56 protein-coding genes and 1 tRNA gene (1 of these 57 only partly in view) are annotated in these 56,226 nt (G+C 69.3%); 16 read left to right on the top strand and 41 right to left on the bottom strand.

Going from position 1 to position 56,226, the window contains the following annotated elements:
* Positions 1-929, bottom strand: the 5' portion of a protein-coding gene (locus tag ACWIBS_RS04740; RefSeq protein WP_376126159.1) for a MinD/ParA family ATP-binding protein. Its footprint begins 544 nt before the window's first position; the window shows 929 of its 1,473 coding nt (coding positions 1-929); its start codon is at positions 927-929; its stop codon lies off the left edge, out of view.
* Positions 930-976: 47 nt separating this feature from the next.
* Positions 977-4,384 (bottom strand): pyruvate carboxylase, encoded by a 3,408-nt coding sequence (locus tag ACWIBS_RS04735; RefSeq protein ID WP_376126156.1) that lies wholly within the window; start codon positions 4,382-4,384, stop codon positions 977-979.
* Between the two features lie 73 nt (positions 4,385-4,457).
* Here ACWIBS_RS04735 and ACWIBS_RS04730 point away from each other — a divergent pair, with 73 nt between their 5' ends.
* Positions 4,458-5,258, top strand: coding sequence for a ParA family protein (locus tag ACWIBS_RS04730; protein WP_376126153.1), 801 nt, complete (start codon positions 4,458-4,460; stop codon positions 5,256-5,258).
* A gap of 579 nt (positions 5,259-5,837) precedes the next feature.
* Here the strand turns inward: ACWIBS_RS04730 and ACWIBS_RS04725 are convergent.
* The 4 genes from ACWIBS_RS04725 to ACWIBS_RS04710 all read right to left on the bottom strand — a co-directional run bounded on the left by ACWIBS_RS04725 (position 5,838) and on the right by ACWIBS_RS04710 (position 9,487).
* Positions 5,838-7,070, bottom strand: a complete 1,233-nt coding sequence (locus tag ACWIBS_RS04725; protein ID WP_376126150.1) for an HNH endonuclease signature motif containing protein — start codon at positions 7,068-7,070, stop codon at positions 5,838-5,840.
* Between the two features lie 608 nt (positions 7,071-7,678).
* A complete protein-coding gene (locus ACWIBS_RS04720; protein WP_376126147.1) occupies positions 7,679-8,224 on the bottom strand; it encodes a MerR family transcriptional regulator in 546 nt (181 codons plus the stop codon).
* 88 nt (positions 8,225-8,312) lie between these two features.
* Complete coding sequence (ftsR, locus tag ACWIBS_RS04715) at positions 8,313-8,999, bottom strand: transcriptional regulator FtsR (protein ID WP_376126144.1); 687 nt, start codon at positions 8,997-8,999, stop codon at positions 8,313-8,315.
* Positions 8,999-9,487, bottom strand: a complete 489-nt coding sequence (locus ACWIBS_RS04710; protein WP_376126141.1) for an FHA domain-containing protein — start codon at positions 9,485-9,487, stop codon at positions 8,999-9,001. Before ACWIBS_RS04710 ends, ftsR begins: the two co-directional genes overlap by 1 nt.
* Positions 9,488-9,716: 229 nt before the next feature.
* Between ACWIBS_RS04710 and ACWIBS_RS04705 the strand changes: the two genes are divergently transcribed.
* A complete protein-coding gene (locus ACWIBS_RS04705) occupies positions 9,717-10,007 on the top strand; it encodes a hypothetical protein (protein WP_376126139.1) in 291 nt (96 codons plus the stop codon).
* A gap of 1 nt (position 10,008) precedes the next feature.
* On the opposite strand, the gene ACWIBS_RS04700 is transcribed toward ACWIBS_RS04705, so the two are convergent.
* Positions 10,009-10,401: a hypothetical protein gene (locus tag ACWIBS_RS04700; protein ID WP_376126136.1), complete on the bottom strand. Its 393-nt coding sequence runs from the start codon at positions 10,399-10,401 to the stop codon at positions 10,009-10,011.
* Between the two features lie 103 nt (positions 10,402-10,504).
* On the opposite strand from ACWIBS_RS04700, the gene ACWIBS_RS04695 reads away from it, so the two are divergent.
* Both ACWIBS_RS04695 and lpdA read left to right on the top strand, forming a co-directional pair.
* Positions 10,505-11,161, top strand: coding sequence for a copper resistance CopC family protein (locus tag ACWIBS_RS04695; protein WP_376126518.1), 657 nt, complete (start codon positions 10,505-10,507; stop codon positions 11,159-11,161).
* A 10-nt stretch (positions 11,162-11,171) separates the two neighbouring features.
* On the top strand, positions 11,172-12,569 hold the full coding sequence (gene lpdA / locus ACWIBS_RS04690; RefSeq protein ID WP_376126133.1) for a dihydrolipoyl dehydrogenase: 1,398 nt from the start codon (positions 11,172-11,174) through the stop codon (positions 12,567-12,569).
* Between the two features lie 210 nt (positions 12,570-12,779).
* On the opposite strand, the gene ACWIBS_RS04685 is transcribed toward lpdA, so the two are convergent.
* Positions 12,780-13,418 (bottom strand): CYTH domain-containing protein, encoded by a 639-nt coding sequence (locus ACWIBS_RS04685; protein ID WP_376128096.1) that lies wholly within the window; start codon positions 13,416-13,418, stop codon positions 12,780-12,782.
* Complete coding sequence (locus ACWIBS_RS04680) at positions 13,402-13,629, bottom strand: response regulator (RefSeq protein ID WP_376128098.1); 228 nt, start codon at positions 13,627-13,629, stop codon at positions 13,402-13,404. The genes ACWIBS_RS04685 and ACWIBS_RS04680 overlap by 17 nt, the downstream gene beginning before the upstream one ends.
* Positions 13,630-13,696: 67 nt before the next feature.
* On the opposite strand from ACWIBS_RS04680, the gene glgP reads away from it, so the two are divergent.
* On the top strand, positions 13,697-16,255 hold the full coding sequence (glgP, locus tag ACWIBS_RS04675; protein WP_376128100.1) for an alpha-glucan family phosphorylase: 2,559 nt from the start codon (positions 13,697-13,699) through the stop codon (positions 16,253-16,255).
* Here the strand turns inward: glgP and ACWIBS_RS04670 are convergent.
* The 3 genes from ACWIBS_RS04670 to ACWIBS_RS04660 form a co-directional block, all read right to left on the bottom strand.
* Positions 16,242-17,306, bottom strand: a complete 1,065-nt coding sequence (locus ACWIBS_RS04670; RefSeq protein ID WP_376128101.1) for a YihY/virulence factor BrkB family protein — start codon at positions 17,304-17,306, stop codon at positions 16,242-16,244. The genes glgP and ACWIBS_RS04670 overlap by 14 nt on opposite strands.
* A gap of 29 nt (positions 17,307-17,335) precedes the next feature.
* A complete protein-coding gene (locus tag ACWIBS_RS04665; RefSeq protein ID WP_376128103.1) occupies positions 17,336-17,842 on the bottom strand; it encodes a prepilin peptidase in 507 nt (168 codons plus the stop codon).
* 103 nt (positions 17,843-17,945) lie between these two features.
* Entirely contained in the window at positions 17,946-18,245 is a 300-nt protein-coding gene (locus tag ACWIBS_RS04660; protein ID WP_376128105.1) for a DUF1905 domain-containing protein, read from the bottom strand.
* Between the two features lie 171 nt (positions 18,246-18,416).
* Here ACWIBS_RS04660 and ACWIBS_RS04655 point away from each other — a divergent pair, with 171 nt between their 5' ends.
* A complete protein-coding gene (locus tag ACWIBS_RS04655) occupies positions 18,417-19,076 on the top strand; it encodes a hypothetical protein (RefSeq protein WP_376128106.1) in 660 nt (219 codons plus the stop codon).
* On the opposite strand, the gene ACWIBS_RS04650 is transcribed toward ACWIBS_RS04655, so the two are convergent.
* The 4 genes from ACWIBS_RS04650 to ACWIBS_RS04635 form a co-directional block, all read right to left on the bottom strand.
* Positions 19,024-20,370 (bottom strand): acyltransferase family protein, encoded by a 1,347-nt coding sequence (locus ACWIBS_RS04650; RefSeq protein ID WP_376128108.1) that lies wholly within the window; start codon positions 20,368-20,370, stop codon positions 19,024-19,026. The genes ACWIBS_RS04655 and ACWIBS_RS04650 overlap by 53 nt on opposite strands.
* 110 nt (positions 20,371-20,480) lie before the next feature.
* Positions 20,481-21,149 (bottom strand): response regulator, encoded by a 669-nt coding sequence (locus ACWIBS_RS04645; protein ID WP_376128110.1) that lies wholly within the window; start codon positions 21,147-21,149, stop codon positions 20,481-20,483.
* Position 21,150: 1 nt separating this feature from the next.
* On the bottom strand, positions 21,151-22,335 hold the full coding sequence (locus ACWIBS_RS04640) for a sensor histidine kinase (protein ID WP_376128111.1): 1,185 nt from the start codon (positions 22,333-22,335) through the stop codon (positions 21,151-21,153).
* A 123-nt stretch (positions 22,336-22,458) separates the two neighbouring features.
* On the bottom strand, positions 22,459-23,538 hold the full coding sequence (locus tag ACWIBS_RS04635) for a linear amide C-N hydrolase (protein ID WP_454136546.1): 1,080 nt from the start codon (positions 23,536-23,538) through the stop codon (positions 22,459-22,461).
* Between the two features lie 356 nt (positions 23,539-23,894).
* On the opposite strand from ACWIBS_RS04635, the gene ACWIBS_RS04630 reads away from it, so the two are divergent.
* Positions 23,895-24,761, top strand: coding sequence for an oxygenase MpaB family protein (locus ACWIBS_RS04630; protein WP_376128115.1), 867 nt, complete (start codon positions 23,895-23,897; stop codon positions 24,759-24,761).
* A complete protein-coding gene (locus tag ACWIBS_RS04625) occupies positions 24,758-26,620 on the top strand; it encodes a glycerophosphoryl diester phosphodiesterase membrane domain-containing protein (protein WP_376128117.1) in 1,863 nt (620 codons plus the stop codon). Before ACWIBS_RS04630 ends, ACWIBS_RS04625 begins: the two co-directional genes overlap by 4 nt.
* On the opposite strand, the gene ACWIBS_RS04620 is transcribed toward ACWIBS_RS04625, so the two are convergent.
* The 3 genes from ACWIBS_RS04620 to ACWIBS_RS04610 are packed head-to-tail and all read right to left on the bottom strand — an operon-like array spanning position 26,617 to position 29,614.
* Positions 26,617-27,012 (bottom strand): DUF2809 domain-containing protein, encoded by a 396-nt coding sequence (locus ACWIBS_RS04620; RefSeq protein ID WP_376128118.1) that lies wholly within the window; start codon positions 27,010-27,012, stop codon positions 26,617-26,619. The two genes, ACWIBS_RS04625 and ACWIBS_RS04620, sit on opposite strands and share 4 nt — an antisense overlap.
* Before the next feature lie 11 nt (positions 27,013-27,023).
* Complete coding sequence (locus ACWIBS_RS04615; protein ID WP_376128120.1) at positions 27,024-28,010, bottom strand: aldo/keto reductase; 987 nt, start codon at positions 28,008-28,010, stop codon at positions 27,024-27,026.
* Between the two features lie 23 nt (positions 28,011-28,033).
* Positions 28,034-29,614 carry a BTAD domain-containing putative transcriptional regulator gene (locus ACWIBS_RS04610; RefSeq protein ID WP_376128121.1) on the bottom strand — a complete coding sequence of 527 codons (1,581 nt, stop codon included), beginning with the start codon at positions 29,612-29,614 and terminating at the stop codon, positions 28,034-28,036.
* Between ACWIBS_RS04610 and ACWIBS_RS04605 the strand changes: the two genes are divergently transcribed.
* Together ACWIBS_RS04605 and ACWIBS_RS04600 are read left to right on the top strand one after the other, a co-directional pair.
* Positions 29,546-30,673, top strand: a complete 1,128-nt coding sequence (locus tag ACWIBS_RS04605) for a hypothetical protein (protein WP_376128123.1) — start codon at positions 29,546-29,548, stop codon at positions 30,671-30,673. The genes ACWIBS_RS04610 and ACWIBS_RS04605 overlap by 69 nt on opposite strands.
* Positions 30,674-30,735: 62 nt before the next feature.
* Positions 30,736-31,326 carry a hypothetical protein gene (locus tag ACWIBS_RS04600; protein WP_376128124.1) on the top strand — a complete coding sequence of 197 codons (591 nt, stop codon included), beginning with the start codon at positions 30,736-30,738 and terminating at the stop codon, positions 31,324-31,326.
* Between the two features lie 12 nt (positions 31,327-31,338).
* On the opposite strand, the gene ACWIBS_RS04595 is transcribed toward ACWIBS_RS04600, so the two are convergent.
* Together ACWIBS_RS04595 and ACWIBS_RS04590 are read right to left on the bottom strand one after the other, a co-directional pair.
* Positions 31,339-31,746, bottom strand: coding sequence for a hypothetical protein (locus ACWIBS_RS04595; protein WP_454136541.1), 408 nt, complete (start codon positions 31,744-31,746; stop codon positions 31,339-31,341).
* Positions 31,747-31,884: 138 nt separating this feature from the next.
* Entirely contained in the window at positions 31,885-32,346 is a 462-nt protein-coding gene (locus tag ACWIBS_RS04590) for a hypothetical protein (RefSeq protein WP_376128127.1), read from the bottom strand.
* A 249-nt stretch (positions 32,347-32,595) separates the two neighbouring features.
* Here ACWIBS_RS04590 and ACWIBS_RS04585 point away from each other — a divergent pair, with 249 nt between their 5' ends.
* Complete coding sequence (locus tag ACWIBS_RS04585) at positions 32,596-34,194, top strand: stealth conserved region 3 domain-containing protein (RefSeq protein ID WP_376128129.1); 1,599 nt, start codon at positions 32,596-32,598, stop codon at positions 34,192-34,194.
* Here ACWIBS_RS04585 and ACWIBS_RS04580 read toward each other — a convergent pair.
* Positions 34,142-35,122 carry a phosphodiesterase gene (locus ACWIBS_RS04580; protein ID WP_376128131.1) on the bottom strand — a complete coding sequence of 327 codons (981 nt, stop codon included), beginning with the start codon at positions 35,120-35,122 and terminating at the stop codon, positions 34,142-34,144. The two genes, ACWIBS_RS04585 and ACWIBS_RS04580, sit on opposite strands and share 53 nt — an antisense overlap.
* A gap of 299 nt (positions 35,123-35,421) precedes the next feature.
* On the opposite strand from ACWIBS_RS04580, the gene ACWIBS_RS04575 reads away from it, so the two are divergent.
* Complete coding sequence (locus tag ACWIBS_RS04575; RefSeq protein ID WP_376128132.1) at positions 35,422-36,222, top strand: SDR family NAD(P)-dependent oxidoreductase; 801 nt, start codon at positions 35,422-35,424, stop codon at positions 36,220-36,222.
* A gap of 106 nt (positions 36,223-36,328) precedes the next feature.
* Here the strand turns inward: ACWIBS_RS04575 and ACWIBS_RS04570 are convergent, their stop codons facing one another.
* Positions 36,329-36,898 carry a mismatch-specific DNA-glycosylase gene (locus ACWIBS_RS04570; protein WP_376128134.1) on the bottom strand — a complete coding sequence of 190 codons (570 nt, stop codon included), beginning with the start codon at positions 36,896-36,898 and terminating at the stop codon, positions 36,329-36,331.
* 155 nt (positions 36,899-37,053) lie between these two features.
* Between ACWIBS_RS04570 and ACWIBS_RS04565 the strand changes: the two genes are divergently transcribed.
* Positions 37,054-37,455, top strand: a complete 402-nt coding sequence (locus tag ACWIBS_RS04565; RefSeq protein ID WP_376128136.1) for a GIY-YIG nuclease family protein — start codon at positions 37,054-37,056, stop codon at positions 37,453-37,455.
* Between the two features lie 135 nt (positions 37,456-37,590).
* Here ACWIBS_RS04565 and ACWIBS_RS04560 read toward each other — a convergent pair.
* A tRNA-Pro gene (locus tag ACWIBS_RS04560) sits at positions 37,591-37,664 on the bottom strand.
* A 140-nt stretch (positions 37,665-37,804) separates the two neighbouring features.
* On the opposite strand from ACWIBS_RS04560, the gene ACWIBS_RS04555 reads away from it, so the two are divergent.
* Genes ACWIBS_RS04555 through ACWIBS_RS04545 form a run of 3 tightly spaced genes read left to right on the top strand, consistent with a single transcriptional unit; the run spans position 37,805 to position 39,468 of the window.
* Entirely contained in the window at positions 37,805-38,386 is a 582-nt protein-coding gene (locus ACWIBS_RS04555) for a GNAT family N-acetyltransferase (protein WP_376128138.1), read from the top strand.
* A gap of 54 nt (positions 38,387-38,440) precedes the next feature.
* Positions 38,441-39,112, top strand: coding sequence for a lysoplasmalogenase family protein (locus ACWIBS_RS04550; protein WP_376128140.1), 672 nt, complete (start codon positions 38,441-38,443; stop codon positions 39,110-39,112).
* Entirely contained in the window at positions 39,109-39,468 is a 360-nt protein-coding gene (locus ACWIBS_RS04545; protein ID WP_376128142.1) for an RNA-binding S4 domain-containing protein, read from the top strand. Before ACWIBS_RS04550 ends, ACWIBS_RS04545 begins: the two co-directional genes overlap by 4 nt.
* On the opposite strand, the gene ACWIBS_RS04540 is transcribed toward ACWIBS_RS04545, so the two are convergent.
* Genes ACWIBS_RS04540 through ACWIBS_RS04460 form a run of 17 tightly spaced genes read right to left on the bottom strand, consistent with a single transcriptional unit; the run spans position 39,469 to position 56,084 of the window.
* On the bottom strand, positions 39,469-40,365 hold the full coding sequence (locus ACWIBS_RS04540) for an NUDIX domain-containing protein (RefSeq protein ID WP_376128144.1): 897 nt from the start codon (positions 40,363-40,365) through the stop codon (positions 39,469-39,471).
* Positions 40,362-41,825, bottom strand: a complete 1,464-nt coding sequence (der, locus tag ACWIBS_RS04535) for a ribosome biogenesis GTPase Der (protein WP_376128223.1) — start codon at positions 41,823-41,825, stop codon at positions 40,362-40,364. Before der ends, ACWIBS_RS04540 begins: the two co-directional genes overlap by 4 nt.
* 49 nt (positions 41,826-41,874) lie before the next feature.
* Entirely contained in the window at positions 41,875-42,606 is a 732-nt protein-coding gene (cmk, locus tag ACWIBS_RS04530; RefSeq protein WP_376128146.1) for a (d)CMP kinase, read from the bottom strand.
* Entirely contained in the window at positions 42,599-43,729 is a 1,131-nt protein-coding gene (locus ACWIBS_RS04525; protein WP_376128148.1) for a prephenate dehydrogenase, read from the bottom strand. The genes cmk and ACWIBS_RS04525 overlap by 8 nt, the downstream gene beginning before the upstream one ends.
* Positions 43,726-44,532, bottom strand: coding sequence for a pseudouridine synthase (locus tag ACWIBS_RS04520; RefSeq protein ID WP_376128150.1), 807 nt, complete (start codon positions 44,530-44,532; stop codon positions 43,726-43,728). The genes ACWIBS_RS04525 and ACWIBS_RS04520 overlap by 4 nt, the downstream gene beginning before the upstream one ends.
* Positions 44,529-45,095, bottom strand: a complete 567-nt coding sequence (scpB, locus tag ACWIBS_RS04515) for an SMC-Scp complex subunit ScpB (protein ID WP_376128152.1) — start codon at positions 45,093-45,095, stop codon at positions 44,529-44,531. The genes ACWIBS_RS04520 and scpB overlap by 4 nt, the downstream gene beginning before the upstream one ends.
* Entirely contained in the window at positions 45,085-45,927 is an 843-nt protein-coding gene (locus ACWIBS_RS04510; RefSeq protein ID WP_376128154.1) for a segregation and condensation protein A, read from the bottom strand. The genes scpB and ACWIBS_RS04510 overlap by 11 nt, the downstream gene beginning before the upstream one ends.
* Positions 45,911-46,795 carry a ParA family protein gene (locus ACWIBS_RS04505; RefSeq protein WP_376128156.1) on the bottom strand — a complete coding sequence of 295 codons (885 nt, stop codon included), beginning with the start codon at positions 46,793-46,795 and terminating at the stop codon, positions 45,911-45,913. The genes ACWIBS_RS04510 and ACWIBS_RS04505 overlap by 17 nt, the downstream gene beginning before the upstream one ends.
* A gap of 59 nt (positions 46,796-46,854) precedes the next feature.
* Complete coding sequence (gene xerD / locus ACWIBS_RS04500; protein WP_376128158.1) at positions 46,855-47,778, bottom strand: site-specific tyrosine recombinase XerD; 924 nt, start codon at positions 47,776-47,778, stop codon at positions 46,855-46,857.
* A 1-nt stretch (position 47,779) separates the two neighbouring features.
* Positions 47,780-48,370 carry an NUDIX domain-containing protein gene (locus ACWIBS_RS04495; protein WP_376128160.1) on the bottom strand — a complete coding sequence of 197 codons (591 nt, stop codon included), beginning with the start codon at positions 48,368-48,370 and terminating at the stop codon, positions 47,780-47,782.
* Positions 48,363-50,066 carry a CTP synthase gene (locus ACWIBS_RS04490; protein ID WP_376128225.1) on the bottom strand — a complete coding sequence of 568 codons (1,704 nt, stop codon included), beginning with the start codon at positions 50,064-50,066 and terminating at the stop codon, positions 48,363-48,365. Before ACWIBS_RS04490 ends, ACWIBS_RS04495 begins: the two co-directional genes overlap by 8 nt.
* 17 nt (positions 50,067-50,083) lie before the next feature.
* Positions 50,084-51,775, bottom strand: a complete 1,692-nt coding sequence (gene recN, locus ACWIBS_RS04485; RefSeq protein WP_376128162.1) for a DNA repair protein RecN — start codon at positions 51,773-51,775, stop codon at positions 50,084-50,086.
* A complete protein-coding gene (locus ACWIBS_RS04480; protein ID WP_376128164.1) occupies positions 51,772-52,722 on the bottom strand; it encodes an NAD kinase in 951 nt (316 codons plus the stop codon). The genes recN and ACWIBS_RS04480 overlap by 4 nt, the downstream gene beginning before the upstream one ends.
* Complete coding sequence (locus ACWIBS_RS04475; RefSeq protein WP_376128166.1) at positions 52,719-53,519, bottom strand: TlyA family RNA methyltransferase; 801 nt, start codon at positions 53,517-53,519, stop codon at positions 52,719-52,721. Before ACWIBS_RS04475 ends, ACWIBS_RS04480 begins: the two co-directional genes overlap by 4 nt.
* Positions 53,516-53,677 carry a hypothetical protein gene (locus tag ACWIBS_RS04470; protein ID WP_376128168.1) on the bottom strand — a complete coding sequence of 54 codons (162 nt, stop codon included), beginning with the start codon at positions 53,675-53,677 and terminating at the stop codon, positions 53,516-53,518. Before ACWIBS_RS04470 ends, ACWIBS_RS04475 begins: the two co-directional genes overlap by 4 nt.
* A 38-nt stretch (positions 53,678-53,715) precedes the next feature.
* Positions 53,716-54,750, bottom strand: coding sequence for an HAD-IIA family hydrolase (locus ACWIBS_RS04465; RefSeq protein ID WP_376128169.1), 1,035 nt, complete (start codon positions 54,748-54,750; stop codon positions 53,716-53,718).
* Positions 54,750-56,084: a primosomal protein gene (locus tag ACWIBS_RS04460; protein WP_376128171.1), complete on the bottom strand. Its 1,335-nt coding sequence runs from the start codon at positions 56,082-56,084 to the stop codon at positions 54,750-54,752. The genes ACWIBS_RS04465 and ACWIBS_RS04460 overlap by 1 nt, the downstream gene beginning before the upstream one ends.
* Between the last annotated feature and the right edge of the window lie 142 nt (positions 56,085-56,226).

Raw genomic sequence — 56,226 nt, 5'->3', positions numbered from 1 at the left:
TAGCCGACGACCTCGGCATGCGTGCGCACGAGATCGCGCACGGTCTTGCCGCTCGTGCGACCGATGCGCTCGGCGAGCGTTCCCCGGTCGGGGTTCGCGTCGACGGCGATGACGCGGTCATCGCGAGCGTCGGCGAGCGCCATGCCCAGCAGTGTCGTGATCGTCGTCTTGCCGACGCCGCCCTTGCGCGACATCACCGGCACGAAGCGGGCACCGCCGTTCAGCGGCGCCGAGATGCGACGGTCGAGCTCCTTGCGCGCCCGTGCGCGCTTGCCGTCACCGAGGTTGATGCGCCTGCCCGACAGCGAATAGACGAGGTGCTGCCACGCGCCTTCGGGCTCGGGGCGCACGACGTGGTGCGGGTCGAGCAGACGATCCGCCGTCAGCAGATCGGCGCTCTCACGATCGGCTTCGAACTCGCCGATCCGCTTCGAGGTCAACGCGACATCAGCGCGCGACGGCACACGCTCGAGGGCGTGACCGCGCGCAGGACGCGGTGAATCGGGATGCTGCGCCTCCCAGCGCGTCGTCGGGATCGACGACGTCACGGGTTGCGCGGCCTCGGCGGGCGTCTCATCGGAGTGAGCTGTCATGGCATCCTCCACCTCTTCGGCGTCGGTGATGTCTTCGGACGGCGACGCCGCGGCGGGCGAAGCCGAGTCGGCGACGATCTCGGCTTCGGCGGTCTCGAGCGGAACCTCGTCGTCGGTGCGCGCGTCGACCAGTGCCGCGTACCCGAGTTCGATGGGCACCTCGTCGCCGATGACGTCGTCTTCGTCGTCGTCTTCGGCCGCCACGGCGAACGACAGGTTCACCTGCGCCGTGGCGCCGTTGAGGATCCCGATCCCGGCGGTGTCGAGGCTGCCCGCGTCGGAGAGGACGCCGTTCAGGGCATCTTCGTCAGGTTGGTCGGGGCGATCAGACGTCACTGCGGGTCTCTCCAAAGGCGGGTGTCGAGCGTGTACGGCCCTCCAGGTTACTGCGCGGGGCGGATGACGACCAAAAGGTCGCCCGCCTCGACCTGCTGCGTCGCGCCGATCGCGAGTCGCTCGATGACGCCGTCGACGGGAGCCGTGATCGCCGCTTCCATCTTCATCGCCTCGATCGAGGCGAGCGACTGACCGGCCTTGACGGTGTCGCCGACGGTCGCCTTGACCGTCACGACACCGGCGAACGGCGCGGCCACCTGACCCGGCTTGCTCGTGTCCGCCTTCTCGGCCTGGCGCGTCTCGACCGCGATGCTGCGATCACGGACATATACGGGGCGGAGCTGACCGTTGAGGGTCGTCATGACGGTCCGGATGCCCTTGGCGTCGGCCTCGCCGATTGCCTCGAGACCCACATACAGCTGCACGCCGGGATCGATCTCGGCGACGTGCTCTTCGCCCGGCTTGAGTCCGTAGAGGTAGTCGGGAGTCCCGAGCGCCGACAGGTCGCCGTACGCCTGGCGGTTCTTCTCGAACTCCTTGGCCGGGGCGGGGAAGAGCAGTCGGTTGAGCGTGCGCTGACGCGTCGGGGCGTCGCCCGCGAGTCCCTCGCGCTCTTCGTCCGTGAGGGGAGGCACGCTGATCGACACCTCGCGACCTTCGAGGACCTTGGTGCGGAAGGGCTCGGGCCAGCCGCCGGGCAGATCGCCGAGTTCGCCCGCCATGAACCCGACGACCGAGTCGGGGATGTCGTAGCTCTGCGGGTTCTCGGCGAAATCGGCCGGATCGGCCTTGGCCGCCACGAGAGCGAGAGCGAGGTCGCCCACGACCTTCGACGACGGGGTTACCTTGGGGATGCGGCCGAGAATCCGGTCCGCCGCCGCGTACATGTCCTCGATGAGCTCGAAATCGTCGGCCAGACCCAGCGCGATCGCCTGCTGGCGCAGGTTCGACAGCTGGCCTCCCGGGATCTCGTGGTGGTACACCCGACCCGTCGGCGACGGCAGACCGGACTCGAACGGGCGGTACAGCTGGCGCACGCCCTCCCAGTAGGGCTCGAGATCGCTCACGGCCTGAAGATCGATTCCGGTGTCCCGGTCGGTGTGCGCCAGGGCGGCGACGAGCGACGACAGTGACGGCTGGCTCGTCGTGCCGGACAGCGGCGCGGCAGCGGCGTCGACGGCGTCGACCCCGGCCGCGCTGGCGGCGAGGAGCGTCGCAAGCTGGCCGCCCGCCGTGTCGTGCGTGTGCAGGTGCACCGGCAGGTCGAACCGATCGCGCAGCGCTGTGACGAGCTTGGCCGCCGCGGCGGGACGCAAAAGGCCCGCCATGTCCTTGATCGCCAGCACGTGCGCGCCGGATTCGACGATCTGCTCGGCCAGACGCAGGTAGTAGTCGAGCGTATACAGGCGCTCAGCGGGGTCGAGAAGGTCGGCCGTGTAGCAGACCGCGACTTCGGCGACCGCCGTGCCCGTCTCGAGAACGGCCGCGATCGCGGGGCGCATCTGGTCGACGTCGTTGAGTGCGTCGAAGATGCGGAAGACGTCGACACCGGTCGCGGCGGCCTCGCGCACGAACGCGTCGGTGACCTCGACCGGTCGCGGCGTGTATCCGACCGTGTTGCGTCCGCGCAGCAGCATCTGGATCGGGATGTTGGGGATCGCCTCGCGCACAGCCGCGAGCCGTTCCCACGGGTCCTCGGCGAGGAACCGGAGCGCGACATCGTAGGTCGCGCCGCCCCACGCCTCGACCGACAGCAGCTCGGGTGTCATGCGGGCGACGTGCGGGCCGATGCGCACCAGGTCGCGCGTTCGCACGCGCGTGGCGAGGAGGGACTGGTGGGCGTCGCGGTACGTGGTCTCGGTGACCGCGAGCGGTGTCTGTTCGCGCAGCGCACGGGCGAAGCCCGCGGGGCCCAGGTCGCGGAGGCGCTCGAGCGTTCCGGCCGGTGCCGGGGCGGTGAGGTCGATGTCGGGAAGCTTGCTGCCGGGCGACACGGAGACCGGCTTCTCACCGTACGGCCGGTTGACCGTGACATCGGCGAGCCAATTGATCAGTTTCGTCGCGCGGTCGCGCGACGGGTGGCTCGTGAGCAGCCCCGGACGCTCTTCGATGAACGCCGTGCTGAGGTCGCCCGCGACGAAGGCGTCGTCATCGAGCACGGCGCGCAGGAACGGGATGTTCGTCGCGACACCGCGGATGCGGAACTCCGCCAGCGCGCGTCGCGCGCGGGCGACGGCGGCGGGGAAGTCGCGTCCGCGGCACGTCAGCTTGGCGAGCATCGAATCGAAGTGCGGGCTGATTTGGGATCCCGCGGCCGTGGTACCGCCGTCGAGACGGATGCCGGCGCCACCGGGCGACCGATAGGTGGTGATGCGCCCCGTGTCGGGGCGGAATCCCTGCGACGGATCCTCCGTCGTGATGCGGCACTGCAGCGCCGCACCGCGCAGCACGATGTTGCTCTGCTGCAGACCGAGATCTTCGAGGGTCTCCCCCGCGGCGATCCGGATCTGCGACTGCACGAGGTCGACATCCGTGACCTCTTCCGTCACGGTGTGCTCGACCTGGATGCGGGGGTTCATCTCGATGAAGACATGCTGGCCGGCGCGTTCGCCGGCCGTATCGACGAGGAATTCCACCGTGCCGGCGTTGCTGTAGCCGATGGATTCGGCAAAGGCGACGGCATCCCGGTGGATCCGCGTGCGCAGCTCGTCATCGAGGTTCGGGGCGGGCGCGATTTCGATCACCTTCTGGTGACGACGCTGCACCGAGCAGTCCCGCTCGAACAGGTGCACCGTGTGACCCGTGGCATCCGCGAGGATCTGCACCTCGATGTGGCGCGGGCGTACGACGGCCTGCTCGAGGAAAACCCGGGCGTCACCGAACGCGGCGCCGGCTTCGCGCATCGCCTCGGCGATGGCCGGGGGCAGGTCGCCCGCTGTCTCGACGCGACGCATGCCGCGGCCGCCGCCGCCGGCGACCGCCTTGACGAAGATGGGGAAGCCGATGTCGTCTGCCTGGGCGACGAGTGCGTCGACATCGTCTGACGCGGGGGTGGACTTCAGCACCGGTACGCCCGCGGCGATCGCGTGCTCCTTGGCGGTGACCTTGTTGCCGGCCATCTCGAGCGCCTTCGACGGGGGCCCGATGAACGTGATGCCGTTCTCGGCCGCGCGGGCGGCGAGTTCGGGGTTCTCGGAGAGGAACCCGTAGCCCGGGTAGATCGCGTCCGCACCGGATTCGAGAGCGACGCGGATGATCTCGTCGACGTCGAGATATGCCCGGACGGGGTGACCCTGTTCGCCGATGACGTAGGACTCGTCCGCCTTCTGGCGGTGGAGTGATCCGCGGTCTTCGTAGGGGAAAACCGCGACCGTGCGCGCCCCCAGCTCGTATGCCGCGCGGAACGCCCTGATGGCGATTTCACCGCGGTTGGCGACCAGAATCTTTCGGAACATGTGCACCTCGCAGAGCGGCCACGACGATGGGCCAAGTGTGCTCTCAGCCTAGGGGACGGTAACGTAGTCGCTTGTGCACGTACTCTCGGTGAGCTCCCTCAAGGGCGGCGTCGGCAAGACGACCGTTACACTCGGGCTCGCCTCGGCGGCCTTCGCACGGGGAGTGCGCACTCTCGTGGTCGATCTCGACCCGCAATCCGACGTCTCGACGGGTATGGACATCCAGGTCGCCGGGCGACTCAATGTCGCCGATGTGCTGGCCAATCCCAAGGAGAAGGTCGTTCGTCAGGCGATCACGTCGAGCGGCTGGGCGAAGGTGCACCCCGGCACGATCGACGTGATGATCGGCAGCCCGTCCGCGATCAACTTCGACGGCCCGCATCCGAGCGTCCGCGACGTGTGGAAGCTCGAGGAGGCGCTGGCCACGATCGAGCCCGACTACGATCTCGTGCTCATCGACTGCGCCCCCTCGCTCAACGCGCTCACGCGCACGGCCTGGGCCGCCAGCGACCGCGTCATCGTCGTGACCGAGCCCGGCCTCTTCTCGGTCGCGGCCGCCGATCGCGCCCTGCGCGCGATCGAAGAGATCCGACGGGGACTCTCCCCCCGTCTGCAGCCGCTCGGCATCGTCGTGAACCGCGTGCGCCCGCAGTCGATCGAGCACCAGTTCCGCATCAAAGAGCTGCGCGACATGTTCGGTCCGCTCGTGCTCTCGCCGCAATTGCCCGAGCGCACGTCGCTGCAGCAGGCGCAGGGTGCGGCCAAGCCGTTGCACATCTGGCCCGGGGACTCCGCTCAGGAGCTCGCGGCCGACTTCGATGCGCTGCTCGACCGCATCATGCGGACGGGGCGTATCCCCACGCCGACCGCGTGACGCGCTGACGACCCTTCGACAAGCTCAGGGCCCGCGTTCCGGCACACTCCAGGGCCCGCCTTCGGCAGGCTCGGGAACCGACGCTTCGGCAGGCTCAGGGACCGCGTTCCGGCATGCTCCAGGGCCGGCCTTCGGCAGGCTCAGGGACCGCCCTTCGACAAGTTCAGGGACCGCCTTCCGTTACGCTCCAGGGCCGGCCGTTCGGCAGGCTCAGGGACCGCCCTTCGACAAGTTCAGGGACCGCCTTCCGTTACGCTCCAGGGCCTGCCGTTCGGCAAGCTCAGGGACCGACCCTTCGACAGGCTCAGGGACCGACCCTTCGACAGGCTCAGGGACCGACCCTTCGACAGGCTCAGGGACCGACCCTTCGACAGGCTCAGGGACCGGCCCTTCGACAGGCTCGGGGACCGCCTTCCGTTACGCTCAACGGCCGGCCGTTCGGCAAGCTCAGGGACCGACCCTTCGACACGCTCAGGGACCGCCTTCCGTTACGCTCAACGGCCGACCCTTCGACAGGCTCTGGGACCGGCTCTCGGCTCGTTCGGGCGCGGACCGTTCGGCAGGCTCGGGGGTCGTGCGTTAGAAGGGGGCGGGTTCGTTGTTCGGGTGGAAGGTGGGGGTGCGTCGTTCGGGTTCGACGAGGTATTTTCGGCCGGTGGGTGAGGTCCACTCGATGGTCCCGTTGCACCTCTGGGTGAGGGCCCATCGGCCGTGGTGCTTGATGGTGTGGTGGCCGGTGCATAGGGGGGCGAGGTTGGTCAGGGCGGTGGTTCCGCCGTGTTCCCAAGCGATGGAGTGGTCGATCTGGCATCGCCAGGCGGGGATCCCGCATCCGGGGGCCATGCAGCGGTCCGCTCGCCAGGCGGCCAGCTTCCGCAGTGATTTCGGGGGCCGGTATTGCCGGCGACCGACGGAGAGCACCATCCCGGTCTCGGGGTGGGTGAGGACCCGCATCCACCCGTCCGCGCTCCCGCACAGTTCGCGTGCCCGCTCGATCGGGATCGGCCCGATTCCCTCCACGGTCGCCGGGACGTCCTCCTCCCCGGTGCCCAGCAGCGCCAACGCCGGGACAGTCACGACAACGGTGGGCCGGATCCCGCGGGCACTGTCGGGGTGGGTGGTGGTGTCCCCGTCGATGAGGAGGTCGCACAGCGCATCGGCGCGGCGCTCATCCAGGGACCGGTCATCGTCGTCACCGCCCAGGGTCTTGGCGATCGCGGTGACCCGCCCGTGGATGGCGTGGGCCTCGACGGCGGGAAGGTACGCGGTCAACCACGCCATCCCGTCATCAACGGTCTCCACACGCACATGCCGTTGCCGCAACGCGACCGTGTGCCGTTCGGTCAACGTGGTGTGCCGTTCGGTTTCGATGAGGTCACGGAGTTTGCGGCGAAACACCCCCACCGGCTGTGTTTCGGCCAGGGCGACCGCGCGGGCGGTGAGAGCCTCACGCAGGACAGGGTCGAGGGGATCGAGCAGGTCCACCAGCACCGCGGCATGCTGCTCGCTGATCCGGGCAGCCCCCAGTGAGGTCAACGCGGCCGGGTACCGGTGCACCAGGGCATCGGCACGGACCATGAGGCGCTCGGCGGCATGCTCGGTGATCCGCAACGCCGCGGCCAGCTCCAGACGCACCGAACGCTCCGCGACCCCGGCAAGACCGGCACCATACTGCGCAGCATCCGACATCGCCGCCACCCGCAACCGATCGATCACCACATAGCGCTCCGCGGTGAACACCGCGACCATCCCATCGACCTCGACCACCCGATCCACCCGATCCAGATGTACGAGCTCGGCTTCATCTTCCATGCGCCAACACTAGAACACACCTCCGACATCGGAGCCGGCGGTTGCAATGGGTGGCTGCGCCCTGGCGAGCTCCTCCGCGTTCGAGAAGTTCAGGAGCCGAGTGTGGCGGAGTGTGGCGTCTCCTCCGCGAGACCCGCATCGGGTCTGGCAGGAGCGCGGGGCGCGGGCCGGTGAGAAGGGCAAACCGAGCGGAGGCGACGCCTCACGACCCTTCGACAGGCTCAGGGACCGCCCTTCGACAGGCGCAGGGACCACCCTTCGACAGGCTCAGCGCCGGGCCGCTGGCGACGACCCTTCGACAAGCTCAGGGACCGGGGCGGCCAGCGACGCCCTCCGACAAGCTCAGGGACCGGGGCGGCCAGCGACGACCCTCCGACAAGCTCAGGGACCGGGGCGGCCAGCGACGACCCTCCGACAAGCTCAGGGACCGGGGGCGACCCTTCGGCGAGCTCAGGGACCGCCCTTTGGCAGGGTCAGCGCCGGGCGGCTGGCGACAACCCTTCGGCAGGCTCAGCGCCGGGCGGCTGGCGACGACCCTTCGGCGAGCTCAGGGACCGGGGCGGCCGGGGCCACCCTTCGAGGGGCTCAGGGACGAGCCTTCGACGAGGTCAGGCCGTGCGGGCGGCGCGACGCGCGGCGAGCTCGTCTTGGATGTCGGGCACCTGCGGGTCGAACTCGACGAGCGTCGATTCGACTTCGCGCAGCACCTTGCCCACGGCGATGCCGAAGACGCCCTGTCCGCGGCTGACGAGGTCGATGACCTCGTCATTGGACGTGCACAGGTACACCGACGCACCGTCGCTCATGAGGGTCGTACCGGCGAGGTCGCGGATGCCGGCGGCACGCAGCTGATCCACGGCCGTGCGGATCTGCTGAAGCGAGATGCCGGTGTCGAGAAGTCGCTTGACGAGCTTCAGCACGAGGATGTCGCGGAACCCGTACAGACGCTGCGAGCCGGAGCCGGATGCCCCGCGCACGGTCGGCTCGACGAGCTCGGTGCGCGCCCAGTAATCGAGCTGGCGGTAGGTGATTCCCGCTGCGCGTGCCGCGACGGCTCCCTTGTAGCCGGCCTCGTCGTCCATCTGCGGAAGGCCATCGGTGAAGAGGAGGTCGGCGACGAATGTCGGCTCGCCTGCCGTTTCTCGAGCGGTCATACGCTGATCCTCCCCATCGGACTCCTCCACGCTAGATCAGCGCGACGCCCCGAGCAATGACATCCGCTCTGGCGTGTCGCGCCGCGGCTCAACCGAGCAGCCGGTCCAGCGCCGTGCGGACGAAGATGGCGCGCACGTCTTCGAGTCGCTTGGCCAGCTCCGGAGCGACCTCTGCGGCACGGCCGCGCGAACCGGCATCCGTCCGTCGCAGCAGCGGTGCGAGCGCCGACTCGACGAGGGCGACATCGCGCTCCGAGCTCTGGCGCAGGGCCCGAACGTGACGGGGCTCGATGCCGTGACGATCCAGCGCGACGAGTGCGCGCAGCAGCGCGACGGTCTGATCGGTGTAGCTCTCGGAACCTGCGATGATCCCCGTGCTGATCGCGTCGTTGAGCAGCTGGGGGGCGGCTCCGGCCGTCGCGAGGAGCTCTTCGCGGCGGAATCGTCGCGGAGCCGGGACGATCGACGGGACCGACGCCGGCTGCACGGGCTCACGGCCCGCGTCGAGGTCGGCGAGATACTCGCGGATGACGCTGTGCGGCATGAAGTGGTCGCGCTGCAGAGTCAGCGCCAGGCGCAGCCGCTCGACGTCGGCGGGAGAGAATTTGCGGTAGCCCGACTCGGTCCGCGTGGGCGTGATGATGCCCTGCACTTCGAGGAAGCGCAGCTTGCTCGCCGACAGTCCGGGGAATTCGGGGGCGAGTCGCGCAAGCACCTGACCGATGCTGAGCAGACCCGCGGACGTAGACCGTTCGCGGGGGGCGGGAGCCGCCATCAGTCGTCCGCCGCCTGAACCAGGTCGGCGGGTGAGACGAAGAAGTTCAGACGGAACTTGCCGATGCGCACTTCGGCGCCGTTGCGCAGCGTCGCGCGGTCGGCCCGCTCCCCGTTGACATAGGTGCCGTTGAGGGAGCGCTGATCGACGAGCTCGAACGATGTGTCGCTGCGCGTGATCTCGGCGTGCCGACGCGACACCGTGACGTCGTCGAAGAAGATGTCGGCCTCGGGGTGGCGTCCGACGGTGGTCACATCCGTGTCGAGCAGGTAGCGTGCACCCGCCGTGGGACCCGAGCGCACGAGGAAGAGCGCGGCTCCCGAAGGGAGCGCGTCGATCGCATCGAGTTCAGGACCGGACAGGTCACTGCCGAACGGCACGAACGAGAGGTCGGAATCGTGGCCGAACGTCTGCGTCGTATCGTGCGCTCGCTCGGCACCCGCGCCACGGCGGATGTCGTCCGGTTCGGGTCGACGGTTGTCCTCCACGGTGCTCCTCCTTCTGCGCAAAGCCTATCCGATCGGTCCCTCCGTGAAACAGCCGGATCCGCCGATCCGTCGACGGCGATCCGCCGAAGTGTTTCGCAGTGTTTCGCGCGGGATGTCTCGAGCGCTCGGGCGGCCTAACGTGGCTGATCGAACCTACTGACAGGAGCCCACCGTGTCGAGTCCGCACTTTCGCACATCACCCGCCCCGGCGCGTGAGGCTGCGACGTGCATGTGCGCGTTCGACGGTGTCTGCTCCTCGTTCGCCCGAGGCCACGCGCTGCACCTGATCCAGGCGCGCCTCGCATCGGCGACTCCCACCGAGTGGTCCGACGCGATCGTCGAGCAGACGGATGCCGCAGAGGGCACCGTCGTCGTGCGCACGCTCGACGGCGAGGCCATCGAGCTGTGGAACGGCTCCGGCGCGGCCGATGCCGTCGCCGTCGGAACGCCGGTCGCCGTGCACGCGCGCTACGACGTCCTGGCGGTCGGACGCCGTCAGTTCAACGTGCTGCGAGGCTGATTCAGGCCATCGCGTTCTTCATGGCCATGCACGCGTCCATGCACGCCTGACAGGCCTGCGCGCACATCCGGCAGACCTCGCTGGCATCCGCGTGCGACGCGCACTCGTCCATGCACATGCGGCACATCTCGATGCACGCGTCGAGCATCGCCATCATCGCCGTGGCGTTCATCCCCTGCATGCGCAGCATCGAGCGCATCATCGTGTTGCACATGTCGGCGCAGTTCATGCTCGTCGTGGCGCACGACATCAGCTGGGTCGCGCACACCGTGCACGCCTGCTCGCATGCGGCGCACGCGTCCATGCACGCCTGCATGAGGGACATGTCCATCGTGTCCATGCCGGGCATCTTCATCATGTCCTTCGACATGGCATCCATCATCATGGCGTCCATCACGGGCCTCCTCGTCACGGCTGAGGCGGGCGTGGTCCCGCCTTGCCGTCATGCTAAGCGGACAGCGCCCGCACAGTAAGGGGTTGGCTAGGCTCGAACCGTGATGACACAGGTTTCCCACCGCGTCTCCCGCGGTCTCCTCGCCCTCTTCGCGGTGCTGCTGGTCGCGGCATCCGCTCTCATCGCCTCTCCCGCGGCGGCGCACGACCGGCTCATCGGGTCGGATCCCGCCGCCGGCGCGACCGTCGACGAGTCCCCCGCCCAGCTGACGCTCACCTTCAGCGGAGTGATCTCACCCGACGCCGGGGCCTCGGAGGTCCAGGTGACGGATGCCGCGGGCACACAGCTCGCCGGAGACCCGGTCGCCGCCGACAACACCCTCACGGTGCCGCTCGTCGCGCAGGGCGAGGGCGCGGTCACCGTGCTCTGGAAGGTCGTCTCGAGCGACGGCCACCCCATCTCGGGCGAGTACGGCTTCACCGTGACGGCGGCCGCTCCCGAGCCGGCACCGGAGCCGACCGAGACGGCCGAGACGAGCCCCACGACCGAGCCGAGCGCGCCGGTCGAGACGGCGGAGCCGGCCGAGACGGAGACGCCGGTCACCGAGGCCCCCTCGGATGCCGCCGACATGACCCCGTGGATCATCGCGGGCATCGTCGTGCTCCTGGCGGTCGTCGGCGGGATCATCTACCTCGTCGCCTCGCGAGCCCGTCGCGCGAAGGCCGCTCAGGCCGACTCCGCGAACACCTCCGAGCGTTAGGCTGGAACACATGCCTCACTACGACGTCGTCATCCTCGGCGCGGGCCCCGGCGGCTACGTCGCGGCCGTCCGCAGCGCTCAGCTCGGCCTCTCGGTCGCGATCATCGAAGAGAAGTACTGGGGCGGTGTCTGCCTCAACGTGGGATGCATCCCCTCGAAGGCACTCCTGCGCAACGCCGACCTGGCGCACACCTTCACCCACAAGGCCGAGCTGTTCGGCATCTCGGGCGACGTGCACTTCGACTTCGGCACCGCGTGGGATCGCAGCCGCAAGGTCGCCGACACGCACGTCAAGGGCATCCATTTCTTGATGAAGAAGAACAAGGTCACCGAGTACGAGGGCCGCGGCTCGTTCACCGGGCCGAAGGCGATCACGGTCACCACGTCCGACGGCGCGACCGAAGAGATCACGTTCGACAACGCGATCATCGCGACCGGGTCGACCGTCCGTCTGCTGCCCGGCGTCACCCTGAGCGACAACGTCGTGACCTATGAGGAGCAGATCCTCACGCGCGACCTGCCGTCGTCGATCGTCGTCGTCGGCGCCGGCGCGATCGGCATGGAGTTCGCGTTCGTTCTCGCCAACTACGGCGTCAAGGTCACGATCATCGAGTTCCTCGACCGCGCGCTGCCCAATGAGGACGCCGACGTCTCGAAGGAGATCGCGCGCCAGTACAAGAAGCTCGGCGTCGACATCCTCACCTCGACCAAGGTCGAGACCGTCGTCGACGCGGGCGACAAGGTCACCGTCACCTACACGGGCAAGGACGGCGCGCAGGGCTCGATCGAGGCCGACAAAGTGCTTATGTCGATCGGCTTCGCCGCCCGGGTCGAGGGCTTCGGGCTCGAGAACACCGGTGTCAAGCTCACCGAGCGCGGCGCGATCGACATCGACGATCACATGCGCACCTCGGTCCCCCACATCTACGCGATCGGCGACGTCACGGCCAAGCTGCAGCTCGCACACGTCGCCGAGGCGCAGGCCGTCGTCGCGGCCGAGACGATCGGCAAGGCCGAGACGATGACGCTCGGCGACTACCGGATGATGCCGCGCGCCACGTTCTGCTCACCGCAGGTCGCGTCGTTCGGTCTCACGGAAGAGCAGGCCCGCGCCGCCGGCCACGAGATCAAGGTCGCGAAGTTCCCGTTCTCGGCCAACGGCAAGGCGAACGGCCTCGGCGAGCCCGTCGGCTTCGTCAAGCTCATCGCCGACGCCGAGCACCTCGAGCTGCTCGGCGGCCACATGATCGGCCCCGACGTGTCCGAGCTTCTTCCCGAGCTGACACTCGCCCAGAAGTGGGACCTGACGGCGCTCGAGGCGGCACGCAACGTGCACACGCACCCGACGCTGTCCGAGGCCGTTCAGGAGGCCTTCCACGGCCTCGCCGGTCACATGATCAATATGTGACGCGACCCGGATCAATGCTGTGCAGCAGCGTTGATGCGGGTCGGGTCAGATCGAGTAGCCGGCGCAGCCGGCGTATCGAGATCTTCACCCGGATCAATGCTGCGCAGCAGCGTTGACGCGGGTCGGGTCAGATCGAGTAGCCGCCGCAGCCGGCGTATCGAGATCTTCACCCGGGTCGATGGGCCCGGCTTTGCCGGGCCCTTCTCCGTGTCACTCCCCGAGGGCCCTCGCGAGTTTCGATGCGGATGCCGCGGGCACACCGCCGACGGCGCTGATCGCCGATCCGGCGGCGGCGAACAGCGCCGCCCGCGCGTCGGCGTCGGTCGATGCGGCGGGTCCGAGCTCGACCTCCCATTCGCGCCAGCGGCGCACCGTGCCGGAGCGTTCGTCGGTCGCCACGACGCGGTCGTCGACGAACTCGGCCACGATGCCGCCCTCTTCGTCGAGCAGGAGATACGGCGTCCGGGTGTTGAGGATCCGCGCGATGAGCTGCAGCGGCGCCTCCGTCACCGCCGCGACGGCGGAGCGCACAGCCGACGGCACGACGTCGTCGTCGGGGCCCAGCGGCCAGCCGAGCTCGACCCGTGCGAGCCCTTCCCGCGGGCCCTTCAGATGCCACCCGGCATCCGGACCGCCCGTGCGCCGACGCACGGCGACACCCGCGCGTGCGAGTTCGAGCCCTGTGCTGTCGAAGTACCGGGCGTCCAGGTCACGACGCGGTGCCTCCTCGACACGCGCGATACCCGGCACGCCCTCCCACTCGGGCAGCGGCGCGGCGTCGTCGACGTCGAACGTCAGCTCGATCTCGACCGAGCGGATCGGCTCGTCGGGATCAGTCGTCCCGGCCATCGGGATCGGGGTCGATGTCCTCGGTCGCCTCGACGTACACGAAACGGACCTCGGTGGGACCGTCGTCGTCGCCCGTGTGCGTCTCGTCGCCCTCGCGGCGATAGATGAGCTGCCCCTCGCCATAGGGGGCGATGTACGTGTCGGTGACGCCCTCCTCGAGCGGAAGGATCTGCCCGTCGAGCGGGCCGCCATGCAGTCTCGCAAGTGCCATGGCCCGAGCCTACCCCCGCATCCCCCGGTCGATCCGGCCGCGCGGCCGCCCTGCATAGACTCGAGGCGTGAAGGCCATCCGAACGTTCACCGTCCGCCCCGTCCTCGCTCCCCCGCTCGCCGCCCTCGATCGGCTCGCCGCCAACTGGCGCTGGTCGTGGAGCCGCTCGACGCACGCGCTGTTCGCCTCGATGGACCCCGGGCTGTGGTCACGGGTCGGCGAGAACCCCGCCCGCATGCTCGGCGCCCTCGGCCAGCACCGCCTCGACGATCTCGCGTGCGACGACGCCTTCGTCGCGCGCGTGCACGCCGAAGACGCCCGGCTCACGGCGTACCTTTCCGGCGACCGGTGGTTCCAGCGGATCGAAGGCCCCGTGCCCGAGCACATCGCGTACTTCTCGCCCGAGTTCGGCGTCGACGGCTCGTTGCCGCAGTACTCGGGCGGTCTCGGCATCCTCGCCGGCGATCATCTGAAGAGCGCGTCCGATCTCGGTGTCCCCCTCACCGGCATCGGGCTCTTCTATCGTGCGGGGTACTTCCGCCAGTCGATCGGCGATGACGGCTGGCAGCGCGAGAGCTACCCCGTGCTCGACCCGTACGGGCTCGGGCTGACCCTGCTGCGCGACGAGTCCGACTCCCCCGTCGAGATCGCGCTCGATCTGCCCGACGGCCGTCGCCTGCACGCGCGCGTGTGGATCGCCGATATCGGACGCGTGCCGCTGCTGCTGCTGGACTCCGAGACGCCGTCGAACACCGACGAGCTGCGCCGCGTCACCGACCGGCTGTACGGCGGGGGCGGTGAGCACCGCCTGCTGCAGGAGCTGCTGCTCGGTGTCGGCGGCGTGCGGGCGGTACGCCGGTGGAGCACCCTCACCGGGCGTGCGCAGCCGGACGTCTTCCACACGAATGAGGGGCACGCCGGGTTCCAGGGCCTGGAGCGCATCGCCGAGCTGGCATCGCACGACGGGCTGTCGTTCGGCGAGGCCCTCGTTCAGGTGCGCGCGTCGACCGTCTTCACGACGCACACGCCCGTGCCCGCCGGGATCGATCGCTTCCCGCGCGACCTCATCAAGGCCTACCTCGACGGCGGGCTGTTCGCCGGACTCGACGTCGAGCGTGCGCTCGCACTCGGCATCGAGGATCACGACGGCGGCGATCCCCACGTGTTCAACATGGCCGTCCTGGGTCTGCGCCTCGGCCAGCATGCCAATGGCGTCTCACGTCTTCACGGCGAGGTGAGCCGGGGGATGTTCGGCGCGCTGTGGCCCGGCGTCGACACGGCTGAGGTGCCCATCACCTCGATCACGAACGGCGTGCACGCTCCGACCTGGGTGCACCCCGCGATCAAGTCGCTGAGCGAACGGGTCTTCGGCGACGCGCACGCCGACGCCCATGATTGGAACGACCGCGACCGGGTGTCCGACGACGAGCTGTGGAGCATCCGCGCCCAGATGAAGGGCGAACTCGTCGCCGAGGCGCGCCGCCGGGTCGCGGCATCCGTCGTCGAAGGCGGCTCCGGCGCGGTTCCGGCATGGGTCGACACGCTGCTGGACCCCGCGGTGCTGACGATCGGCTTCGCCCGCCGCGTTCCGACCTACAAGCGACTGACGCTCATGCTGCGCGACACCGAACGGCTCACCCGCCTGCTGACGGACCCCGAGCGCCCCGTGCAGATCGTCATCGGCGGCAAGTCGCATCCCGCAGACGACTCCGGCAAGCTCCTCATCCAGGAGCTCGTGCGCTTCTCGCAGAACCCGCGCGTGCGAGGGCGCATCGTGTTCCTCCCCGATTACGACATCACCCTCGCCAAGAGCCTGTATCCGGGATGCGATGTCTGGCTCAACAACCCGCTGCGCCCCCTCGAGGCGTGCGGCACGAGCGGGATGAAGGCGGCGCTCAACGGCGCGCTGAACCTGTCGATCCTCGACGGCTGGTGGGACGAATGGCACGACGGCCGCAACGGCTGGGCGATCCCCACCGCCGACACGGCGTCCGACGACGAGGAGCGCGACGACGCCGAAGCCGCGGCGCTGTACGACCTCATCGAGCACCAGCTCGTACCGACGTTCTACGACCAGGAGGGCGGCGCGCCGCGCGCATGGCTCGAGATGGTGCGGCACACCATGACCGACCTCGGCCAGAAGGCCACGAGCGACCGCATGGTGCGCGACTACGTCACGCGCCTGTATCTGCCGGCATCCGTCAACGACCGCGCGCTGCGCACCGACGACTTCGCGCAGGCGAGGGGCCTCGCCGCCTACGTCGCGCGCGTGCGGGAGTGCTGGGCGGGCGTGCGGATCGACGCCGTCGACGGCTCGGGCATCCCGCAGCATGCGCGGGCCGGCGACACCCTCGAGGTGCGCGCCCGCGTGCGACTGGATGCTCTCTCGCCCGAGGACGTCGCGGTCGAGCTCGTGTACGGTCCGACCGATGACGACGGCGCGTTCACGCCCGAGCCCGCCGTGCAGCGGCTCGCTCCGAGCGGCGACGCCGCCGACGGGGTGACGACGTTCGCGGGTTCACTGCCGCTCGAGGTGACGGGCAGGTTCGGCTACACCGTGCGCGTCGTGCCGACGCATCCGCGGTTCGTCTCGCCCGTCGAGCTCGGACTCGTCACGTACGCCTGACATCGTCCTTCGCGGCTTCTTCGCGCTGCTTCTTCTCGGCCTCGGTGCGCTCCTTCTCGACGGCCTCGCGCGCATGGCGAAGCTCGTCCGTCGCGACGTGCACGGCGTCTTCGGCACGCTGCACGCGACGCAGTGTCAGCGACGGCGCGCCGTGACGCTGGCGCACGCGGTCGGCGTCTTCGCGCGATGCGACGATCATGTACGAGCTCGCGATGAGGATGGCCTGCGTCGAGAGGTTCAGCCACAGCAGCAGCGCGATGAGCGACGCGAAGGTCGCCAGCAGCGGGTTCGACGACGCTCCCCCGACGAACCACGACGACAGCTGCTGCAGCACCGTGAGAGCCACGCCACCGAGGGCCGCGCCCGTCAGCAGCACGCGCCGGCTCGGGCGTACGCCGGACAGCACGCGGAACAGCACAGCCACCACGGTCGCGTCCAAGAGGAACACGATCAGGATGCTGCCGGCCCGGGCGACGAAGACCGCGAGGGGGTCGTCCTCGGTCAGTCCGACCCACCCCGTCACCATGCCGATGCCGACATCGGTGAGGACCATTGCCGCCGCGGCGGCGGCGAGGGCTGCGCCGATCCCGATCGCGAGGGCGAGGTTGCGCAGAATCACCCAGATGAACAGCACGTCGTCGTGAACGATGTCGGCGAGTGTGCGCAGCGCCGTTCGCAGCGAGCCGATCGCGCCGATCGCGGCGCCGATGAGCCCCGCGAGCGAGAGGATGCCGGCGATCGTGAGCCCCGCGGGCGCCTGGATGTCGTCGGGGTCGACGATCGAGCCGACGAGCCCGGGGATCGCGGCATCGACGGCGTCGATGAGCGCCTGCCACGCCGCGGGGTTGCCCGCGAGCCACAGCGCGGCGACCGAGAACCCGAGCAGCACCCCCGCGAAGACGCTGAACAGGGTCCGGTAGGTGACGCTGTCGGCGAGCATCGGTCCGCGATGCTCGCTGTAGTGCAGGAACGCGCGCACGGCCCGCAGTGAGAGCGCCCACGCCGTGACGCGCGCGACGAGGCCCGGACGAGGCGCTGCGGGAGTGTTCATGTCGTCAGGCTATCGACGGGCTTCCCTGCTCACGCACCCGTTGACACGAGCCCCGCGCTCAGGGCAGGACCCGCGAGGATTCCGACCCATGCGCCGGCGAGCATGAACGGACCGAACGGGATGCGCGTGCGTCGATCCGCCCGTCGCAGTGCGAGCATCGCGGTGCCGAACACCCCGCCGAGGATGAAGCCGGCGAGTGAGCCCACCGCGACGGCATCCCATCCGACCCAGCCGAGCACGAGTCCCACGACGCCGGCGAGCTTGACGTCACCTCCGCCCATGCCGCGCGGGCTGATCAGGCGCAGCACGAGATAGAAGGCGAACATCCCCGCCATCGCGAGCAGCGCGCCGATCAACCGACGCCCGTCGGCCCCCAGCAGGCACGCCAGCGCCAACAGCCCGATCGTGATCGGGTAGGCCGGCAGCACGATGATGTTCGGAAGCCGGTGCGTGCGGATGTCGATGACGCTGAGGGAAACGCTCAGCGCCGCGAACAGAACGAACACGACGCTGAGCGTGAGGTTCACCGCAGACACACGTGCATCCCGTGACGGAATGTGCGCGATCCCAGAGCGGCCCGGCCTCCCCCTCCCTTGATCATGAGAGATTTCTCATGTCTCGTCAAGTTCCCCGTGTTGTTCAGGCATCGAGGATGTCCAGACTCACCCGGACCGTCATGCCGTCGACGATGCCTTCCGCCTCGCGCACGGACTTCTTCAGGGGCAGGACGTAGGCGCCCCGTTCGACGTCGGGGAAGATCGAGGTGCGCCAGCGGGAGCCGCCGATCTGCGCCTCGACGCGCACCGATCCGAAGCCGCGCACCGGTCGCGGGATCTCGCGGATGTCGGCGGACAGCGCCTCGGGAAGGCCCGCGAAGAACCAGTCCTGCTGCTGCCGGGCATGCCAGAGGAAGACCTCTCCGTCGAAGTCGACGATCACTGCTGTCTCCTCTTCGCTCGAGCTCCGGTGCCCCAGCATGCCACCCCCGCTTCCGCCGCCGGCACCCCCTGTGGACAACCGCCGAGCCACGAGCCGCGGGGCGGAATGCGGCTATGGTGGCCGAACACAGGGCCGGAGGCGACCGGCAGCGTCGACGGAGGGAACGCAGCGGTGAACGGCAGTCGACGCGTGCGCGACACGGTGGCCCTGCTGGCAGGGCTTGCCGTCGTCGCGGTCATCATCTGGCTCGATGTGGCCTCGGGCATCTGGCAGGACCTCGTGGTGCTGTCAGGCCTCGCCGCGGGGCTCGTGACGTTCCTGCTCACCGTGCTGGTGCTCGACCGTGTCGTCGCCCGGTCCACGGCCCGACGCTGGGCGCCGGTCAACCGTCTCGCCTTCTCGGAGTTCCTGCACGATCTCGCCGATGACGAGCACAGCGAGATCTCGCGCGGTCGCATCGTGACGCGGGCACTGCCGACGCTGAGCACGACGCCGTCCTCCCCCGACTACGCCGACGACCTGCATCTCCTGCGTGAGAGCATCGTCGACGAGCGGGCACGGCTGGCGGACTCGCTCAGCCGCTGGGCCCCGTTCCTCGCCTCCAGCGGCGACAACGCGGCCATCCTGCTGCACCTCGCCGACATCGCTCTCGCACTCGACACGGTCCGGGATGCCGCGCTGCAGGCGGAGGAATCGCTCACGAGCGCCGACCACGACCTCGTGATGCACGAGATCGACGCGTGCAACGACCGGCTGGGCGCTCTCGCGGCCGAGCTGGTCAGCCGTCTCGCGACGCCCGAGCGCCCGCGGCGATCACTCGCGAGGACGTGACGGCGCCCGGCGCCCTCCGGCCGTTCGCGCGCCGGCCCCCGGCGCGGGCGGCGTAGACGCCGAAACCGACCAGAGCGGCGCCGATGATCCACGCCGCGAGCGAGCCGGTGCCGGCGAGGATCACGACGATGCCCAGCGCCGAGACGGCCGCGATCCCGAATGCCGCCCATCCCGTGCGCCGGGATGTGCGCGAGGGTCGGCGCTCGAACACGCCTGCGGCGCGGGCGACGACGGCGGTCGCCACTCCCGCCGCGACGAGCCACAGGGGCCGGGAGGCCCACCAGTCCGCGGAGACGGGGGCGGGAAGGTCGATCGGCAGGAGCAGCAGCACCCCGGCGAGGGCGAGGAGCACGAGCATGTGCCACGCGTACACCGTCATGGCGTGCGCGCCGACGGCTCGCGTCGCACGCGCGATCGGCGCGCGCGCATGCCACGCCCGCAGGCGGGGGCGCAGCAGTTCGAACGCGCACAGTTGCACGACACCGAGCAGAACGAGCGCGCCGGTGGGCGGGTTGAGCGCGTCGAAGAGATCCGCCGAATAGAGGCCGGCCGATGTCGTGAGGGCGAGAACCGCGAGAGCCGCCGAGCCGAGCCGGAGGATGCGGCCTCGACCGAGCGAGGACAGTCGCCCGTCGGCGACGAAGTATCCGAGCTGCTGCACGAGCATCCAGACGAAGAGCAGGTTCGCCAGGCCCACGGCTTCGACACCCGTCGCGATGCGCGTCAGGTCCACGGCGAGGACGGCCGCGGCGAGCAGGCCCACGGTGAGCGCCGGCGCGCGCTCGTGGCACGCGACGGCGATCGGCACGAGCAGCGTGCACAGAAGATAGACGGCGAGGAACCAGAGCGGCTGGCTGATGCGGAACCCGGCTTCGGCGACGATGGCAGGGTCGACGCCGACGATCGTGAGGATCGCGAGGAACACCCCGGTCGCGACGAGCGCCGCGAGTGCCGGAACCGTCAGCCGCCGCACGCGTCCGACGATGTACGTGCCCGCTCGCTCTCCCCCGGCACGCCTGCGGGTCCAGTCGGCGAACGACGAGAATCCGCCGAGCACGAAGAAGAGCGGCATGACCTGCACGACCCAGGTCGTCGCGGCGAAGCCGTCCCACATCGACATGGCGTTCTCGAAGACGGGCGCACCGTCCGGCGCGCTGACGCCGACCATCATGGCGTGCAGCGCGACGACGATCACCAGACACGCGGCGCGCGCGACATCGACGGCCGAATCCCGCGCGACCAGGGGCGGGCGATCCGTGGCGGGCAGAGCCCGACGAGCGGTGAGCAGAGACATGCGAGACCTTCCGGCGACGCGTCCACGACGCCGCACGAGAATCGTCTCGCCAAGGTTTCGCACGCGGCATCCATCCCCGGTGCGAATCACACCCCCTACCGGGGTAGGGGTCAGGACGCCGGTTCGACCAGTCCCGCGTCGAAGGCGAGGATGACGGCCTGGACGCGATCGCGCACGTCGAGCTTCGAGAAGATGCGGCTCACGTGGCTCTTGACGGTCTGTTCGGCGATGAACAGCTCGGCGGCGATCTCGGCGTTGGAACGTCCGTGACCGATGAGCACGAGGATCTCGCGCTCGCGCTCGGTGAGGTCGTTCAGGCGCAGCGCGTGACGGTTGATGGGCGGCCGCTGGGCCGCGAAGCGCTCGAGCAGGCGCCTCGTGACCCGCGGCGAGAGCAGCGCGTCTCCCGCGGCGACGACCCGCACCGCGGCGATGAGGTCGGCCGGAGTGGCATCTTTGAGCAGGAATCCGCTCGCTCCCGCGGCGAGCGCGTCGTGGATGTACTCGTCCGCATCGAACGTCGTGAGCATCATGACGAGCGGGCGATGTCCGTGCGTGTGCTCATCGCGCAGGACGCGTGTCGCTTCGAGGCCGCCGACCCCCGGCATCCGCACGTCCATCAACACGATGTCGGGCCGCAACCGCCGCGCCAGGGTGATCGCTTCCTCTCCGTCGGCGGCCTGTCCGACGACGGAGATGTCGGGCTGCGCGTCGAGGATCGCGGCGAACCCCGCCCGCACCATCGACTGGTCGTCGGCGATGAGTACCGAGATCGGCATGTCAGTCGTCCTTCCTGGCGGGAAGCCGCGCGATCACCGCGAAGCCGCCCTCGGGCGTGGGTCCTGCCGCGAGCTCGCCGCCCGCGAGTTCGACGCGCTCGCGCATTCCGCGAAGCCCGTGTCCTCCCCCGTCCGTGACGGGTGGGCGGATGCCGGGGGTCGGCGTGTTCCGCACCTCGATCGCGATCCTGCCCGCACTGTCGCGGTCGAGGCGCACGAACGTCTCGGCGCCGGGCGCGTGCCGCGCGATGTTGCTCAGCGACTCCTGCACGACGCGGTACACGGTGAGTCCGGTGAGTGGGTCGTCGGGACCGTCGAGCAGGTTGCCCCGGGTCGTCAGCGGACCGCCGTGCGGGGGCCGTGCGAGCAGCTCGGCCAGTTCGCGCAGCCCGGGCTGGGGCGCCGACTCGGCCGGGTCGTCCTCGCGCAGCACGTTCAGCAGCTGTCGCATCTCGCTCATCGCGGTGCGTGCTGTCGTGGCGAGCTCGTCGAACTCGTCGGCGGCGGTGGGCGCGAGGTCGGGCAGGCGGTACCGTGCGCTCGCGGCCTGCACCTGGATCGCCGACATCCCGTGCGCGACGATGTCGTGCAGCTCGCGCGCGATGCGCGTGCGCTCCTCGGCGAGCTGGCGGCGAGCGGTCTCGGCCGCCGACACTTCGCGTTCGACCGCGAGCAGACGTCGTGCTTCGCGGGCGCTTCGCAGCAGCATCCCGCCGCCCAGCGCGAGCACGCCCAGCGAGGCGAACACGACGAGGTCCGCGACGATCGGTCCGGTCTGGACATCGCCATGGTCGCGCACCGCCACGATCACGAGCAGGCCGACGACACCGGCCCCCCATGCGACGGCGCCGACGACGCGGGGGGCGGTGGTGCCGACCACGCCCAGGGTGAGGGCGACGGCGACCATTGCGGCGACACTCGCCGGCCACGGCGCGGCTGCCGGAGGCACGCTCACGATCGCGAAGGCGAGCACGGCGGCGACGGACAGCGCCGCGGCGAGGCGTGGCCGCACGAACGCGAGGGGGATGGCTGCTCCGAGCGCGGCGGCAAGGGCGATCGCCAGCGGAGCGTCGATCGCGTAGACCGTCGCGCCGAGCGCGGAATCGACGGCGAGCACGGTGAGACCGGCCGCGAGCGCAGCGGTGGTGATGACCGCTCTGGTCGCCCTTCGCCCTCCGGATCCCACCCGCCCATCGTAGGCGCGAGCTCTGGCGATGCGAGGAGAATGCCCCGTGGCCGTTCGCTGCCTCGGCCACGGGGCATGTGTCATGAGCGCGTGGTCCCCGCGCTGGATGAGTGCTCTCGCCGTCTACTTCTTCGTGCCGACCAGGTCCTGGACGGCCTTTTCGACTGCGGCGAACTCGTCCTGCTTCTTCGCGACGAGCTCGAGCGCGGAGACACCCGCGGCCAGCAGCTCGTGACCGAGCTCGCCGACATCCTTGAACTGGTGGCTCGCGTCTCCGACCAGGCCGCCTTCCAGCGCGAGACGGCTCACCAGGTCGAGCTTGAGCACCTTCGTGCCCTCGCGGAAGCTCAGGTCGTCGAAGTCGACCCAGACGATGTTCGGTCGAGTCGTCGACTCGAAGGCGTAGCGCCGGTTGGTCAGATCGAGCACCACCTGCCACAGGGTCTGCGAAGCGTCGGGCTTGCCCGGCTCCGGAGTGCGGAAGGGCTGAGCCGCGTTGCGGATGATGCTGAACATGGCCGCCATCGCCTCGAGCTGCGTCTTGGGCTGCTCCTGGTGCGCCACGTAGTAGGAGGCGCGCGCGAAGCGGTCGCTCGCCAGGGTCGATCCGGGCAGCGGCTGGGTGCCGCCCAGACCCGTGATCTCTTTGGCGAGCTCGAGCTGCTTGTCGAACGTCGGCGAGTTCGTCATGACCTGGTAGTCGCGGCTGTGGTAGACCGTCGGAGTGCCGTCGGTGTACTCGATGATCGCCGAGTCGCCGGTGGCGTCGTTGATGGCGAGGTGCAGGGTCGGCACGAGGTGACCGGTCGGATCGAACAGCTGCGCGATCGCGACCTGCGACTGGTTCGTCCATTCGACCGCTTCCGCGACGGTGGCGAAGTTGTCGAGGTAGTACTGCAGCCAGACGGCTTGACTCAGCTGTGTGTCCGTCGGGCCGGGCGTGCCGTAGTCGGACTCGGCGAGCCACAGAATGTGTCCCGCGAAACCCTCCTCGTTCATCCCGTCGCAGGCGATCAGATCGAAGGCCGTGGCCACGACGCTGCCGTACTTGGCGGTCCAGGTGAGGTCGCCGTTCACGCCGTCGGTGCGCTCGAGTCCGCGCGGCAGCTTCCAGAGGTTGGAGAGGAGGTCCATGTGGAAATCCATGTTCCGGCCGACGATGACCGATCCGTTGGCATCGGGCCATACAACTCGTGTGCACATGCGCTTGACGTGTCCAATCATTTTCAGTCACCGGCGCGGCTGTGGCCGGCGCGAAACGGTGCGGCAGAGAACCATCGACGCCGGGATACCTCTGCATCGCGGCGCCGTTCGGGGTCAACCATGGCCGATGGCAGACATGAGAGCAAGCTCATTCGACCGTGTTCTGGCGACGGCCGAAATGGGGTGAGACGTGGGTGTTCGGCGGGTGACGGGGAGGGTGCCGGGCGGGTTACGGGAGGGCGCGATACGGCCGCGCGTGGCAGCGTCCGCCGAGAGCGGACTCTAGGCTGAGAACCGCGCGCCCGCACGCGAGGGGGAACCGCAGACGGCGCGTCGAGACACGAGATCAGGGGATCATGACCACGACAGACAGCGGCGCGCCCGCGACACGAGGATCAGCAGCATCCGAGGGCGACGGCTATTTCGCACCCGGCAGCGTCAGCCGGCGCGTCTTCGCCGACCCGTCGTCCAAGCTCGGCGGTGTCGCCGGCATCCTCCTGCAGTCGCTCAACCCCATGATGATGCGACTGTTCGAGGCGGCCAGCGGCTATTCCAGCGACATCGAGGGCCGCGGCGAGCGCACGGGCCGCTACGTCGACACGACGATCTTCGGCGACAAGGCGCACGCCGATGCCGCGGCGGAGGCCGTCCGGCGACTGCACGCACGTGCCGTGTGGACCGATCCCGAGACGGGGAACGAGCTGCGCGCCGACCACGAGCCGTGGCTCGCGTGGACGCACAATGCGCTCGTCTACGGCGTGCTGCGTGCCGCCCAGGAGTTCGGTCCCGATCTCACGCCCGCTGAGCAGGACGAGTTCGTCTCGGAGCAGCGCATCGCGGCCGGCCTGCAGGGTGTCACGGACCCCGCGCTCCTCCCCGCCACGCGCGCCGAACTCGAGGCCTACATCGACGGCAACAAGGACTGGATGGCGCTGACCCTGCCGGCGGCGCGTCTCTCGCGGTCGCTGCGCAAGCCGTCGCTCAAGGGCAACCCGGCCGCCGTCTTCGTGTCGGTCAACGTGCAGGACGCGATCCTCTCGCTCCTGCCCGAGTGGGCGCTGCTGCTGTTCGGCATCGAAGGGCGCCCCATGAACCTGCGCGCCGCCGCGCGGACGACCCGGCGCATCATCGCGAGCGCACGCAAGCGCCGGTCGACCGAGCAGCTCGTCGGTGAGGCGACACAGCGCGTGCAGACCCACCCGTATCGCAAAGTGCGCCGGTGACCGTTCGCGTCACGCAGACGCCGGGCTTCTGGGCAGCATCCGCTTCTCTGTTCGTCGGCGGTCTGCGCCTCGTGCGCTCCGGCGGCGCGAAGCTCGCTGCGGTCGTCCTCGTCACGCAGCTGGTCATCCTCGGGATCTCGCTGCCGCTCGTGCACTGGCTCTTCCGCGAGGCGCTGCGCGCGGCGGGGATGACCGGCCTCGACCTCGGTCAGCTGCAGATCACGGGCGGCCTGCCGTTCTCACTGGGCCTCATCGTCATCATCTGCACGCTGGCGTTCTGGATCGTCGCGCTGCAGTTCACCGTGCTCATCGTGGCGGTCGACCAGGTCACCGCGCGAGGGTCGCTGTCACTCCGGGGTCTCGGGGGTGAGCTGGTCCGGCTGGCGAAGAAGCTCGTCCGGCCCTCGTCGCTCGCGCTGCTGGGCTACCTGTTCGTCGTGCTTCCACTGAGCGGATTCGGCTTCCTCTCGGCGCTCACTCACGGCATCGCGGTGCCGCGGTTCGTCACCGGCGAGCTGAGCAAGTCGGCCACCGGCAGCACGATCCTCATCGTCTTCTTCGTGGGCCTGGCCGTCGCGAACCTGCTGCTGGCAGCGAGCCTGCCTCTGTTCGCGCTCACCGATGCGACGGGCGGACGCGCGCTGCGCGGAAGCCTGCGGCTGACGTGGGGCGTGCGGGGGCTCTCCCTCGCCCTCGCCATCGTCGGCGCGATGATCGTCGCCTCTGCCGCCGGCGCGGCGCTCACGGTCGTGGCGATCCTGCCGACCCTCGTGACGGATGCCGCCGCGCCGGCCCTCTCCCCCGCCGTGGCGGCGTTCAGCCTCGGCGCTGTGCGCGTCGCCGGCGCCGTCCTCGCGGGTGTCGTCGCGGCGTGGATCGCGGGCATCCTCGTCGTCTTCGTGCGGCGCCACCGCGACAGGGTCCCGGCGCAGTGGCTGGGGATGGACCGAACGACGGCGGATGCCACGGGCTCTGTCCTCCACGAGCATTCGCGCGGTGCGGCGACCGTCGTGGTCTCCGTCTCGGTTCTTGCCGCCGTCGCCCTCGGCCTCGCGAGCCTGGGTCCCATGCAGCGGATCTCCGAGGCGCCGCAGACCCTGTCGCTGGCGCACCGCGGGTTCACGCCGGGCGGGATCGAGAACACCCTCGAATCACTCGATGCGGCAGCCGAGGCGGGTGTGGACATGGTCGAGGTCGATTTCATGCAGACGGCCGACAGAGGGTTCGTCGCGATGCACGACGCGACGCTCGGTCGCCTGGCGGGCGAGGACGTCGCGGTCAAAGACCTCACGACGCCGCAACTGCAGGCACTCACGCTGCGGGATGCGCTCGGGCACACCAGCACCATCCCGACGGTCGCCGAATATGTCACGCGCGCCGACGAGCTCGACCTGCCGCTCCTCATCGAGATCAAGCTGGGCGGGGGCGAGACCGACGATCACGTCGACCTGCTCGTCGCCGAGCTCGAGGAGCTCGGCCTGCTCGAGCGCAACATCTACCACTCGCTCGATGCGGCCAGTGTCGCGCGTCTCAAAACGCTGCGGCCCGACCTCACGGTGGGCTACACGATGGCGTTCGCCGGAGACGAGGCGCCGGACACCCCCGCGGACTTCATCGTCGTGGAACAGTGGACCGCGAGTGAAGCGGTCCAGGCGTCAGCCGAGCGCAAGGGCTACGGCTTCTGGGTCTGGACGGTGAACGACGACGCCGGCATCCGAGAGCACTTCCGGCGGGGAGCCGGAGGCATCATCAGCGACGTGCCCGATCGGGTGGTCGAGATCCGTGCCGAGATGGCAGAGGAGACAGGCCTCGCGGGCAGGCTTCTCGACGCGATGCGCGGCTTCATCACGGTCGGCTAGGTTCGCCGTCTCACGCGGGCTGTCGCGCGCGCTACGACGAGGTCGATCACCACCGCCACGACGATGGCCGCGACGTAGACGACGAGGTCGCGCGCGTCGAAGACAGTGCCGAGCACGAGCATCACCGGCGGGAATTCGGCGCCGAGCGCGAGCGGAACGCCCGTCAGCTGGAAGAGCTCGACCGCGACGCACCAGGCCGCCGCAAGGCCCGCTGCCGCGAGTGGATGCCAGCGCGGGGCGAGGACCATGACGAAGGCGTAGGCGGCGACGGCATACAGGGCATCGCCCGCGATGTCCGTCGCGGGGATGTCGGGGAGCAGCGTGTGTACGGCGAGTCCCGTCGCGACGACCGCGGCGAGCGCGACGGCGGCAGCGATCCGGCGACGCCTCACGCGACGACGACTCACCACAGCGGGTGGATGGAGGCGCGCAGCATCCGGTCGTAGACATCACGGACGGCACGGTCGAACTCGCTGAGATCCGTGTCCAGCAGGTCGGCCGCGCCCGCGTTCGCCCGGGCCTGGGCGACGTTGCGCGCCCCCGGTATGACGCTGGTGACGCCCTCCAGTCCGGCGATCCATGCGAGCGTCGTGGCGGGCAGCGTCGCCCCCTCGGGGACGGCTGCGGCGAGCTCGCTCACGGCGATAAGACCCTTCTCGAAGTCCACGCCCGAGAACGTCTCGCCGCGGTCGAACGCCTCCCCGTGCCTGTTGAAGGTGCGGTGGTCATCGGAGGCGAAGGTCGTCTCGCGCGTGTACCGCCCGGACAGCAGGCCCGATGCCAGCGGCACGCGGGCGAACACCGCGACACCGGCGGACGCCGCGGCCGGAAGGACCTCGTCGAGAGGCTTGAGCCGGAACGGGTTCAGGATGATCTGCACGTTCGTGATGTTCGGGCGTGCGATCGCCGCGAGCGCCTGCGCGCACGTTTCGACCGAGACCCCGTACGCGTCGATGACGCCGTCGTCGACCAGCGCGTCGAGCTCGTCGAACGTCACGTCATCTTCGATGACGGCCGTCGGCGGGCAGTGCAGCTGCACGAGGTCGAGCGTGTCGACGCCGAGATTCCGACGCGAGCGCTCGGCCCAGGCGCGGAAGTTCTCTCTCGTGTAGTTCTCGGGCTCCTGCGCGAGCCGGCGCCCCATCTTGGTGGCCACGGTGATTGCATGACCGGGTCGCTCGGCGAGGAAATCGCCGATGATCGACTCGCTGCGTCCGTCGCCATAGACATCGGCGGTGTCGAACAGGGTCACCCCTGCGTCGGCGGCTGCCGCGAGTACGCCGCGCGCATCGTCCTGCGAGACATCACCCCAGTCGGCACCCAACTGCCACGTGCCCAGACCGATCGCCGACACCTGACGGCCGGTGCCGCCCAATGCGCGCTGCTGCATGGTGCTCCTCTGGTTATCGAGCCTCAGCCCGAGGTATCGAGCGGAATATTCAGCTCGTTCATCCTCTGCCGGTAACTGTGCCCGGCAGCGGTGGCCTGACCGTGGGCGCCCAGCGCGGTCAGCGCGTCGATCAGGCCCTCATGGGCGCGCTGGTCGTAGCCGTCGATGGCCAGGATGCGGCGGTAGCACTCGAGCCTGGTGAGCTCATCCCCGAGTTCCTGTGACGCTTCGGCAAGGCTGTGTGCGGCGGCGAAGAACGCGCCGTCCACTTCGCTGCGCAGCTCCACCGCCCACGATTCCTCGGGTTCCTCGGCGAGCGCATCGCCGCGGTGCAGGTCCAGCGCCGCGCGCAAACGGTCCACGGCAGTGGGGGTGAGCGGCTGCGTGGCGAGCGCCTGCGCCGTCTCTGTGAGGAAGCGCTCGACGTCGATGTCGATCCGTTCGACGCACAGCCGCACGACCGACCCTTGGGTCTGCACGTATGTGTCGCCAGGGAACTGCCCGAGCGGGTCCAGGGCGCGTCGCACCGTCGTGGCCGCCACCGAGAATCGGTTGGCCACCTTCTGCGGTGCCTCGTCCGGCCATAGCAGCTGCATGAGGCTGTCACGGTTGATCGCGATTCCGCGCCGGGCGACCAGGATCTTCAAAAGCTGACGTGCTTTGCGCGATTGCCAGCGAGCCGGGGTGCCGTCGTGCGCGATGACGTCGAACGTCCCCAGAACCTCGATCCTCGGTGCGGGAGGCGGCGCGGCGAGGTGCTCAGCAGGTCGAGGCGGCGCGCCCGATGCGGTTCGGGATGCCAGGAGCCCCGCCGCAGCCCGCTCGATGCCGTGCAGTGTGAGTGCCCTACCGGTGGCGGCGGCCTCCGATGCCAGCACGAATGCCTCCTGCAGGCTGTCGGCGTCGCCGCGGTCTGCCAGGATCGCGGCCAGCTCGACCTGCGCTTCGGCAAGCCACGGGTGCGCACCGATCCTTCCCGTCACCTCGATCGCCCGACGGTAATGCCGGATCGCTCCCTCTGTGTCTCCCTGAGCCAGGGCGACGAGCGCGAGCGGGCGGGATCCGGTTCCCCAACATGTGACGCCGAGGCCGATCGTGGCGAGCCGCTCTTCGTACGGACGCAGAGCATCACCGGCGGCGGCAGCGATCTCGGTCTCTCCCAACTCGACCGCCGAGACGGCGAGGATGCACGCGGTGGCGAGCCAATTGCGGTCCTGGGGGAATTCCGAGAACGGCGGAAGAGAGGCCACCAGCGAGCGGGCTGCACTTCTGCGTCCTTGACGTAGCCACATCCACGCCAGTGACACCGCCCAGACCGGTTCGTGAGGAACGCTCTGCCTGGCGTGCAGGAACGCCGGCTCGAGTTCGACGACGCGTCCTTGCATCCATCGGATGATCGCGAGCTGAGCGACCCACACGCTCCGCGCGTCAGGGTCGCCGCTGTCCAGCGCAATCTGCAGCGCCCGATCGGCGATCTGCTCTGCGCGGCCCGCTTGACCGTCGATCGTTGCGCGCAAACATCGAAACCACGCGGCGTGGCGTTCGTCCGCCAACCAGGGAAACGCGCTCACGAGCGCGCCGGTCTCGCTGAGCGCCGCATCCACCTCGGCGATGAGGCCGAGATCGGCGAGCGCGCTGAGATGAAGGAAGTAGGCGGTGGGCACAAACTCCGACTCCCCCGCTACCTCGGCGATGCGCAGTGCCTCACGGGTGTCGGCGAGGCGCTGGGGAACCCGGTCGGGCGAAACGTCCACGACGGTGGAGGCAACCAGCGCCCATGCGCGCGAGACATCGTCGCCGGCCCGTTCTGCTTCGTGTGCCGCATCCTCGGCCGCGCGCCGGGCTGCGAGGGGGTCGGTCGATATCAGCGCCGAGGCGAGGATGCTCTGCAGACGAGTGCGCACGGCGGGCTCGTCTACCTGCGGCTGTGCCAGCAACTCGGTCACATGGCCGGCCTGTTCGATCGGATCCCGACCGGAGAAAGCGAGAGCGAACCGCGTCGTCGAGGGCATAGCGCCACCATAGCTGGCGTTAAAGCCCACCCTAAGAACCCTTTAGACACGCCGACCTATGGTGATCAGATCACCCGGAGGAAAGAACTGTCGATGTCACCACGCGCGCTGCGAATCGCGGCAATGTCGCTCGTCACCGCTCTGGTCTTGGTCGGCTGCGCCACCGGTCAGCCGTCCGAGGCGACGGACACTTCCGATGCCCCCGCGCCGCAGAATTCCTCGATCGAGCCCGCTGCTGCGGCGAAGAAAGACGTCGGCCAGACGGACCGGGTCGAGCAGGCGGATTCCTGCGATTGGGACTCCGCTCCCCTGACACCCCCTGGAGCTACGGCGCCATCCGACAAGGCGGGTGACCTGCAGTCTCTGATCGTCGGAGCATGGCAGCACACGCACTACGACGACGGCAGCGGTTTCGAGCCCGTCGAACAGGACATTCGCTTCGTCTTCCCCACGAACACTCAGCTCCTTTACTGCCAGGACGTTACCGGCATCACTGATCGCGCAGAGAACCGCGCGGCGATCACGTGGGAGGGCGAGCGGATGATCCTTCCCGGGCAAGCACCCGGTTACATCGTCACGGAGTGGGACGCCGATTCGATGGTGTGGACCAACCGAATGGACGACTCCTCGTACCTTCTCCAGCGGCGATAGCGCCCACGCACCAGCAGACTCCATCGACCAGCGTCCGAACTCCGACGGAAAGAGCCGCGCACATGACGACCGACAGCCTCGTGAACACTCCGCGCAGAATGCCCCGCGCAAGCGGGCGGATGCGGGGGCTCACGGCGCTCCTCGCCGGGGCGGCGGCCTCGCTCCTGATGCTCAGCGGATGTGCGGGCAACGCAGAAGGTGAGACGGAGAGTTCCGACGCAGCGGCAGCGCCACAATCTGACACTGCCCCGGCCGATCAGGATCCTGGCCAAGAGTCAGAGTCCACGGATGCCGGGACAGCGACGGTCTCCATGGGCGGCCGGGAGTTCTCGTTCACCCTCACACTCTGTGGGGTGTATCAGGACAGCGAGGTCGAACTCGCCGGCCCCGGCGGAGAGGCAGGATCCGACCAGCCCAGCTTCCTCGACGGCGGGCTCATGCAGATGGACGCCGATGTGCTCGGCGAGTTTCGCATCCACATCGGAACCGACCGCCCCTTCGATTCGACCGATGAATTCGTCGCGCTCGGCGCCTCGACGGGAGACGGCCTCACCGTGGTCAGGGAAGGCGATGGATACGTCGCCACCGGGAACAGCTGGGATGACCAGGGCACGGATCTCGGCACCGGCACAGTGCGTTTCACCTGCCGGTGAGTCGCACCCGCCTCAGTCGGTGTTGTGGCGGTCGGCGCAGATGATCTCGCCGTCGCCGTAGACGACGGTGGCGTCTTCGCCGGCGGCGATGATGGCCTCCAGCGCAAGGCACGGAGTCTTGGCGGTCGGGTCACCGACGGATCCGTCCATCGTGACCCGCAGGGTCGAACCCACCCATTCCGCAGTCCCGTTCTTACTACTGAACGTGATCTCGACCGCTTGGATCACCGCGTCATCGGATGAGCCGAAGGCGCGCCCGTCGTCTCCATCGGCGTCCGAACCCGAAGCAGCATCCGTGATGACGTCGAGAGCCTCGTCGGCTGAGGTCTGGCTGGTCCCGCCTTGGTCCGTACTCTGCGCGGAGTCGGGGTCGGGGTCCGCGGCGCACGCGGTCGTGACCCACATCAGGCTGAGGATCACCGCCGCGCTTCCTGCGCGAAGAGCGTGTGAGAGTCGCAAGAGATCTCCTGTCTGTAGGTCCGCAGCCGGCGATGAGCCCGGCTGCACAGGAGCCTAGGAGCGGCTCTGTGAGTTTCCTTAAACTCGTGATCTCCTCGGCTAGCCCGCCGTCACGACGTACTGCAGACCGAATCCGACATCGCTCGGGACCTGGCTGACCACCACGGTGAACTCGTCATTGGAGTAGAGAGCGGTCAAGATCTCACCGACGTTGCCATTGGACACTTCGCTGAACCCGGCGGCGATAAGGGCTTCTCCCAGGCGGGAGTGTTCTTCGTCGTCGGAGAACACGTAGGAAAGCGTCCACATAGGACCGTCATCCCCCTGCACGGTGAATGCCTGAGCAGGGGTGCCCGAGGGCCGAGGAATGTCGGGGAAATCTGCGGGGATCTCGGTAGAGAGGATATCGACGACGGCACCATCGGTGACCTCGCTGATGATTCTCTCCGAAACGCCCTCGGCGACCAGATCCAGCGGATTCGCGCATCCCGCGAGGCTGAACACCAACACCGCCGACGCCGTCGTCGCGAACGTGACAGAACGTGCGCGTGTCTTCTTCACTGTTGTGCCTCGCATCTCCGAGCGGCGAGGGTGCCGCTGGCACCGGACGCTACCGACGGCTCTGTGAGTTCTCTTAAAGCAAGGGGGTGGATGCGCTGCGGATACTCACGGCCGGTTCGGGAAAGCCCGAGGGAATGATCGGCGCGGCCGGAGTGTTGTAGCCCACGGTGCTCAAAAGTGACGTTCGCGCCCGGGGGTTCTCCCGTCTTCCGGCGCTTTCGCGCCTCTAACGTCACGAAAGAGGTATCGATGCCGACACTCGCACTCGCCCCAGGGCAACCGCATCCGTGGTCTGGTCTCCTTGATCGCGACGACGTCGTCCTGCACGGGGGTGTCCTGCACCTTCTCCACGACTCCGTCACACCGCAACAAGCGCGCATCGATGACCTGCTCTTCGTCGCGGCCGCTCTGGAGGATGCCGGGATCGAAGTCGTCCTGATCCGAGGAGAGCACTCCGTCCCCGCCCTTGTGGTCGACGTCGATGCGCACGCCCGGGCCATCGACGCACTGGCGGCCGTGTGCGATGGCGAGCCGCTGTATCTCAAAGCGAAGCAGCAGCCCCCCGTGCTCGCGAGTGAAGCATCCGCCCCGACTGCGGGGAATGCTGCCGGCCCGCACGCCGTGCGCGTGTATCGTCCACGAATCACGACGAATCGCGCGTTGCGCTATGGCGCGTCGCTCGGGGCGCGTCTGGAGTTCTGGCGTCTGCACGGCGGACTCGTCGAGGCGCCGAATGACAACGCGCTCACGCGCCGCGTCATCCCTCGCGAGGATCTCGTCTTCGTCGATGTCGAACGATACGGCCGCCGCTGGCGCACGATCGACGGCATGTTCGACCCGCAGTCGCACGAGTTCACCGGCGACGTCGACATGGTCTTCTCGTGGGTCGACGGATCGACGAATGAGTTCCAGCGCCAGCGGGCAGCGCGCATGGCCGAGTACGTCGTCGGCGAGGGTGATGACAGCCCTGCCCGGTACCGTCATGTCGACGAGCTGCGCTACGCGCTGCGGAGCGTGCACATGTACGCCCCCTGGGTGCGACGGATCTTCATCGCGACCGACTCCCCTGCGCCCGGGTGGCTGATCGATCACCCGAAGGTCACGGTCGTGCGCAGCGAGGAGTTCTTCGCCGACCCTTCTGTCCTCCCCACCCACAATTCGCACGCCGTCGAGGCGCAGCTGCATCGGATCCCGGGCATCGCCGAGCACTTCCTCTATGCGAACGATGACATGTTCTTCGGCCGCTTGGTCTCTCCGGAGCTGTTCTTCACATCGACCGGGGTGACGAAGTTCGTCGAGTCCGAGGTGCGCATCGGCACCGGGGCTTCCGCGTCGCATCGCAGCGGGCACGACAATGGCCTTCGCGTGAACCGGGAACTTCTGAGGGCCCGATTCGGTCGCACGATCACGCGCGACCTCTCGCACTGCGCGACGCCGCTGCGCAAGAGCGTCATGACCGAGCTCGAGCGCGAGTTCTCTGAGGACTTCGAGCGCACCGCGGCGTCTCGATTCCGCTCTGCCACCGACATCTCGGTGACCAACAGCCTCTACCATTACTACGCGCTCCTGACGGGGCGGGCCGTCGCCACGAGCAAGCCGCGGGTGCGATACGTGCACACGACGCTCGCGAGTTCGCTTCGACGCATGGAGCGGCTCGCCGAACGGACCGATGTGGACATGTTCTGCCTCAACGACGGCGGCGAGACGGAACTCCCCGAAGAGATCAGGATTCGCACCATCCGCGCGACGCTGGACCAGATGTTCCCGGTGCTGCCGCCCTGGGAGCGTGCCGAGATCAGCGATGCACTGGTGTCGATTCAGCCCGAGCATCCGTCGATGGCGCACTGAACGGTCCGGCCCCCGCATGAGTGGGGCCGAGATCCACGTCGTCCGGGTCGAGGTCCCCGCCAGTCGGACGGATGCCTGCGGCTGTGAGCCGCCGACGGACCTCCGCGGCGTCGATGTACTCGAGCGTGCTCGGCACCTCGATCGGCACGACCGAGTGCACAACCGTGTCATCGAACACGTGCACGAGGTTGAAGGTCTGTGCACCGTCCTGCGGACGCATGCCACCGGTCGGCACCGTGAGGTCCTGCGAGTAGCACGTCGATGATGCGACCGAGACCGGAATGCCCGCGAACGTCGCAAAGGTCGAGTAATGCAGATGACCCGCGATGATCGCCCTCACATCGGTGCCGCGCAGAACCTCGGCGAGCCGTGACTGATCGCGCAGCTCGACGGCCACCGCCAACGGCAGCACGCTGGGCACCGGCGGGTGGTGCATCGCGAGGATCGATCCCAGCGGCGCGGGCGTTGCCAGCTCATTCCGAAGCCACTGCAACTGCTCGTCGCGCAACTCGCCGTAGTGCTCGCCCGGAACGGTCGAATCCAGAGTGATGACGCGCAGCCCGTTGAGCTCGTCGACCCGGTCCACCGGCCGCAGGTCGGCCGCTTCATCGAGCAGCCCTTCGCGGAATGCCCCCCGGTCATCATGATTGCCCATGACCCACAGCACGCGCGCGCCCAGTCTCTCCGCGAACGGCTCGACGAGGCCGCGGAGGGCCGCGTAGGCGGCGGGTTCGCCCCGATCAGCGAGGTCGCCGGTGACCACGATCACGTCGGGCGTGATGCCTGACGACTCGAATGCGGCGAGCGCACGGGCCAGTCGCTCGGCACCATCCACCAGATCGAACAGGCGCGCGCCCTCCGCAGTCAGGTGGGTGTCGCTCAGGTGCAGAAGGATCTGCTCAGGGGCGGGGTACTCAGCGCTGCGCATCGGTTCGGCTCCTCGCCTCGGCCGCAGTTTCCCGGAATGCTACCCGCGAGACACGACAACAACGTGGCGACACAGTGAACAGTGCGCGACCCAGGCCAAGTACGCGTCGCCCCCGGCGGCGGGGCGGTCTCGTGCAGCGCGTCGGCGACTCGGTCATCCGCCGCTGGACGAACCGCCGTCGGTGTGTGCTCGAATAGCCATATGAGCGGGCTCTCGCTCGCAGACTGCATCTTCAGCGGCCGACGCGCCGCCGCGCACGCAGCACGGTCCACCTCCGACACACTCACGAGGAGAAGCAGATGAACATCACGGGAAACGTCTTCGTCGTCACTGGCGCAGGCAACGGAATCGGACGCGAAGTCACCCGGATACTGCTGGCGAGTGGGGCCTCTGTGGCAGGAGTCGACCTGAACGAGTCGACACTGGCTGCGACGGCCGCGCTCGTGGCTGCCGGGAGTCGCTTCAGCAGTCACGTCGTCGACATCACCAGCCGCGATGAAGTACTCGCGCTGCCCGCGGCGGTGCTCACAGAGCATGGACAGATCGACGGTCTGGTCAACATCGCAGGTGTGATCCAGAAGTTCGTGAAAATCATCGACCTCCCGTTCGAAGAGATCGAGAAGGTCATGAATGTGAACTTCTGGGGCACGGTGAACATGGTGAAGGCATTCCTGCCGATCCTGGTGGAACGCCCCGAGGCGAGCCTGGTGAACGTGGCCAGCATGGGGGCGTACGCTCCCGTCCCCGGACAAGCGGTCTACGGTGCGTCGAAGGCGGCCGTCCGACTGCTCACCGAGGCCCTGTATGCCGAACTGCTCGACACGAACGTGTCCGTGACCTCGATCTTCCCGGGTGCGATCGCGACTGACATCGCAACCAACTCCGGCGTCGCCCTCTCCGAAGGCTCTTCGACGGACGCACCAGCCTTCAAGATGACCACCGCGACGGATGCCGGGAACGCCATCGTCGCTGCAATCCGAAAGGGCAGCTTCCGCGCGACCATCGGGAAAGACGCTGCCGCGATGGACAAGCTGGCCCGCCTCAGCCCGAAGCACGCGGCTCGAACGATCGCGAAGCAGATGGGATCCTTGCTGAGCTGAGCGCCCGCACCCTGTCGGAGGGGAAGGCTGGAGATCCGGTCAGCGATTCATGACCCGTCCCAGGTTCTTTGCCGCCAGGAGAGGGCTCCGTTGATCCGGCGACGCCTCACGCGATCACTCCCGCAGCGCGCGCAGGTGCGGCGTACGCGTCGGCGAGCGTGGCCACGGTGTCGTGCGCGTTGAGGCCGCTCGGGTTCGGGACGACCCACAGGGCGGCATCCGCGAGGTTCTCCTCTTGACGTCCGGCTTTCGCCTTGGCCCGGCGAAACCCCTGACGGTACGCCGTCAGCCCGACGATCGCGACGACCCGCGGCGCCCAGCGCGCGACGTCGGATTCGAGTCGCACTGCTCCCGCCTGCAGTTCGTCGCGCCCGAGCTCGTCCGCGCGCACGGTGGCGCGCTGCACGACGTTCGAGATGCCGATGCCGCGATCGAGCAACATGGCGCGGTCGTCGTCGCGCCACCCGCCGTCGCCGACGCTCGGCAGTCGGGGAATGATGCCGGCGCGCACGAGAGCGGGATAGAAGCGGTTTCCCGGGTGCGCGAAGTGGATGCCGGTGGCCGCTGTCCACAGCCCCGGGTTGATGCCGACGAAGACGAGCTTCGGATGCTCGGGCATCAGATCGGCGACGGTCTGATCCCGGTGGCTCTCGAGCTCGGCACGCGTGAAGGGCATGGGTCCAAGCATGCGGGAATGCTGAAGCGTTGGCGATTGCATGAAGCAGCCGTCCGCGCCTTCGCTGAGGTCTACGTGGGAGTCAGGCGGAGCCGTAGCGCATCTTCGCACCGCGCACCTGGCGAATGAATGCCAGTACGGCAGCGAAGTACCCAGTGATCAGCATCGCCGACGCCGAACCGATCCCGTTCCCGGGCTTCGACCGGCTCGTCCTCAGCCACGCGAAGCTCCAGTCAGTGATGCGTGAGCATCGCTACGCATCGTGGCGCACGGCGCTCGCGTCCGTGGTCGGCGTCTACCTCATCACAGACACCCGTGACGGCCGACACTACGATGGTAAAGCCGACGGCGCAGAGAGTATCCGCCAGCGCTGGAACGCGTACGCGACGAACGGCCACGGCGGCAACGTCGAACTTCGCCGTCTTGATCCGACCAGCTTTCGATTCTCACTACTGCGTGTGTTCGATCCTGCGACGCCGACGCGGGATATCGACGCAGCCGAGAAGCATTTCAAAGACGCGCTCGACTCACGCCGCCACGGCCTGAACCGAAACTAGGGCTCCGCATCTCTGGCCGGCACCCACGTGCGGACATCGTGACGCGACGCGACCTGCCCACGAAGGTGCACGCAAACCCCGAAAACCAAGGACGAAGCCCAGGTGAGAAACATTCTCTCACCTGGGCTTTTTCTGTCGGGATGACAGGATTTGAACCTGCGACCCCTTGACCCCCAGTCAAGTGCGCTACCAAGCTGCGCCACATCCCGGTCCACTGCCCGCTGCGCGGACAACTCCACCATCCTACCCGCTCCCGAAGAGTGCCGCGAACGCGACCGGCCCATGACGACAAGCCGATCCGCACCCGCACGTGGTTGTCGATGTCGCCGGCCGGGAGTACCGTCGGCGCATGGCTGAGATCCGGATCGAACCGGCCACCCGATTCGACGACGTCGAGCACGCCCTCACGGGCGGCGGCGACGGCCCGGGGTGCCAGTGTCAATGGTGGACGCTCACCGCATCGGAGTGGAACCGCACGCCGGTCCCCCAGCGTGAAGCCCTCTTCCGCGACGAGATCGCGGCGACGCCCGCTCCCGGGCTCATCGCCTATGTCGACGGCGACCCCGCAGGGTGGGTGCGCGTCGGCCCGCGCACGGCACAGCAGCGCCTTGCCCGCACGCGCAACTTCGCCAAGACGAGCGAAGAGCCGTGGGACGACCCGACGGTCTGGGCGATCACGTGCTTCGTCGTCCGCAAAGAGCACCGCCGATCAGGGCTCACCGCGGCGCTGCTCGATGCGGCGGTCGCGTTCGCCCGCGACAACGGCGCCCGTGTCGTCGAGGGCTACCCCATCGATCCCGACGCGGGCCGGCGTCGCACATCGAACGAGCTGTTCCACGGCGTCGTGTCGACCTTCCGCGCGGCGGGGTTTCGCGAGGTCGCACGACCGCGTCCCGATCTGGCCGTCGTGGCTCTCGACCTCGGCAGCTGAGCGCCCGCTCGCGTGCGACGATGGTGACGCCGCCGCACACCGTCGAGGAGGACCATGCCACGGCTCTGGATCGGGTTCATCCCCTACATCGTGCTCTCGATCGTGCACGTCACCGCCCTCGCGTTCGGTTCCGACGCGATCGCCGCGCCCACCAAGCTCACGCTCATGCCGCTCCTCGCGATCGCGGTGCTGCTCGGATCGCGCGGTCGCCCGTGGACAGGAGCGACGACACTCCTCCTCGTCGCGATCGGGCTCTCCTGGCTCGGTGACGGCGCCGGCACGTTCTTCCCGTGGGCCCCGACCGTACCGCTCATGCTGCTGTGGTTCGGCCTCGCGCACGTCTGCTACATTGTGCTCTTCGTCCGCACCCTCGCGCGGCGTCGCCTGCCGCTGTGGTCGGCGGTCTTCGCGCTGTGGTGGGTCGCCCTCCTCCTCATCCTCGCGCCGCACCTTGACGCACTGCTCATCCCCGTCGCGCTCTACGGCCTCGTCCTGGGCGGCACCGCCGCCGCGGCTTCGCGCTGCCACCCGCTCATCGCGTGGGGAGGTGTGTTCTTCCTGGCATCCGATTCGATCCTCGCGTTCCGTCTGTTCGTGCCCGATGCGATGCCCGACTGGACGAGCCCCCTCGTCATGCTCACCTACACGCTCGGACAGGGGCTCATCGCCGCCGGCGCCCTCGTCAGCCTGCGAACCCGCGCCCGCGCGGCGCAGCCGATCTCATGACGGATGCCGCCGCTCGCGTCGACGCATGGCTGTGGGCCGTGCGCGTCTACAAGACGCGCACTCTCGCGACGCAGGCGTGCCGCGCCGGCCACGTGCGGGTCAACGGCGAGCGCGCGAAGGCCGCGCAGCAGGTGCGCCCCGGCGACGAGGTGCGCGTGCGGATCTCGGGCTTCGACCGTCATCTCGTCGTGCGGAAGACCATCACCAAGCGCGTCGGTGCGGCCGTCGTCGCCGAGTCCGTCGAGGACCGAACGCCGCCTCGCGAGAACATCCCCGTCGTGGCGCAGCGCGACCGCGGAGCCGGACGCCCGACGAAGCGCGAACGACGCGAGATCGAGAAGTTCCGCGGACGCTGACTACAGCTCGAGCAGCCAGCGAGCACCTGTCACGCGCGTCGCCCCGGCCGCACTCGCGCGACTGGCGAGTCCCCGATCGCTCGTCACGACCGAGACGTGGCCACGCTCCGCCGCGAGGCGCTGGACCGCCGCGACGATCGCGTCGTCGCCCGATCCGTCCGCGCGCACGACCTCGACGCCCTCGACATCCGCCACGCCGCGTGCGGCGCCCTCGACGACGACCACCCAGTCGGGGAACCACACGTCTTCGGCGAGATCGAGCTCCCTCGCGGCGACGCCGACGCGTGCGTGCGCGGCGACCCGCTCGAGGAGACGCTCGTTCGCTCCGGCGCGGTCGCGCCACCAGCCGTCCGGCACGGAGCCGACGACGTTGGCCGCGTCGACCACGACGACGGGGCGGACATCCAGCAGCCCGCGCATTCTCTCCCACGACGCGGCGAAGCCCGGATGCAGAGGACGATCGGCGACCTCGTCGACGGGCACCCACTCCAGCGCGCGGCTTTCCGGGTCGGTGATGACCGCTTCGAACGGGTCGACCACATCGGCGACGACGGTCGTATAGCTCCAGTAGCCGAGGTCGAAGACGCTCAGCACGCGCGGGCGGGTCGTGCCATCGGGGACGCCCGCTTCTTCCTGAGCCTCGCGCACGGCGCCGGTCATCGCCGCTTCACCCTCGTGCAGCGCACCGCCGGGCAGCGCCCACGTGTCGCCGTGATGGCTCCACGCGACCCGGTGCTGCAGCAGCACACCGCGCTGCGGGTCCAGCGCGAGCAGCCCCGCGGCGCCGAAGCGCCCCCAGTACCGCTCCCCCGTCGGCGCGACGACCCACGCGTCGCCCGGATCGCGCGGCCCGAGCGGGCGACGTGGCTCGTCGGCGGCGGGAGGAACGAGAATCACCGCTGGCGACGCTCCCGGACACGCATGTTGATGACGATGGGCGTGCCCTCGAAGCCGTACAGCTCGCGCAGGCGGCGCTGGATGAACCGGCGGTATCCCGGGTCCAGGAAGCCCGTCGTGAACAGCACGAACGTCGGCGGACGCGTCGACGCCTGCGTCCCGAACAGGATGCGGGGCTGCTTGCCGCCGCGAACGGGGTGCGGGTGCTCCGCGATGAGTTCGGAGAGGAAGGCGTTGAACTTGCCCGTCGCGATGCGCTGATCCCACGAGTTCAGCGCCGTTTCCAGCGCCGGCACGAGCTTGTCGAGGTGACGACCCGTGCGCGCCGAGATGTTGACGCGCGGCGCCCACGCCACGTGAGCGAGATCCTGTTCGATCTCACGCTCGAGGTAGCGGCGACGGTCGATGTCCTCCATGTCGTCGTCGTTGAGGCGGTCCCACTTGTTGAACGCCAGCACGAGGGCGCGTCCCGATTCGAGCACGAGGTCGATGATCCGCACATCCTGCTCGCTGAGCGCCTGCGAGACATCCAGCACGACGACGGCGACCTCGGCCTTCTCGAGCGCCGCCGATGTGCGCAGCGACGCATAGAAGTCGGCGCCCTGCTGCAGATGCACACGACGACGGATGCCGGCGGTGTCCACGAACCGCCACATTCTGCCGCCGAGCTCGACGATCTCGTCGACGGGGTCGCGCGTCGTGCCTGCCAGTTCGTTGACGACGACGCGCTCTTCGCCTGCCGCCTTGTTCAGCAGGGAGGACTTGCCGACATTCGGCCGGCCCAGGATCGCGACCCGGCGGGGCCCGCCGATCTCGTGCTTCGCGACGGCCGAGACATCGGGCAGCACCTTGACGACCGCGTCGAGGAGGTCGGCGACGCCACGTCCGTGGATCGCCGAGACGGGGTGCGGTTCGCCGAGGCCCAGGTTCCACAGCGCGGCGGCTTCGGGCTCCTGCCGTGCGTCGTCGACCTTGTTCGCGACGAGGAAGATCGGCTTGCCGCTCTTGCGCAGCAGCTTCACGACGTGCTCGTCGGTCGACGTCGCACCGACCATGGCGTCGACGACGAAGAGCACGACGTCGGACAGGTCGATCGCGACCTCGGCCTGCGCCGCGACCGAACGGTCGATGCCGCGCGCGTCGGGCTCCCAGCCGCCGGTGTCCACGAGCGAGAAGCGACGCTCGAGCCACTCCGCCTTGTACGTGACGCGGTCACGCGTCACGCCCGGCGTGTCTTCGACGACGGCCTCGCGGCGGCCGAGGATGCGGTTCACGAGCGCCGACTTGCCGACGTTCGGGCGACCGACGATCGCCACGACGGGAAGGGCGGGGAAGAACTCGATGCCGTCGATCCCCGACTGCAACCCCTCGAGCAGAGCGGCGTCGTCCTCGTCGAGGTCGTAGTCGGCCAGGCCCGCGCGCAGCGCTTCGGCTCGCTGCTCGGCGAGTTGCTCGTCCATGTCGGCGAGCGTCTCGGCCAGTTGGTCCGGCCCCGCCTCGTACTCGTCTTCAGCTGCCACGGGTTTCTCCTGCCTTGTTCGCGAGCGTCGCGTGCACGACATCGAGCACGGCGCGCACGGTCTCATCGAAGTTAAGTCGCGTCGAGTCCACCACGGTCACCCCGGGTGCCGCTGTGAGGAAGTCGACGACGGACGAGTCGGACGCGTCCCGGCGGTGCAGGGCGGTCGCGACAGCGGCGGCATCCTGCGTCGTCACTTCGGCGCTGCGCCGCGCGGCGCGCACCTCGGGAGCAGCCGTCAGCAGGATGCGCACGGGCGCGTCGGGGGCGACGACGGTCGTGATGTCACGGCCCTCGACGAAGACGCCGGGCCGGTCGGCAGCGGCCAGCAGCGTGCGGAACATGGCGTTGATCGCCTCACGCACGGCGGGGACCCGCGCCACCCCGCTCACCGCGTCTGAGACGGCGGGCTCGCGGATGGCTCCGGTCACGTCGGTCTGGCCGACCCGCACGGCGTAGGCGTCGGGGTCGAGCGAGATCTCGAACTCGAAGTCGGTCGACACGTCGAGCACGGCGGCCGAGTCGGCCGTGTCGATCCCCCGCGACAGGGCGTGCCACGCGAGGGCGCGATACGCGGCACCGGTGTCGAGGTAGCCGTAACCGAGCGAGCGTGCCGCCTGCTTGGACACGCTGGATTTGCCGCTGCCGGCGGGTCCGTCGATCGCGACGATGACGGTCCCGGTCCCGGTTTCGGTCCCTGAGCTTGTCGAAGGGTCAGTCATTCGAGATACTCGCAATCTTCCAGCCGCGGGATTCCAGGCCGTCCACGGCGCGGCCGACGGCACTGGGCTCGACGCTGATCTCGGCGAGACCGAACTGCGCGCCGGGTGAGTGCTCCAGGCGCAGATCCTCGACGTTGACGTCGAGGTCGCCCAGTTCACCGAAGAGTCTGCCGAGCTGTCCGGCGGTGTCGTCGACCATGACGACCACCTGCTCGAAGCGCCGGTTCTGTCCGTGCTTGCCGGGAAGCCGTTCGACGCCCTCGTTGCCCCGGCGGATCGTGTCCGCGACGGCGCGGCGCGCGCCCGGTGCATCCGGTGCGCGCAGCGCGTCGGCGACCGACGACAGGTCTGCCGCGAGCGCATCGAGCACGTCGACGACGGGCGCCGCGTTGGCGCCGAGGATCTGCACCCACAGCTCGGGAGCGGATGCCGCGATCCGGGTCGAGTCGCGCACGCCCTGCCCGGCCAGCTGCAGCGCCCCTTCGGGAACACCGATGAACCGACCCGCGAGCAGGCTCGCGACCAGCTGCGGCACGTGCGAGACGAGAGCGACCGAGCGGTCGTGCTCGTCGGGCGACATCTCGATCGGCATGGCGCGCAGGTCTAGCGCAAGGCCCTCGACGAGGGCGAGATGCGCCGACGAGGTCTCTTCGTCGCGGCACACGACCCAGGGGCGTCCGATGAAGATGTCGGCGCGCGCCGAGATCGCTCCACCACGCTCTCGTCCGGCGAGCGGGTGCGAGCCGATGTAGCGGGTGAGGTCGACGCCCCGCGCGCGCAGCTGGTGCAACGGCTCGAGCTTGACGCTCGCGACGTCGGTGACGACCGCGCGCGGGTGCGCCGCGAGCTCGCGTTCGATGACGTCGGCGGTCACGTCGGGCGGAACGGCCACGACGACGAGCGTCGGATCGTCGTCATCGCGCGCCGCGCGGCCCGCCCCGTAGTCGACGGCGAGCCGCAGCTGCGAGGGCGACGTGTCGTCGAGGGCGACATCGACGCCGAGCGCACTCAGCGCGTGCCCGATGCTCGCACCGAGCAGGCCCGCACCCACGATGCGGACGGTGCCGTGCACGCGCGGTGCGAGCGGTACGGCACGCCCGGATGCGGCGCTGGAATCGCTCACTCGGTCTCCTGGTCCCCTGCGGGGTCCTCCCCGTCCGGCGGGGCGGCCTGTCGCGACAGCGTCAGCAATTCGCCCCGTTCCACCTTAGTCAACTCGCGGGCCTTCCCCACGGGCAGGGTGCCGAGATGCAGGGGGCCGAACTGCCGTCGCACGAGCTCTTCGACGGGGTGGCCGACGGCGTCCATCATGCGACGGACGATGCGGTTGCGCCCGGAGTGCAGAGTCAGTTCGACGAGGGATGCCTCGCGCCCGGCATCGAGCAGGCGCGCCTTGTCCGCGGCGATCGGTCCGTCCTCGAGCTCGATGCCCTTCGTGAGCACCGCGACGGTCTGGGGCGTCACGCGCCCCGTGACCTTGGCGATGTACACCTTCGTCACCCCGAACGAGGGGTGCGCCAGCACGTGGGCGAGGTCGCCGTCGTTCGTGAGCACGAGCAGACCGCTCGTGTCGGCGTCGAGGCGTCCGACGTTGTAGAGCCGCTCGGGCCATTCCTCGGCGTAGCGGCGCAGATCAGCGCGGCCGCGGTCATCGCGCATCGAGCTCACGACGCCAGTGGGCTTGTTGAGCATGACGTAGCGCTTGGACTGGTCGAGCTGCACCGCTGTCCCGTCGACGTCGACGAGGTCGCTCTCGGGGTCGATGCGGCTGCCGAGCTCGGTCACGACCGTGCCGTTGACGCGCACCCGGCCCTCGACGATGAGCTGCTCCGACACGCGGCGCGACGCGACGCCCGCATTGGCGAGCACCTTCTGCAGGCGGATGCCCTCGCCACCGGTCCCTGAGCTTTCCGAAGGGGTCGTCATCGTACATTCTCCATATCGAATCCGTCGGCGCCGTCATCGAGCAGCGGCGAGATCGGCGGCAGCTCGTCGAGCGAGTTGATGCCGAGGTTGACCAGCAGGGCATCCGTCGTGCCGTAGTTGATGGCGCCCGTCTCGGCGTCGGTGAACAGTTCGGTGATGAGGCCGCGGGCCACGAGCGTGCGCACGACCGAGTCGACGTTGACGGCTCGGATCGAGGCGACCTGCGAGCGGGTCACCGGCTGCTTGTACGCGATGACGGCGAGGGTCTCGAGCGCGGCCTGCGACAGCCGCGACGGCGTCTGTCCGCCGACGAACTCGGCGACGAGGTCGTCGTGCTCGGCGCGGACGTAGAGCCGCCACCCACCGCCCACTTCGCGCAGCTCGAAGCCGCGGCGGGGGCCACCGGACAGTCCGTCGTAGTCGGCCACGAGCGACTCGATCGCCTGCCGCACGGCGGGGATCGGCGCGGACACGGCGGTTGCGAGGTTCACGAGGCTCTGCGGCTCGTCGACGATCAGCAGGATCGCCTCCAGCCGCCGCGCGACGGATGTGTCAATTGTCATAGTCGGCTCCCAGGCTCGCGAGATTCTCATCGGACCAGCGCTCCGCGGTCCAGCGCAGGGTCAGCTCGCCGAGGGGTTCGAGCTGCTCGAACGACAGTGCGGCGTGACGATACAGCTCCAGCACCGAGAGGAACCGCGCCACGACCACGCCCTGCTGAGCGACACCGGCGATGAGTTCACGGAAGGTCAGGGCTCCCGCGTCGCGCAGCAGCGTCACGACGACGGCTGCCTGTTCCCGGATGCTGATGAGCGGGGCGTGCAGGTGATCGAGGCCGACGTGCGGAATCTCCTTCGGCGTCATCGCCAGGATCGCCAGCGCCGCGAAGTCCTGCGGCGTGAGGCTCCACACGAGCTCGGGCACGGCCGTGCGGTACTTCTCGTCGAGCGGCACGGCGCGCACGTGACGCCGATCTTCGGCGTTGAGACCCGCCGCGAACCACGTCGAGACCTGTTTGAACGCGCGGTACTGCAGCAGCCGGGCGAACAGCAGGTCGCGCGCTTCGAGGAGAGCGACCGACTCGGCGTCGACGAGCTCGCCCTGGGGCAGGAGTCCCGCGACCTTCATGTCGAGCAGGGTCGCCGCGACGACGAGGAACTCCGAAGCCTCTTCGAGTTCCTCATCGGGACCGAGGTCGCGAAGGTAGGAGAGGAATTCCGACGTCACCTGCGACAGCGCGACCTCGGTGATGTCGAGCTCATGCTTGGACAGCAGTGTCAGCAGCAGGTCGAACGGTCCGTCGAAGACTCCCAGCGACACCCGGAACCTGTCGGCACCCGGGCCCTCAGCCTCGGTCCCTGAGCTCGTCGAACGGCCGTCAGGCGACGGCGCCACGGGCGACCAGCTCCCGCGCGAGGCGCAGGTAGGCCTGCGCGGCCGCGTGCTCGGGCGCGAACTCGGTGATGGGCATCCCCGATACCGAGGCGTCGGGGAACTTGACGGTGCGGCCGATCACGGTCTCGAGCACGTCGTCGCCGAACGCGTCGACGACCCGCTCGAGCACTTCACGCGAATGCAGCGTGCGCGGGTCGTACATCGTCGCGAGCACACCGTCGAGCTCGATCGTGGGATTGAGCCGATCGCGCACTTTGTCGATCGTCTCGATGAGCAGGGCGACTCCGCGCAGCGCGAAGAACTCGCACTCGAGCGGGATGACGACGCCGTGGCTCGCGGTGAGCGCGTTGACCGTCAGCAGACCGAGCGACGGCTGGCAGTCGACGAGGATCACGTCATAGTCGCCCGCGACCTTGCGCAGGACGCGGGCGAGGATCGTCTCACGCGCGACCTCGTTGACGAGGTGCACTTCGGCCGCCGACAGGTCGATGTTCGCGGGGACGACGTCGAGTCCCTCGACCCGGGTCTGCACGATCACGTCGTACGGGTCGCGCTTGGTGTCCAGAAGCAGGTCGTAGACGGTCGGGATGTCGTGGGTCTGGATGCCGAGCCCCGCCGACAGCGCACCCTGCGGGTCGAAGTCGACCGCGAGGACCTTGCGCCCGTAGTAGGCCAGCGCGGCGGCCAGATTGATGGTCGTCGTGGTCTTGCCGACGCCGCCCTTCTGGTTGCACAGCGAGATGATGCGCGCGGGCCCGTGGCTGTCGAGCTTCGGAGGTGTCGCGAAGCCCTGATAGGGACGACCGGTCGGCCCGACCGGGATGTCGCCCTCAGACGCCTGCTTCGCGCCGCGCGTTCTGCCCGCCACCGACTCTCCTGTCTTCGCGTTGCCGTGCACCGATTCTCGCACACGGGTGCCCGCGAACCTCAGCGCGCACGCGGGTGCGACGTGACGTAGACATCGCGCAGGGTGTCGACCGAGACATGGGTGTAGATCTGCGTCGTCGCAACCGACGCGTGCCCGAGCAGCTCCTGCACGACGCGCACGTCGGCGCCGCCCTGCAGCAGATGCGTCGCGAACGAATGGCGCAGCGTGTGGGGTGACACATGAGCGGTGAGACTCGCCCGCTGGGCGGCATCCCGGATCACGAGCCACGCGCTCTGTCGCGACAGCGGCGCACCGCGCGTCCCGAGGAACAGTCGCGGCGACGCGATGCCCCTCCGCGCCAGTTCCGGCCGCACCCGGGTGAGGTACGCATCGACGGCGGCACGCGCGTACGACCCGATCGGCACGATCCGCTCCTTGTCGCCCTTCCCCCGCACGCGCAGCACATCACCGTGCGCGAGGTCGTCGACGTCGAGCTGCACGATCTCGGACACGCGGGCACCGGTCGCGTAGAGCAGTTCGAGCAGAGCGCGGTCCCGGATCCCCCGCAGGTCGCCGGGCGCGGCGTCCGACGGCGCGGGACCCGCGGCATCCAACAGCTGCTCGACCTGCTCGATCGTGAGCGCCTTCGGCAGCCGACGCGCCTGCTTGGGCGGCCGCAGGCGCTGCGTCGGGTCGTCCAGCCCGATCCCTTCCCGCACCAGAAAACGATGCAAGCCGCGAACCGACGATTGCAGACGAGCGAGGCTGGATGCCGCAGGTGCGGGATCCGCCGACGCTCGGGCCGCCGCGAACGACGCGACGAGCTCGGCCGTCACCTCGCCGGAATCGGTGACGCCCTGCCCGCGGAGCCATTCCACGTACACGGCGAGGTCACGCCCGTAGGCGGCCACGGTGTGATCGGAGAGTCCGCGCTCGATCGCGGTATGACGCAGGAACGCATCGACGGCCCGCTCGAGCTGCATGTCACCCCTCGGCGGATGCGCCGGCGCGCAGCCGTTCGGCTGCCGCGAACACCCCCACCGCGAGGATCCCGTTGCGCATCCGGCCCGCGAGGACACCCGCGATCACGTCGTCGAGCGGCATCCACGCGACGCGGATGTCGGCCTCTTCGGCTTCGCGCGCATGCGCCGTCTCGACGGAGGAGAGCCCACGTGCGAGGAAGACATGCACGACCTCGTCGTTTCCGCCGGGCGTCGTGAAGACGCTCACGAGGGGCTCCCACTGCGCGGCGCGCAGGTCGGCTTCCTCGGCGAGCTCGCGGACCGCCGTCTCGACGGGCGCCTCGCCGACGACGTCGAGCAGGCCGGCGGGGATCTCCCAATCGCGCCGTCTGATGGGATGCCGGTACTGCTGCACGAGCAGGACCCGGCCGTCGTCGTCGAGGGCGACGACGGCCGCGGCCCCCGGATGGTCCACGTACTGCCGCACGATCTCGCCGCCGCCGTAGCGGACGGTGTCGCTGCGGACATTCCACACGTGCCCCTCGTAGACGAGCTCGCTGTCCACGACGAGGTGGTCGACGGGCTCGTCCGCCAGGGGCGCGGGATCAGCCATTGTCGACGTCGAAGAGCTCGCTGGAGCGATGCCGCTCGAGCGCGGCGCCGATCAACCCGCGGAACAGCGGGTGCGCGTTCGTCGGGCGCGAGCGCAGTTCGGGGTGCGCCTGCGTCGCGATGTAGTACGGGTGCACGTCGCGCGGCAACTCGACGAATTCGACGAGGTCCAGGTCGGGGTTGATCCCGGAGAAGACCAGGCCCGCGTCGGAGATCTGGTCGCGGTAGCGGTTGTTGACCTCGTAGCGGTGTCGGTGCCGCTCCTCGACGCGCAGCGATCCGTACACCTCGGCGGCGATGGATCCCTCCGCCAGATCGGCGGGATACAGGCCGAGACGCATCGTGCCGCCCAGGTCACCGCCGGCGAGGATGTCGATCTGCTCCTCCATCGTGGCGATCACGGGGTGCGACGTGTCGGGGTCGAACTCGCTCGACGATGCGTCCTCGATGCCGGCGACATGGCGGGCGTACTCGATCACCATGCACTGCAGGCCCAGGCAGATGCCGAGGGTCGGGATGCCCTGTTCCCGGGCGAATTTCAGCGCGCCCAGCTTGCCGTCGATGCCGCGGATGCCGAAGCCGCCCGGGACGATGATGCCGTCGAGCTCCCCCAGCGCCTTCTCGGCCCCTTCGGGTGTCTCGCACTCGTCCGAGGGGATCCAGCGGATGGTGACGTGGGTCTCCTGTGCGAAACCTCCCGCCTTGAGTGCTTCGGTGACCGAGAGGTATGCGTCGGGCAGGTCGATGTACTTGCCGACGAGCCCGATCGTGACCTCGTGCTTGGGGTTGTGCACGGCCGAGAGCACGCGACTCCAGCGCGACCAGTCGACCTCGGCCGCCTTCGTGAGGCCGAGCGAGCGGACGATGTAGTCGTCGAGGCCCTGCTCGTTGAGCATCGAGGGGATGTCGTAGATGCTCGGCACGTCGACGGCATTGACGACCGCGCTCTCGTCGACGTCGCACATGAGCGCGATCTTGCGCTTGTTCGACTCGGTGACGGGGCGATCGCTGCGCAGCACGAGCGCGTCGGGCTGGATGCCGATCGAGCGGAGCGCGGCGACGGAGTGCTGCGTGGGCTTGGTCTTCTGCTCGCCCGAGGCGCCCATGAACGGCACGAGCGAGACGTGCACGAAGAAGACGTTGCCGCGGCCGAGCTCGTGGCGGATCTGGCGTGCCGACTCGATGAACGGCTGCGACTCGATGTCGCCGACCGTGCCGCCGATCTCGGTGATGATGACGTCGGGACGCGGATCCTCGGTCGCCTGCAGGCGCATGCGCCGCTTGATCTCGTCGGTGATGTGCGGAATGACCTGCACCGTGTCGCCGAGGTATTCGCCGCGGCGTTCGCGCGCGATCACACGGGAGTAGATCTGCCCCGTCGTGACATTGGCGGCCTCGCTCAGCTCGATGTCGAGGAACCGTTCGTAGTGGCCGATGTCGAGATCGGTCTCGGCGCCGTCGTCGGTCACGAAGACCTCGCCGTGCTGGAACGGGTTCATCGTGCCGGGGTCGACGTTGAGGTACGGGTCGAGCTTCTGCATCACCACGCGCAGCCCGCGCGCCGTCAGCAGATTGCCCAGACTCGCCGCCGTGAGGCCCTTCCCCAACGAGGAGACGACACCCCCGGTCACGAAGATGTGCTTGGTGGTGTCGTCGGTGGATCCCGCGGAAATCGTTCCGGAATCAGAAGTCTGCATCACGGGCTTCAATCCTATCAGTCGGTCTCGGCGCCGAGGTCGAGCAGTTCTCGAGCGTGGGACAACGCGGCATCCGAATCGGGCATCCCCGACAGCAGTCTCGCCATCTCGGCCTCGCGCTCCGCACCCTGAAGTCGGCGCACATCCGACGCCGTCACGGATCCGTCGCTCGCCTTGACGACCGAGAGGTGGTTCGAGGCGAAGGCGGCGACCTGCGCGAGGTGGGTGACGGCGATGACCTGCGACGTGCGTGCCAGTCGCGCCAGGCGCCGCCCCACCTCGATCGCGGCCGCGCCTCCGATTCCGGCGTCGACTTCGTCGAAGACGAACGTCGGAACGGGATCGGTGCCGGCGATGACGACTTCGATCGCGAGCATGACGCGGCTCAGCTCTCCGCCGGATGCCCCTTTGGAGACGGGTCGCAGCGTCGCTCCCGGATGGGCAGCGAGGAGGATCACGACGTCGTCGCGGCCGAACGCGGTCTCATGGCCCGCAGTGACGGAGACTTCGACGCGCGCGTCGGGCATGGCGAGCTCTCGCAGCTCGGCCGTCACGACGTCGCCGAGGGCCGCTGCGGCGATCTCACGAGCCGCCGTGAGAGCCGCGGCGGCGGTGTCCAGAGCGGATGCCGCGTCGTCACGCTCGTCGCTCAGTCGCTCGATGCGGTCGTCGTCGTCATCGAGCTCCGCCAGGCGCGCCGATCCGCTCTCCCGCAGCTCGATCGCGCGCTCGAGCGACCCGTGGACGCGGATGAGCGCGCCGAGCACGGAGCGACGTTCTTCGACGGCGGCGAGTTCATGCGGACCCGCATCATCGATGTCGGCGAGGTACCCGGACAGCGACATGGCGAGATCTTCGATGCGGTAGCCGAGATCGGCGACCTGGGCTGCGAGCTCTTCCAGCGCGGGATCGTGCGCGCGCTCGAGAGCACGGCGCGCCTCGGCCACGAGCGCGGTCGCGTCAGGCTGTTCGCCGTCGCCCGAGAGGGCGGCGCGCGCCGTCGCGGCAGCCAGGCGCAGCTCTTCGGCGTTCCCGAGCCGCTCCGCCCGCACGGTCAGCTCCGCGTCCTCTCCCGGCGACGGGTCCGCCTGCTCGATCTCGGCGAGCTGCGCCCTCAGCTCGTCGGCTTCGCGGGCGCGGGTATCGCGCTCGGCGCGAAGCGTCGTCAGCTCGCGATCGGCGGTGCGCCAGCGCTCGTATGCCGCCGCGTAGTCGTGCAGGGCGGACCGGACCGGCTCCCCGCCGAAGCGGTCGAGTGCATCTCGCTGCGCGGCCGCCGAGGTCAGTCGCAGCTGGTCGGACTGCCCGTGCAGCACGACGAGGTGCTCGGCGAGGTCCGCGAGCACACCGGCGGGAGCAACGCGGCCGCCGACGGACGCCCGCCCCCGGCCTTCGCTCGAGATCGACCGCCCGACGTAGAGCTCGGCACGCCCGTCGCCGAGTGCGTCGAGATCGCCTCCCGCGTCGCGGACGCGCTGCGCGACCGGACCCGTGTCGGGCACGATCCACACACCGTCGACCGCCGCCTGGGCAGCCCCGGCCCGCACCGCGCCCGAGTCGGCGCGCTGCCCCAGCAACAGGCCGAGACCGGTCACGACCATCGTCTTTCCGGCTCCGGTCTCACCGGTGATCGCGGTGAAGCCGGGGCCGATGGGCAGCGTCGCCTCGGCGATCACACCGAGATCGCGAAGGCGCATCTCCTCGATCACGGCGCGGCGTCCGCTCCGCCGGTCTCGCTCGTGATCGCGGCGGGCCCTCGCCACCCGGCGACCGGAAGCCGGAACTTGCGCACGAGCCGATCGGTGAAGGCGGCGGGATGCAGCCGCGCCAGGCGGACCGGACGCGGTGATCGGCGCACGACGACGCGCGCACCGGGCGGCAGGTCATGCGAACGGCGGCCGTCGCACCACAGGATGCCGACGCCGTTCGTGCGTTCGAGCACCTCGATCGCGACGGCGTGCTCGGGCCCGACGACGAGCGGCTTGGCGAACAACGCATGCGCCGAGAGCGGGACGACCGAGATCGCCTCGACGGTGGGCCAGATGACGGGCCCCCCGGCCGAGAAGTTGTACGCCGTCGAGCCGGTCGGGGTCGACACGACCACACCGTCGCAGCCGAAGGAGGACAGAGGACGCCCGTCGATCTCGATGACGACTTCGAGCATGCGCTCACGGCTCGCCTTCTCGACCGTGGCTTCGTTGAGCGCCCACGTCTCGTAGATGATGCTGTCGTGGGCGTCTTTGACGCGCACCTGCAATGCGAGACGCTCTTCGACCCGGTAGTCGCGCTCGACGACGCGGCGCACGGCATCGTCGAGTTCGTCCCTCTCGATCTCGGCGAGGAAGCCGACGTGGCCCATGTTGATCCCGAGCACGGGCGCCGTGCTCTCGCGCACGAGCTCGGCGGCACGCAGGATCGTGCCGTCGCCGCCGAGCACGATCGCGAGCTCGATGTCATCGACCGGAACATCGATCCCGAGCCGCGCGATGCCGTGGAACGAGTCGAGCACGTCGCCGAGCTCGGCGGCATCCTCCGGCACGAGGACAGGCCGCGCGCCGGCGTCCTGCAGCGCGCGGATCACCCGATCAGCGGCATCCACCGTGTCGTCTCGTCGCGCGTGCGCGACGACGAGGATGCTGCGCTGCGGCTGTGTCATGGGCTCCCCGCCAGTCGGTTCACGGTGCTCGACCATTCTGACGGATCGTCCCCTCGGCCCGGGGCCAGATGCACGACATACTCGCTGTTGCCGTGCGTGCCGACGATGGGTGAGGGGATGAGGCCGAGCACGCCGAAGCCCTCATCCCATGCGTGCCAGAGAACGCGCGAGACCGCGTCGGCGCGCAGGACGGGGTTCGTCACGAGCCCGCCCTTGACCGACGTCCTGCCGACCTCGAACTGCGGCTTGATGAGCAGGACGACGTCGGCATCGGGCGCGACGACCCCCCGGACGGCAGGCAGCACGTGCGCGAGCGAGATGAACGCGAGATCGCCCGTCACGAGGGACGGCGCGGCGGTGATGCCGCTCACGGCGGCGAGCGATTGCGCCGTCATGTGCCGCACGTTGAAGCCTTCGACGGACACGACGGCGGGATCGTCCGCGATGGATGCCGCGAGCTGGTCGTGCCCCACATCGACGGCGATGACGGGGTGGGCGCCGCGCTCACGCAGCACCTGTGTGAACCCTCCCGTGGAAGCGCCCATGTCCAGCGCGACGCGTCCTGAGACGACGATCGAGAAGGCGTCGAGGCCGGCGATGAGCTTGTGGGCCGCGCGGCTGACGTAACGGTCTGCGCCCTCGACGACGAGCGCGGAGTCCTCGTCGACGGGGGTCGACGGCTTCACGACGGGCCGCCCGTCGACCGTCACAAGGCCGCCCGAGATGAGCGTCGCGGCATGCGTGCGCGATCGGGCGAGTCCGCGCGCGGCCAGGGCAGCGTCGAGGCGGACTGTCACGGGCGTCCGTGGCCGGTGACGTCGGTGTCGAGCCGTCGCGAGAGGGAATCATGCAGCGACGCGTATGCCGCGGCCCGTGACGCGAGTGGCTGGGCCTCGATCACCTCGAGGCTCGACAGCAGGTCGCTCGCGTCTTCGATCGCCGCAGACTCTTCCATGTCGACAGGATACGTCCCCCCGCCGACGCGCCGGGGTGTCACGGCCGGTGGAACGGATCCGCGTAGAGCGCTTCGGGCACGCGGAACCCGAAGATCGCGCGGCCGGTGTCCCAGATCGCCTTCGCTCCCGCGCGCAGCAGGTCGAGCGGGTCGTCCCCCTCCGAGAGGATGCGCACGTCGGGGCCGTCGATGCGGACGCTCGCACCGCGTACCGTCACGACACCGTCGCGGACGCGGGCGACGGGATACGGCTCATGCAGATCACGCAGGTCGCGCAGCAGATACGTGGGCTGCGAGCCGGCGGGCGCGGCGAGCACGTGCTTGGGGCGGTCGATGCCGGTCAGCACGAGTGCCGAGGGGATGCCCGCGCGATTGGCACCGAGGATGTCGGTATCGAGGCGGTCGCCGAGGAACAGCGGATGCTGCGCGCCGAACCGGGCGACGGCCTCGTCGAAGATCGGGACTTCGGGCTTTCCCGCGACCGTCGCCAGACGGCCGACGGCGGTGTGCACGGCGGACACGAGGGTCCCGTTCCCGGGTGCCACACCGCGAGCCTGCGGAATGGTCCAGTCGGTATTGGTGGCGATCCACGGGATGCCCCCCTCCGCCTCGGGCAGCTTCAGCGCGAAAGCGGCTTCGGCCAGCTGAGTCCAGCCCACCTCCGGGGCGAAGCCCTGCACGACGGCGGCCGGATCGTCCTCGGCGCTGCGGGTCACGACGAAGCCGGCCTTCTCGACCTCGACGACGAGCCCCTCTCCCCCGACGACGAGCACCGTCGCGCCGGCGGGAATCGTGGTCGCGAGCAGTCGCATCGCCGCCTGCGGGCTGGTCACCACCTCATCGGGCTCGGTGCGCAGCCCGAGGTCGGTGAGATGCCGTGCGACGCTGATGTCGGTACGCGAGGCATTGTTGGTGATGTACGCCAGGCGCCGTCCCTCGCGCGCGCGGGTCAAGCTGTCGATGGCGTGCGGAATCGGGCCTGGACCGGCGTAGACGACGCCGTCGAGGTCCGCGAGGATCACGTCGACGCCGTCGAGCGGTGTCTGTGCGCGGTCGCGGCGGAAGAGCGCCATCAGGCGTCGTCCTCCTCGTCGATCCCCGCTTCCGCAGGAATCTCGGCGACCTCACCATCGATCGACCCGGCGCCGGCCGTGGCGGTGCTGGCGACGTCGACGTCGACGGGCGCGAGAGCGACGGACATCGCGGGTTCGTCGTCCGAGGCGTCGTCCGACTCGAAGATCTCCTCGACGATCACGGTCTCCAGATCCCCCGCTCCGCTGGCGGCGTCCAGCGCGTCCGCGGCCACGACGGCCCGTCGCTGCCATTGCGCGGCCTCATCGTCGCGCCCGAGCTCTTCGAGTACCGCCGCGCGCGCAGCGAACAGCGCCGGGCTCCACTCGAATGCCCGATCGGGATCGAGTTCGGGGATGTCGAGCTCGAGGAGTGCCCGCTCGGGCTCACCGAGATCGAGTCGCGCACCCGACATCGCGATCGCCAGTTCCACCCGCACCGGCGCGGGCAGCGCCGTGCGTTCGACGGCACGGCCGGCCTCGAGCGCGCGGTCGGGACGCCCGACACCGCGTTCGCTGTCGACGAGAAGAGCGATCTGGTCGTCGCTTCCCGAGATGCGCCGGTACGTGCGCAGCTCGCGAAGAGCCAGTGCATAGTCGCCGGTGGCGTATGCCGTGATCGCGAGCGTCTCGCGCACGACGGCGATGCGCCCGGCTCGGCGCGATGCGGACAGCGCGTGCTCATGCGCGAGCGCGGGGTCATCGTCGATCAGCTTCGCCGCCATCGCGAGATGGCGCGCCACGCCTTCGGCGTTCTCCTTGCTCAGTGTCTTGAGCTCGTTGCGTGCACTCGGGTGCAGGTCCTGCGGCGTGATGTCATCGGGGATCGCGGGGTCGTCGTGTCGCGGCCGGACCGCGCGGATCTCTTCGGGACGCGTCGCCCGGTCGGGCCGTCCTGCCCCGCCTCGCGTCGGACGGCCGGACGCGTCACGGGTTCCCTCACGCTTCTGGTAGGGCTTGCGATCGCCGTCGCGCGCAGTGAAGGGTTTGCGGTCACCGTCACGCTTCGCGTACGGCTTGCGGTCACCATCACGCTTTTCGTACGGCTTACGCTGGCCATCGCGCTGTTCGTACGGCTTACGATCACCATCGCGGCCCACGTACGGCTTCCGCTCGCCATCGCGCTTCTCATACGGCTTACGCTCACCGTCGCGGGGGACAAAGGGCTTCCGCTCTCCGTCGCGCTTCGCGTACGGCTTGCGCTCGCCATCGCGCTTCTCGTACGGCTTCCGCGCGCCGGCGGAGCGATCGCCCCGCGACGCCTGTCGAGAGCGGTCGTTGCGGTCGTGCTTCGGCTCGCGCTCGGAAGCGCCGTCGCGCTGCTCCTGGTCTGCCATTCGTCGCTCCTTCAGCGTGCGGGTTCGAAAAATCACCCCTGAAACGCGAAAGGGCCACCCAGCATTGGGTGGCCCTTTCTCGAAAGAAGTCCGGCGGTGTCCTACTCTCCCACAGGGTCCCCCCTGCAGTACCATCGGCGCT

It is taken from the genome of Microbacterium sp. NPDC055442, from assembly GCF_053644215.1.
Note: the sequence above shows the minus strand (reverse complement) of the source record. Positions and strands in the feature narration are given on the sequence as shown.

Excerpts from the sequence above, each read along its gene's own strand:
- ACWIBS_RS04735 (WP_376126156.1), bottom strand. The coding sequence starts at position 4,384 with ATGTTCCGAAAGATTCTGGTCGCCAACCGCGGTGAAATCGCCATCAGG.
- ACWIBS_RS04725 (WP_376126150.1), bottom strand. The coding sequence starts at position 7,070 with ATGGAAGATGAAGCCGAGCTCGTACATCTGGATCGGGTGGATCGGGTG.
- ACWIBS_RS04720 (WP_376126147.1), bottom strand. The coding sequence starts at position 8,224 with ATGACCGCTCGAGAAACGGCAGGCGAGCCGACATTCGTCGCCGACCTC.
- ftsR (WP_376126144.1), bottom strand. The coding sequence starts at position 8,999 with ATGGCGGCTCCCGCCCCCCGCGAACGGTCTACGTCCGCGGGTCTGCTC.
- ACWIBS_RS04705 (WP_376126139.1), top strand. The coding sequence starts at position 9,717 with ATGTGCGCGTTCGACGGTGTCTGCTCCTCGTTCGCCCGAGGCCACGCG.
- ACWIBS_RS04700 (WP_376126136.1), bottom strand. The coding sequence starts at position 10,401 with ATGGACGCCATGATGATGGATGCCATGTCGAAGGACATGATGAAGATG.
- ACWIBS_RS04695 (WP_376126518.1), top strand. The coding sequence starts at position 10,505 with ATGACACAGGTTTCCCACCGCGTCTCCCGCGGTCTCCTCGCCCTCTTC.
- lpdA (WP_376126133.1), top strand. The coding sequence starts at position 11,172 with ATGCCTCACTACGACGTCGTCATCCTCGGCGCGGGCCCCGGCGGCTAC.
- ACWIBS_RS04685 (WP_376128096.1), bottom strand. The coding sequence starts at position 13,418 with ATGGCCGGGACGACTGATCCCGACGAGCCGATCCGCTCGGTCGAGATC.
- ACWIBS_RS04680 (WP_376128098.1), bottom strand. The coding sequence starts at position 13,629 with ATGGCACTTGCGAGACTGCATGGCGGCCCGCTCGACGGGCAGATCCTT.
- ACWIBS_RS04670 (WP_376128101.1), bottom strand. The coding sequence starts at position 17,306 with ATGAACACTCCCGCAGCGCCTCGTCCGGGCCTCGTCGCGCGCGTCACG.
- ACWIBS_RS04650 (WP_376128108.1), bottom strand. The coding sequence starts at position 20,370 with ATGTCTCTGCTCACCGCTCGTCGGGCTCTGCCCGCCACGGATCGCCCG.
- ACWIBS_RS04645 (WP_376128110.1), bottom strand. The coding sequence starts at position 21,149 with ATGCCGATCTCGGTACTCATCGCCGACGACCAGTCGATGGTGCGGGCG.
- ACWIBS_RS04635 (WP_454136546.1), bottom strand. The coding sequence starts at position 23,538 with ATGTGCACACGAGTTGTATGGCCCGATGCCAACGGATCGGTCATCGTC.
- ACWIBS_RS04630 (WP_376128115.1), top strand. The coding sequence starts at position 23,895 with ATGACCACGACAGACAGCGGCGCGCCCGCGACACGAGGATCAGCAGCA.
- ACWIBS_RS04615 (WP_376128120.1), bottom strand. The coding sequence starts at position 28,010 with ATGCAGCAGCGCGCATTGGGCGGCACCGGCCGTCAGGTGTCGGCGATC.
- ACWIBS_RS04600 (WP_376128124.1), top strand. The coding sequence starts at position 30,736 with ATGACGACCGACAGCCTCGTGAACACTCCGCGCAGAATGCCCCGCGCA.
- ACWIBS_RS04585 (WP_376128129.1), top strand. The coding sequence starts at position 32,596 with ATGCCGACACTCGCACTCGCCCCAGGGCAACCGCATCCGTGGTCTGGT.
- ACWIBS_RS04580 (WP_376128131.1), bottom strand. The coding sequence starts at position 35,122 with ATGCGCAGCGCTGAGTACCCCGCCCCTGAGCAGATCCTTCTGCACCTG.
- ACWIBS_RS04575 (WP_376128132.1), top strand. The coding sequence starts at position 35,422 with ATGAACATCACGGGAAACGTCTTCGTCGTCACTGGCGCAGGCAACGGA.
- ACWIBS_RS04570 (WP_376128134.1), bottom strand. The coding sequence starts at position 36,898 with ATGCCCTTCACGCGTGCCGAGCTCGAGAGCCACCGGGATCAGACCGTC.
- ACWIBS_RS04555 (WP_376128138.1), top strand. The coding sequence starts at position 37,805 with ATGGCTGAGATCCGGATCGAACCGGCCACCCGATTCGACGACGTCGAG.
- ACWIBS_RS04550 (WP_376128140.1), top strand. The coding sequence starts at position 38,441 with ATGCCACGGCTCTGGATCGGGTTCATCCCCTACATCGTGCTCTCGATC.
- ACWIBS_RS04545 (WP_376128142.1), top strand. The coding sequence starts at position 39,109 with ATGACGGATGCCGCCGCTCGCGTCGACGCATGGCTGTGGGCCGTGCGC.
- der (WP_376128223.1), bottom strand. The coding sequence starts at position 41,825 with ATGGACGAGCAACTCGCCGAGCAGCGAGCCGAAGCGCTGCGCGCGGGC.
- cmk (WP_376128146.1), bottom strand. The coding sequence starts at position 42,606 with ATGACTGACCCTTCGACAAGCTCAGGGACCGAAACCGGGACCGGGACC.
- ACWIBS_RS04520 (WP_376128150.1), bottom strand. The coding sequence starts at position 44,532 with ATGACGACCCCTTCGGAAAGCTCAGGGACCGGTGGCGAGGGCATCCGC.
- scpB (WP_376128152.1), bottom strand. The coding sequence starts at position 45,095 with ATGACAATTGACACATCCGTCGCGCGGCGGCTGGAGGCGATCCTGCTG.
- xerD (WP_376128158.1), bottom strand. The coding sequence starts at position 47,778 with ATGCAGCTCGAGCGGGCCGTCGATGCGTTCCTGCGTCATACCGCGATC.
- ACWIBS_RS04495 (WP_376128160.1), bottom strand. The coding sequence starts at position 48,370 with ATGGCTGATCCCGCGCCCCTGGCGGACGAGCCCGTCGACCACCTCGTC.
- ACWIBS_RS04490 (WP_376128225.1), bottom strand. The coding sequence starts at position 50,066 with ATGCAGACTTCTGATTCCGGAACGATTTCCGCGGGATCCACCGACGAC.
- ACWIBS_RS04480 (WP_376128164.1), bottom strand. The coding sequence starts at position 52,722 with ATGACACAGCCGCAGCGCAGCATCCTCGTCGTCGCGCACGCGCGACGA.
- ACWIBS_RS04470 (WP_376128168.1), bottom strand. The coding sequence starts at position 53,677 with ATGGAAGAGTCTGCGGCGATCGAAGACGCGAGCGACCTGCTGTCGAGC.
- ACWIBS_RS04465 (WP_376128169.1), bottom strand. The coding sequence starts at position 54,750 with ATGGCGCTCTTCCGCCGCGACCGCGCACAGACACCGCTCGACGGCGTC.
- ACWIBS_RS04460 (WP_376128171.1), bottom strand. The coding sequence starts at position 56,084 with ATGGCAGACCAGGAGCAGCGCGACGGCGCTTCCGAGCGCGAGCCGAAG.